The following is a 57,671-nucleotide window of genomic DNA, read 5'->3' as shown; positions in this document are numbered from 1 at the left end:
CGTATCCCTATCTACGCCCGTATCGCCCGGGGTCAAACGCTCCAGATAGTGGCCCAGGACTACGTCACCGCCGCGCGTGTGAGCGGCACCAGAACCTGGAAGATCCTGGCGCGCCACATCATTCCCAATATTTTTAGTCCTCTGTTGGTCCAGGCCACGCTTTCCATCTCCTTCGCCATTCTTGACGAATCGGTGCTGAGCTTCCTGGGACTCGGTGTACAACCACCCACGCCCGAATGGGGCGCGATGGTCAGCGAGGCCCAACCCTTTCTGCGCACCGATCCCTGGATGATGCTTGGGCCTGCCCTGACCATCGTGATTGTGCTCATCAGCCTCAATCTCTTTGGCGATGCCATACGCGATCACCTTGATCCACGCACAAGCACACGGCGGCTGGAGCGGCTCTAACCGTTATGAAGCGCTACTAGCGACAAGGTCGGCAAGGCGATCTACCTGGTCGAGATCAGCGAGGCAGGGCCAGAGGCAGAGCTCATCCACACCCTTGTCGCTAAAGCCTTTGATCGTTGCCTTCACTGCCTCGGGCGTTGAGGAGGCCGATTGAATGATCTTCTCGACCTCAAGAGCCATATCGAAGCCTGAGCAAACGATACAAGAAACCGAAACCTCGGTCTGCTCGCCTCACTCTGACGATCTTGTTTGGTGGCGGAGAAACGTCCCCATCTGCTCAAGTGATTGCTGTCCTTCAGGTAAGACGGAAGAGAAGTTCTGGAAGACGTGCCACATGCCCTCCCAGACGGTCAGCTCGACCGGAACCTGCGCGGCTCTGGCATGGTCTGCGACCTGGAGGGAGTCATCCAAAAATACTTCGTCCTGACCGACATCAATCCGCAAGGGTGGAAAGCCGCGCAGGTCGGCGTAGATCGGTGAAATCAGTGGATGGTGGAGATCTTCCGTGCCCGCATAGAAGCTCGCCAGCGCATTAATCGCCTTTCCAGTAAACGTGGGATCGGTTGCATCACGCGTCGTCCGACTCTCAACCGTACCTACCAGGTCGGTCCAGGGTGAGAGGAGTGCTGCCCCCGCTGGCATGGGCACGTCCTTTTCACGCATGACTTGCAGCAAGGCCAGGATCAAGCCACCACCTGCGGAGTCACCGGCCAGCACGAGATGCTCAGGTCTGGTCCCATTGGCAAGCAACCAGCGATAGGCGGTCAACGCATCGTCAAGCGCGGCAGGAAAGACATGCTCGGGGGCGCGCCGATACTCAATGAACAGGCTGCGCATCCCTGCCGCGGCAGCCAAGCGTGTGACCAGATCCCGATGCGATGTGAGCGAACCAAGCATATAGTTTCCACCATGCAGATACAGCATCATGCGTTCTGCGTCGGCCTCAGGTGGACTGATCCATGCTGCTGGGACGCCACTCACGTCTACAGACTCTATACGCGTTCCTTCTAGCAATGGGAGAGGATGCCCGACAACGTTTTCGATGAACGATTCAAAGGCGACACGCTGCTCGGCCAATGATAATGGCGAGCGCGGGGCAGTTTTACGGGACAACAAATAGCTGCGAATCTGCATGCTTTCTGGACTAGGCATAAAGATAACCTCCTGTTTTATGGTTATTTTCACCAAAAACTCATAATTATTAGTTATTGCTCTCTTTAATCGTTGATTGCCTGATACGTCAGCGTCAAAAAATCATCGCCAATCTTGCTGCGCCAATCTGCAGCTACGATAGCATTCTGGAACTGAAGCAGGATGAGCGCCACCAGGTCCTCTCGAGGGTCCACGTACCACGCTGTACCCAGGCCGCCCGGCCAGCCGAAGGTGCCGGCGCTGGGGCCTAATCCAGTCTGTTTTGTCACCACCTGGACGCCATAGCCAAATCCCCGATTGGCCCACATCTCGTTCGTGCTCAAAGCAAAAGTGGCATGAGTATGCTGCTCAGGCGTGAGATAGTCTGTCGTCATGGCCTCCACCATCTTGCGCGAGAGGACGCGTACCCCATCCAATGCACCTTTCCCCAGCAACATGCGCGCGAAACGCAGGTAGTCGTCAGCGGTGGAAACCAGGCCAGCTCCCCCGGATGCGAAGAGCGGCGGTTCAGCCCAGCCCGTCATCTGGGGATGATCTAGCACGACAAGCCCTCCCTCAGGCGCGGGTCCGTAGAGAACAGCAAGGCGGTTCCGTTTTTCGGGTGGCACAACAAAGCTGGTATCCACCATACCCAACGGTTCAAAGATGCGTTCACGCAGAGCTACTTCCAGCGGTTTTCCTGTGACACGCGTGAGCAGGATACCCAGGATGTCCGAGGCCGTATGATAGAGCCAGCGCGAGCCAGGCTCATAGGCCAGAGGAAATTCGCCGATGCGGGCTATCCATGCGTCAGGGGCCAGGTGCTCCGCGTTTGGGATCTGGAGTGCATTTGCTATCGGGGCGGCAGTCAACGCAAGGAGGCTGGACCCAAGACTGGATTTTCCCCACCCAATACCAGGACGGTAGGTCAAAAGGTCGTGCAAGGTGATCGCGCGCGGAGAAGGATAGACATTTTCTGGCGAGCCATTCGGGTCACGCATCACCATGCGGTTGGCGAGTTCTGGCAGCCACTTGTCCACTGGATCGAAGAGGCGGAGCTTGCCTTCTTCGACGAGTGTCAGGGCGGCCACTGCGATTATTGGTTTGGTCATCGAGGCAAGACGCACGATGGTATCCCGCTGGATGGGAAGCCTCGCCTCCTTATCCTGCCAGCCAATAGTGTCGACATGCGCCAGTTCGCCGTGTCGATGGATGAGCGTGATGATTCCTGCGAACTCGTCTCGCTCGACATACCCTTCCAAAGCTTTGCTCAGACGACCCAGACGTTCTTGTGAGAACCCGCTGCGGTGTAAATTGCTTGTAATATTCACATAAATCTCCTGTATGTTCATACTATTTTTCTGCAGTCTCGTATGACGTTTCGCTTGTCTCAAGGGCGAGCAATGACAAGCTCAGAGAACGGATCTTCAAAAGCACCCCATAAAGATCTGCCTGGTCTTTGAGGACACCTGAGAGCAGGGTTGTGCCGTTCGCTTCGTGCATAATGTGTAGTTCCTCCAACGATTGCTGCCAGGATGGGTCGAGATGTCCTTTAATGCGAATGTGGCAGTGCATAACTCTGTATTCCTTCCATTCCAGTTCCTTCTCCTGTGGAAATGATACGGTGCAGCAGCGGAGAGCACAGTACACGAAGGTTCACCTTGAGGTACCATTTGTCGCGAGGTTGGGAAAAAAGTTGGGAGAAAAAACCAGGGCGCGCGGAAGAGGAGCAGAGGCTAAAGTAAAGATAGCTCACGCGCCCGCGCGACCGCATGGGTTCTATTCTCTGCGTTCAGCTTCATCAGCAGACCACTCACATGTTTCTTGACCGTCGTGAGGGAAATCACTAGTTGCTTCGCGATCTCTTGATTGCTGGCTCCTATAGAAAGAAGCTGCAAGACCTCCTGCTCGCGCGCAGTGAGAGGTTCGATGAGCGTGTTTGTGGGAGTGATGCTCGGAGGGTGTTGTGGTTGGTGTTTTGCAGGGACAGTGGAGGAGCTATCTGCTCGTGGAGCAACCTCCTGCTCGAAAGCCGCGAGGAGATGGGCAATATACTCCCTGGGAAAAGTGGCGGCCCCCTCTTCAGGATGATGCGCTGTTCCCTGCAACGTCTTGAGGAACTGGCGCATCGGCTCACCCTCATCCAGATAGACGCGCATGTAGCCTTCTGATTCCGTGAGCGAGAACAGACGAGCCGCGACCTGACAGGCTTGTGAATGCTTGTCAGCTTGATGCAGTGCCAGAGCATACAGTGCGAGAAATGGGATGGTGGTGAGCATGTCTTCATGCTGATCTAGATACGCGCGGAAGCGTTCCAGTGTCTCCATCGCCTGAGTATATCGGTGTTGAGCGAGGTAGACGCGAATCAGCGCAAAGAACTCATCCGTACGAAGAATGTCCCATGCATCCGGGTGGAACACCAGCTGGGCAGCCCAGTCACCCGCTGCTGCCAGGTTGCCAGTTGCCAACCACCATTGCAGACGAGTTGCTATCAGCACCGACTCGCGAACAACAAATCCCCGCTGTTGCAAATGTTCTAGCTCCTGGAGCGCTTGTTCGGCTCCAGGCAGATTCCCCGCTGCCAGTTCAATCTCGACCAGTAGCTGATACCCCCACGTTAGCATATCGACCTGCTGCCAGAAGGTCGCGTGCTGGAGCAAGGGCTGAAGCGTGGTGCGTGCTTCGGTCAGCCGATTCCACTGGTAAAGAATGGTTCCCTGATGATACGAAAAATAGACGGCCAGGAAGGCAGGCCCATCAACCTGCGCGATCAGGTCGTGTGCCGCGAGCGATTCCTGGTACGCCTGGCGCAATTGTCCCGCGTGCCGATAGACGTGGGTCAACCAGTGCATCACCTGGATGGTTACAAAGCGGTCGCGTGTCCGCCTTACTCGCTGTTTTGCCTCCAGGAGGAGCGGGATGAGAGAGGTGCCTTCGTGCAGAAGAATGGCGCGGAATATGAAGGTGACGGAGAGTGGGATCATTTGCCAGATCGGCTCATCGTCCCTTTCCAGATGCTGCATCTGCTGATACCGTAGGTGCAACTGCGCCGGGTCGTTGCGGAAAATAGCATCTTCCGCAGCGCTCCACGCGCGCAGGACGTGCAAACGTTGCTGAAGCAAGGCTTCATCTGCTCTTGATCTTACTGGTAATCCTGGCCCATCCCCCTGCGATTGGAGGGCTTCTTCCACGCGTGTCATCATCTGCTCCGTCTGCATACGTGCTCTGCGGCGTTGTTCCTGGCTGGTCGAAGCGAAGGCGTTGAGCAGATAGAGCGCGGCGGTCAACACAAAATGGGCATGCTCGCGCACCACTGTGTCAGGGAGTGCCATCACCCAACGATGGAGAGTCTGGACCTCCCCATGCCACCAGGCCTGCTGAGCTGCACGCTCCATCAGAGAGGCCGCAGAGGAGAAATCCCCTGCGGCAAGCTTGTGGGCGATGGCCTCCCGCAACTCACCCTGCTTCTCATACCAGTGCGCTGCCTGCTGATGCAAGTGGACGACGAGTGCGGGTTGCGTGGCGCGCACATGAGCGAGGAGTGCTTCGCGGAAAAGATCATGCAAGCGATACCAGTGTCGTTCTTCATCCAAAGGGATTAGGAAGAGATTGGCGCGTTCGAGCGTTTCTAGTAGTTTCTGGCTGGTCGGTTCTGCGGTGACCGCCTGACAGAGGTCCGCATTCAGGCGAGAAAGCACCGAGACGCGCAGCAGAAAGTTCTGGAGAGGAGCGTCCAGGTGGGAGAGGATCTCCTCCTGAATGTAATCCAGCAGATAGCGCTGACTTCCGGTAAAGGCTCGGACAAAGGCCGCATGATCCTCTCGTTGTTGCAGGGCGAGCGCTGCCAGTTGCAATCCCGCAATCCAGCCTTCGGTCCGCTGTCCCAGGACACTCACCTCTTCTTGCGAGAGGGTGAGCTTCATGGCTCTATTCAAGAAGTGGGTCGCTTCAGCTTTGTGAAAACGGAGATCGGCGTCACGTAGTTCACGCATCTGGCCTCGAACACGCAGCCGGGAGAGGGAGAGTGGTGGATCAACACGACTGGCCAGCACGAGATGCACCTGGGCAGGCACATGTTCAAGCCAGAACAGCACCGTTTCGTGAATGGCCTGCTCTTCAACCACATGATAATCATCCAGGATCAAGACGATTTCCTCAGCTAGCTCTGTCAGTTCATTGAGGAGGGTAGCGAGCACCGTCGAGAGATGCGGAAGCTGCGGCGAGTGCAACATGCTGAGCGCGACCTCACCGATCGAGGGCTGACACGTTTGCAGAGCCATGATGACCGAAACCCAGAAGCGGGTGGGGTCATTGTCAGTCTCATCGAGGGATAGCCAGGCAATCTTGCGGGACGAGGCCGCAGAGCGAGCCACCCAGGCCGAGAGCAGGGTGGTTTTCCCACTTCCGGCAGAGGCGGAGAGCAAGAGCAGTCGGAGAGAAAGTATCGTATCTACTTCATTGAGCAAGCGCTCGCGCTCGACAAGTGTAATAGGCACGGGTGGATGCATAAGCTTGGTCAAGAGTGGTGCCATCCTGTGTTCAATCTGGCGCGGAGTGACAGAACTGGCTGTGGGCGACATCTGAGGCGAGGCAGAGCGTGTCAGAACGTGTGCCACCTCTTCCAGGCGCGCGAATGTGACGTTGGCCGTCTGTCCAAGATAGCGTTTCGAGGTACGGTTGGCGGCGGTGTGGTAGGCATACCAATAATGGCCTCCTCGTGGCCGGGCCTCTTTGTAGACATTGAGACGGCCAGAACGACCCTGGAAAGCAAACGAGGTGGCAACTTCGAGCCAGGCCAACCACAGAGACTCGTCTCCCTGGCGAAAACGCTGCTCCAGATGACCGGAGGTATACAACTCATAGAGGGTCTGATCGGCAGACCAGAGAAGTGCGTGAAGTGGTGACCTCGGCATACGACCTTTCTTTTCTTGCGTTGTTCCCAACACACCGCGTGTTCCTCCCAACATCGAGAAGTATAGCAGAGGCAATGGCAGCAAACAAGGAGCACTTCGCATTCGGAATCTCGCCGATCACCTCAGCCCATATCAACCTGCATGGCTCGCACCATCTGGACTTACAGGTCCCAAAAAAGCGGAACGGGCAGCTGCGCCCCTTACGGACGCCCCAGCTGTTCTAAAGAGGCTACTGAGGCGCTTAGCGTTGTGGAGATCTCTCACTTTTGGGCTCGCTGAGGGCTTAGCGTTGTAAATTTCTCCGGCGGGCCTAAGAGGCCACGTTGCAGTGAGAAGACTTAAAGAGACACGAAAAGAGAACCGTTTCGGCGTCTTATTTAGAGAAATACACACTCATGAATTCAATTGAGTGCCGAACATGCAAAAGAATTCAAACACATTTTATGGTTACTCAAATCAGGTCGCCAACGTGTGCGGCTTGTTGTTTGCTTGAAAGGAGAAAACCTTGACACACCCAAGCCATGCTGGCAGAAACTTCAGGTCGCTGTCTGTGCACGACCTGCTGGATGCGCGGGATGCCTATCATGTACACCTGGCAAACCTGGAGAATGTGGTCGCGACCGCCATTGGCCTTTACCGCATTCGCCAGGATGATCCCGACGCGCACACACCTGTAAAGCAAACAGAATGGCGCCACCGTCATCAATCTCCCGAGCGCACGCTGGAGAATACCATCGTCCAACCCTGGTCCTGGCCCTGCGTGCTCGTCTTCGTTAAAGAATGGCAGACTCAACAAGCCTTGATCGAGGCGGACCCGGACCAGGTAGTGCCACGCTTCCTCTATCTCCCAGATGGCCGTATCGTTCCCACCTGCGTGATCCTGGCTCCGGAGCAGCAAGAGGCGCCTCCATCCCTGCGAGATGTGGCCTTCCCTCATGACATGCTCGGAGGAGGCTATCCACTCGTGACCGATACACAAGGACATGAGCACATAGGTTCAGCCGGTTGCCTGGTTACAGACGGCAATAACATCTATGTCCTGACCAATCAGCATGTGAGTGGAGAGCCGGGCAATACTGTCTACACCATTTCTAATGGACAACGGCAGGCAATTGGCCAGGCAATTACAAATCAGTTGCGCAAAAGGGGCTTCGCAGAGGTTTATCCCGACTGGTCCGGGACAAATGCCTACCTCAACCTGGACGCGGGGCTTATTCGTATCGAGGATCTCAGCAAGTGGACAGCGCAGATCTTTGGCCTGGGCGAGCTGGGTGCGCCTGTGAATCTGAATCCTGAGAATATCTCCCTGGACCTCATCGGCCTCCCCGTCTGCGCGCATGGCGCGGCTTCAGGCAAAATGTATGGTGAGATCCAGGCCCTCTTCTACCGCTACTGCTCCATGGGAGGCTTTGACTATGTCAGTGAGCTTCTGATCGGCTCCCGTCCGGGACAGCCAGCCCTCCAGACTATGCCTGGCGATTCAGGAACCATCTGGTGTCTTGATCCTGATCACGCTCCGGGGCAACAGAAATCAGGAGGTAGCCCCATCAAGGCGCCTACCCTCCTGCGTCCCCTGGCGCTTCAATGGGGCGGGCATGTAGTTCAGGAAGCACAGGGGAGCGCGCAACTTCGCTTCGCCCTGGCAAGTTGCCTGAGCATTGTATGCCATGAACTTGATGTGGACCTTGTCACTAGCTGGAATACGGGGCATCGCGAATACTGGGGCGAGGTTGGTCATTATAAAATCGCGGGCAGCGCCTGTGACATCCTCCAATCACCCAACCTCAAGACGCTGATGAGTAATAATAAAGACGCTATCGCCTTCGGAGATGATCAACTGGTACAGGGGACAACCCATATTCATGGTGGCGGGCAATTTGTCCCCCTGGCCGACGTGGCTGACCTGGTATGGAGGACAACGCGACCCCAGGATGAATCCAACCACTTCGCCGACATGGACCAACCTGGGCAGGGGGCCTTTGACGGGCAAACGCTGCTCGATCTGTGCCGGGACGAACGCAACGTCAGTATCGGGCTCTGGAACAACTTCTATGACGCGCTCAACATGGATGCCAAGCGCGGCGCCTTACCCTTCCGCGTCTGGCAGATGTACGATGAAATGGTGACGGCCTTAAAGCAGCAAGATGTCGCGAGCTTCGTCTGTATCGCGGGCACGATGGCCCACTATGTGGGCGACGCCTGCCAGCCACTGCATGTCTCCTACCTGCACCATGGACACCCAGACCAGCCATCTGAGCATGGCGTACATAGCGCCTACGAGACAGCCATGGTCAATCGCTTTACCGCCGAGATTGTGGATGGCGTCAACCAGAAATTGGCGGGTATCACGCTCAACCCACCCATTGCAGGGGGCAAACAGGCGGCACTGGCCGTTATCGCCATGATGCGCCACAGCCTTCAGTTCTTACCGCCCGAGACTATTATTGCCGCCTACAACACCGGGAGCCAGATGCACAACAGTCTGAACTACATGTGGCAGCAGCTAGGCGAGCAGACCATACAATTGATGGTGGACGGAGCACAATGCCTGGCCTCCATCTGGGAGTCGGCCTGGCGCGAAGCCACGGGCGAACAAAGCATTCCCAGCACGGCTCTGACAGCCATCCCAACCAAGCAGCTACAGCAACTATATTCCCAGCCTGGTCTCGCGCCCTCCTACCAGCTCCAGGACCCTCGCTTCGCTCAGGAGCTGGCCACAACGCCAGCAGACACGACAAGCCAGGTCCCTGCTTAGCAGGCACAAATGCATCCGACAAAATGTAGGGTCCAAGCAAGCTTGGACCCTACAATAGCACTGTGCATCCGCGTTGCTCAAGCTGATCAAGCCAGGTCGGGAGCGGGGAGAGCTTTAGCCATCTCAGATCCAGCTTCTCCAGGTGCTGGAGCTTCTGCAAACCTGAGGGGAGGGTGGTCAACCTGTTCGCCCGCAGGTCGAGAGAACGCAGCTTAGCCAGATTACCAAGAGAGGCTGGAAGAGCGGCGAGGCGGTTATTGCGCAGGTCCAGGACGGTAAGGTTCTCCATTTCACCGAGGGAGGTGGGGAGAGAAGCAAGGTGATTATTGGCGAGGCGTAACTCCCTCAACTGCTTTAGCTTGCCCAGGGAATCTGGCAGTGCCTCCAGGTGATTGTTCATCGCATGTAGCTCGCGTAAAGCTGCCAGGTTGCCAAGCTCTTCGGGCAAGGCTGACAGTTGGTTGTTATAGATCCTTAGCTCTTTGAGACTGGTCAGGCAGCCAAGGCTGCGCGGGAGTTCCGTGAGCTGATTATCTGTGACATTAAGATATGCAAGCTGGGTAAGATGTGTGAAAAGTGACTCAGAGAGGGTCGTCAGGAGATTGTTGCTGAGATAGAGGTAATGTGTCAGGTTCGTCAACTGACCAAGCGACTCGGGGAGCAGGGTAAGCTGGTTATGAGCCACGTCCAACATTTGCAACTGTTTTAGCTGGCCGATACGCTCGGAGAGAGAGGTGAGCTGGTTCTCCGCGAGATTCAAGGCCTGGAGGCGCCTCAATTCCCATAATGACTCGGGGAGAGAGGTGAGCTGGTTCTTGCCAACGCTAAAGTCACGCAACCCTTGCAGTCGCCCAACGTCAGCGGGCAGGTCAGTAAGCCGATTTTTATAGAGGCGAAGCGTCTCCAGGTGTGGAAGATGGTAGAGAGAGGAGGGTAGAACGCTCAGGCGATTCATATCTGCGTGCAGTGCGCGCAGGTTCACCAGCGTGCCCAGAGCATGAGGCAGCGTAGTGAGCTGGTTATCGTCCAGGTACAGCTCCTGCAACTGCTCCAGACTGCCAAGCTCTTCGGGCAGGGATGTCAATGTATTACCGGTGAGATCTAAGACCCGCAAAGAGGTTAATTGGGCCAGGGACGCAGGAAGCGTAGTAAGGCCACAGTAGCGCAGCGATAGCCTGGTTACCTCGCCATTCTCCACAATTGATCTCCGTTCTCAAAAGGTATGATAAATGGTATGATGCAAGTTGGCGGCCACAGGCCGCCAACTTGCATCATACCATTTATCATAGCGAGCGCCGCAGGCGCGAGAAGTCATGCAAGATAGGATAAGGCATGCCAGAGACAAGCGACGAGACGCACTATGTCTACATTCTTAGATGCGCGGACGGCACGCTCTACACAGGCTACACCAACAACCTCCAGCGGCGGATCGCCACGCATAACGCGGGGAAAGGTGGGCACTACACACGCGCGCATCGGCCCGTGACTCTCCTCGCCAGCTGGACGTTTCCAGGCAAGAGCGAGGCACTCCGAGCTGAATATCAGATCAAGTGCCTCTCGCGTCAGCAGAAGCTCAAACTGATCGCGCAAGCCTCAGGACATCCTCAGAGCGCAACCACCACCGGACTGCCCGGTCTGCAAGGTAAAGGTGCGATCCTGCCCATCCATGGTCCCGGCGAAGTGTAAGTCGGAGGGCTTACTACCCGCACAGGCCTTCTGGGCTGACTTAACCGTCAAGTCTAGCTGTGGATGCACGCTCGCCTGCGGCTGGAAAAGCAGGCTATAGGTATGGCTAGGGGGTACATACCACGAGAGCGTCACCTTGATACTACAATTGGGCGGCACAACCACCCATCCCCCAAACATAGCACGTCCAGGCTCATCGCTCTCTTGATTAGTTAGCTGACCGATGGCCGGGACTGGCATATGAAGACCCGGGCCATAGTCGCGAAACGAAGTGGAGTCAGTATCAACGGGAGCCGTTGTGCAGACGAGAGTGCCATCACCGTATACATCCTGTCCACATGCCTGATAGCCCGCGCCATAGCCACAGTATCCACGCGAGGGATGCGCATAACCATAGCTCGCCTCGAAACCGTAGCTCGAAATGAGTTGGCTAGAGGGTGGGACATACACGCGCACATAATCGCGATACGTACTCATGCCATAGACATCGCCCTTCTTTTGGTAATTCAACGTCATCACGACTTGATGGGTTGCCCCACCCGAGGCATCGAGGCTAATCGCATCTTTTATCGATGTAGTTACATATTGCGATGCCTTGCTGGCGCTCAGGTTAGATTGCACGATAGCCAGGCCATCATGCTGGGTCGAGCGATCCAGCGAAGCGATTGCACCATATTTGGTGATCAGGGCATTGACTTTGGGATTGGTGAAGTAGATCTGTAGATCCTTGGTTTTCGTCGCGAGAAACATCTCATTCACCAGAGACAGCACCTTATCATATGGCAGGTGCTGAGCTGTATCCATCAGGGTTTTGGTTACCTGCTGGGTAAAGAGCTTGCGCGCCTGCTGTGGGTCTTCCACCTTTTCAATAATCTCTTCCCGGCGAATTCCAGCGTTATCTAGTTGATAGTAATGCAGCCGCGCCTCAAGATTCTGCTCGGTAATGGTCTCGTTATAGGCTGCAATATGGATGGGGCCGGTCACATGTAAGACGTGTTCAATCAGGGCAGGCGTAAAGATAATAACGCCATCAAGCTTTTTCTCAAACTCGTAATTATAGCGGTCCATAATCAGGCGCGCGGATGTCGGGAAGTCGGCGGAAAGGTTAGCATCTCGCATACCAAAGTTACCCACAGGCCACCAATTATCGGGATCTGGCGCTGACTGATCTACCACTTTGCCATAGACTTTCGGATCTGGCGGCGCGGCACCTTCACCTGTAATATTCTCTTCAAACTGGGCAATATTCTTCAGCTTCAGCGGGGACATATGTCCACCATTAATTGAGAGCTCGCCGAACTGACCCGTAAAGCCTCCCGTGGCTCGCAGTTCCGCGCGATCCATGGGTTCCACCAGAAAGGTGCGCGGTTGGTCCGCGCCAAGCAACCAGCTAATCTCGCTCTTCATTCCCATTGTCTGGTTCAGGCCGACTTCAGCCGCGGGCAGGAGCTTCAGGAGCGAGCCTACAAGATTACTCTGTTTGCTACTCAACGGTAAGGTGTTGAGAGAGAGACCTCGGGCCTGCATATTCATCGCATGGACATGCGGAATGATGAGGTTTATATCCGCAAATATCTCATCGACATTATTCGATGTAAGATACGGCTTTAAGGGGGCTGTGCTCTCCTCGGTATTCTTACTCCCGCTATTGAGGGGATTATTGAAGGCTTGCGAGAGTGTGGGAGCCATTTTGATGGCGGATTGAAGCGCTATCTGGCCAATCTCGGTAGCGTCGACCCCAATGTGTGCCAGGGAACGAGCAGTCCCCACCTGGGCAGGCACCATATTAGCAAGCATGGCCACATTTCCATCCTGGTCCAGCTCATCCCGCAGCCTGACCAGGTCGCTATGTGCCGCGTTGATCTCTACCTGAACCTGGCGGAGCTTTTTCACATCGAAGTAACGCGCCAGGTTGCCATGGCTATTCCCTCCGCCACTAAAGACGTTTTGGGCCGCCTCCAGGTGTTTAATGGCGCTATCGGCCTGGCTATACAGGGCAAAGGCGTTCACACTCTCAAGCACAATAAACACTGAGGGTAAGAGTAAGAGCGCAAGCATGGCCAGGATCACAATTTTGGCACGCGTTGATAGGTTGGAGTATTTCCTGCGTGCTTTGACAAACCCATTGGGGCGCGACGCATTTGCGACAGCAGGCGGTCGCTGCATATTGTTCAGATTGCCACTCTGTCCAGCCAGGGCCTGGGGGCGTGGTGTAACGGGCGGTTGGGCGGGACCTGGTCCGTAGCCTATCCCTGACTGTGAGACAGGAAATGGCGCAGGCATGGGGTTATATCCTCCTATCCCTGCCTGCGAGACAGGATTCTGCTGATATAATACTCCACTTGCAGGTTGAACAGCCGGAGCTTGCATCGTTGGTCGATCCGCCAGGTCACCAGAAGAAGGATGCGAAGGTGTTTCAGTCGGCATAGCTGGAACGGGTTGGGTACCAATTTCGCTGCTGTCCTCATGAGCAAGGGCACCCGTATGTTTGCTTGCCTCACTGCCAGGAATAGGCGAACGGAAGAGCTTGTTTGCACCCGGCGGTTTAGACATAAAAGCCTCCAAATAAAGCAGAACACATATATAGAGAAAGAGAAATGTTCAATGCAAAACGTTTATCTTGAGCTAAATATATTACCCTCTATTTAGTTTTATCGTTTGAGGATGAGATAAGCATCTTTTTTAACCTAATTGGCTATGTTTTCGCTCCTGTGGCTCTCAGAGATCAATAGTGTGTTGGAAGGTGGTTGGGTGGTTGGGCGCGTGCGCCCAACCACCCAACCACCTTCCAACCACTATATTTGTTTAGGTGACGATTGGGACTTCGTGTGGGTATTGCTCATAGAGCTTGTCTGCTACGACCCGGTGGAGGCGCGTGACGGTTGTATGGATGTCGCTAAAGGAGGTATAGAGAGGGGCCAGGCCCAGGCGGATATTGTCGGGTGCGCGGAAGTCGGGTAGCACCTGCATGTCGTTGATGAGCGCCATATCGATGCGCAGACCTTCCTGGTGGCCAAGCGAGACATGCGAGCCACGCTGCTGGACCTCTCGTGGCGAATTGAGGACAAAACCCTCTGGCTTGAGCATGGCTTCCCATAGTTGTATCAAATACTCGCTTTGTTGCTCAGACTTGGCGCGTAGCGCGTCCAGGCCAGCCTCTAGCAGCACATCAACGCCCGGCTCGATGAGCGAGAGCGAGAGGATAGGGGGCGTCCCCGTTAAAAACTGGCGTAGGCCCATGGCGGGTTTGTAGTCCAGGGCAAAATTAAACAGGTCTCTCTGGCCCATCCAGCCAGAGATGGGATTGCCGAGGCGCTCCTGTAGCTCGCGACGCATGTAGAGGAAGGCGGGAGCGCCGGGGCCTCCATTCAAATACTTATAGGTGCAACCGATTGCCAGGTCAACCCGGGCAGCATTCAGGTCAACCGGGACCGCGCCCACGGAGTGACTCAAGTCCCAGAGTACCAGTGAGCCCACACTATGGGCGGCCCGGGTTAACTCGGCCATGTCGTAAAGGTAGCCACTCTTGAAGACCGTGTGCGATAACGTCAGCAGGGCGACCTGCTCATCAAGTGAGCCCTGGATCTCGGCGGCGGGACCATGGATGCCATCAGGCGAAGAAATGATATCGAGGCGATGCCCCTTCTCCAGAAGCTCAATGGCCCCCTGGAGTACATAGAGGTCCGAGGGGAAGTTTAAATCATCCGTCACCAGGCGCGTTCGTCCCCGCTGCACCCGCAGAGCAGCGACCACCAGCTTGAAGAGATTGACCGAGGTGGAGTCTGCCACAATGACTTCATCTGGTTGTGCTCCGATCAGGCGCGCGATCTTCGCACCAATACGCTCCGGCGCCGTGAACCAGCCTTCATTCCATCCGCGAATTAAGCGCGTCCCCCATTGCGCCTCGATAAGCTCCTGGGCATAGGCCTGTGTGGCTTTGGGGAGGCGTCCCAGAGAGTTGCCATCCATATAAATAAGCTCAGGGTCAGGAACGACAAAGCGCTCCCGGAAATGAGCCAGCCGATCTTGCGCATCAAGCATCGAGGCATAGTCGGCACTTAGCGGTATAGCCATCATTGGTATTCCTTTGTTCAGTACAGGTTTGCTTTCTCCACACTATATCACGTCAAGTCAGCCAATCGTACAAGTCTGCAAGCATGAGATATCTCTCATCTTCTTCCAATAGAACTCACATAAAACCTTGCTACTCTAATATACAGAAGATCCACCGAGGACGAACTGAGATGAAAGGAAACAGCCAGAAGTGATAAAGAAACATAGCCTCTCGGTCATTCTGCCAGCCTATAACGAAGAGCAGGTTATTGGTAATACTATCCTGGACGTCTGGCGCGTTCTGCAACAATGGCGGCTGGACGCTGAGATTATCGTGGTGAATGATGGTAGCGCGGATCGGACTGGCGCCATCGTTGCAGAACGCGCCAGGGACCTACCACAGCTTCGCCTGGTCACCCATCCAACCAATCAAGGCTATGGAGCCGCCCTGGTCAGTGGCTTTCAGGCCGCGACGAAGGAATTGACCTTTTTTATGGACTCCGATGGACAATTTGATATTCGCGAGTTACAGCAATTCTTCGGCGCCATTGAGCGGTATGACGCGGTCATCGGCTATCGCCTGGAGCGCCAGGACTCGGCAATGCGCCGCCTCAATGCCTGGGGCTGGAAGTGCCTCATTGGCTGGTTTCTCGACATCCATGTCCGAGATATCGATTGCGCCTTTAAACTCTTACACACCGAGTTCCTGCATACGCATCCCTTAGAGACCCGGGGCGCCATGATCAACGCAGAACTCCTCTACAAGTTGAAGCAAGCGGGATACAGCTATCATGAGATTGGCGTGCTCCACCTGCCCCGACGCGGTGGACAAGCCACGGGCGCCAAACTCAGTGTTATTCTGCATGCCTTCCGCGAACTCATCACCTACACACGCAAGTGGCACCAGGAGAAGCAAGCCCTTGTAAGCAGCCAGGCAGAACTACCACTCCCGCGCCAGGCCTAGCCGGAGAAGTCCATGCCAGCATAGGCTCTACAATTAACGCGGAAGTTCCTGATGCAAATGTATTGTCTAGCAATACACATAAAACATATATATAAATTGTCCTTTCAAGAAGAAAGAGTACACTAAAGATATGACAAAGCCTAAAAATTATTATCACTCTTCCTTCTCGAAAGGGCATATGAAATTTCTCTCATACACTTACAATGTTTTTCTCATAGAAAAAGACTACACTGGCCAATAATAACGTCGAACGAATAGTGCCGGTGTTAGTCAAAGAGCAGGAGACTAGAAATATGTCACAGCGAGAAGAATATATACACTATGAGGATGTTTCGCCTCTTCATACCATTCCTTCAACACCATTTATAATGTCAAACACATATACTGATCAACAACTAGTACCGGGCCAATTCCAGCATAATCAGGCTCAAATACCTGAATATCCTGTGGAGCCGGAGCAGAAGAAAAGGCCAGAGACACGTCAAAAAAGAACAGGCGGCGTAGCCTTAGCCTTCCTCATGCTTGTACTCCTGCTTGTCTTCGGCGTGGGTCTCTTCGCAGGCTGGCAATTTGTTCACACACCTGCGCAAAGCACTACATCTACGACCGGTTCAGCAGCCTCGTCATCCAGCACTACATCAGGTACCACACAGGCGGAGAGCGTTATTAGCAGTGTTGAGCCAGCGGTCGTCGAATTAAAGGTAACAACCTCTCAGGGCGAGCAGCTTGGCTCAGGCATCATCTTTGACGCGCAAGGCGATATCGTCACCAATAATCACGTTATCGATGGCGGCCAGCAGATTGAGGCTGTCTTGAGCAATGGCTCAACAGAACAGGCACAGTTAATCGGAACCGACGCCTCGCATGATCTGGCAGTCGTGCGCATCGCGCCTTTTGCGCATATGATCATCGCTCAATTCGGCGACTCTACAAAACTCAAAGTTGGACAGGATGTCATCGCCATAGGTAATCCCTTAGGTCTTACAGAAACGGCCTCGCAAGGCATTGTAAGCGCCTTGAACCGCAGCGTCTCCGAATCCACCGCAGTGACGATCTCTCAGGCAATCCAGACTGACGTGGCCTTAAATCCAGGCAATAGCGGGGGTGCCCTTGTAGACATGCAGGGGAAAGTCATTGGCATTCCCACCCTGGCCGCCATCAATACAGAATCGAACACAACCGCCAACGGCATCAGCTACGCCATTCCTGCCAGCGTCGTGCAAAGCGTCATCCACCAGATCTTGCAGCAAACCGCGTAGTTGGAAGATACAGCAAACAAGTAAGAAAGTAGCCTCTCATGGAAACACAGTTATTCAACTTAGCTAAAACAAAAGCGGCTCGCCCCCAGGCAAAAGCCCCGGCCTCGCCTGCTAAACCAATGCTCAAGGCGCGGGCACTGGCACTGGCAAACATCTTTAAGCGAGGAACCGTTATTGCCTCACTTGCCACCTTTGGTATCGTTGGTGGCCTAATCGCCTATCCTCAATTCCAGACAGCGGCTAAGCCAACGAACTCATCATCAACCGCCAAACACGTGACACCCACCACAACTACATCTCAGAAGAGCAATAGTTTTTTCCAGCAGCAGGGAGGAAATAACCTTGGATCGCAAGATGCCTTACAGGGAACCAGTACCGCTACCCCAACGGCCACCAGTGCGCCAGCCTATACCCAGGGAGGCGCAAACTACAGACCACCAGCAGTCGTCAATAACGCGCCCAGCTATAGCCCCCAGGGTCCCGTCAGTGACTCCCGCGCCTCCTGACTATCGAGATCCTCTGGGTATGGGACGCCGCGAGTTCAAGGCGATGGGAACCACCATCTCCCTCCTACTGCCTATAGAACAGGCAGAGGCGGGAGAACAACTGGTGCGCGCGCTCTTCAACGTCTGGGAAAGCACACTAAGCCGTTTCCTGCCCGAGAGTGAGCTTTCCCAACTGAACCGGCAGCCAGGGGTACCTACCATTGTCAGCGAGCTGCTCTTAAACACGCTGGAGACGGCCCTGACAGCGGCCCACGCGACAGAGGGGTTCTATGATCCAACCTTGTTGGAACAGCTAATACACCTGGGATATGATCGCACCTTTGAGGCTATCGCGCCTCGGCAGGATAAACCTGAGATAGGGGGGATTCCGGGGGGATGCTGGCGAGCGATCCAGGTCGACCGGGCCGAGCGGCGTATCACCATACCCCTGGGTTGTAAGCTGGATTTTGGCGGGATCGCCAAAGGCATGGCGGTTGATGCCGCGCTACATCTTCTCCAGAGAGAGGGCATCTCCTACGCTTTGGTGAATGCAGGTGGCGACCTGGCGGTGCTGGGACTACCTCCTGGGGAGAGCCAGTGGCCGATTGCCATTCCTGGGCACGAAGAGTCCTGGACCATTCCGTTGCGGGCGGGCGCCCTTGCCACCTCGGGCATCGCGCGCCGTCATTGGCAGCAGGGCCAGACACGCTATCATCATCTGCTCCATCCACACACGGGTCTACCCGCCTGGAACGATCTCTGGTCGGTAACCGTCGCGGCCGACCGTTGCGAGCAGGCCGAGGTCGCGGCCAAAGTCGCCTTTATTCTTGGGGTTGAGCAAGGTGCAGCCTTCCTGCGCGCTCATCGTATCGCGGGCCTCTTCGTGCGCGAGGATGGGACATGGGAGACCATTGAGCCATGGCCCAAAGCACTTATGAAGGGTGAGGAACAATGAACGTCATCTGGCAAGACATTACCTGGGACGTCGCCCGGGCCGGAGGCTTCACTTCCTATATACTGCTCACGCTGGCAGTGTTTGTGGGACTCGCGCTCTCTACACAGGTGCAGTCACGCACCCACTGGCCGCGCTTGATCAATAGTGAACTACATAACTTTCTCACGTTACTCAGCACAACCTTCCTGGGCATTCATATCGCGGCCGTGTGGGTCGATCCCTTTACCCACTTCGGCTGGCGCGAGATCTTGCTTCCATTCGCCAGTCATTATCGCCCGCTCTGGATGGCCCTGGGGATCATTGGCCTATACCTTGGCCTGGCGATTGGCCTGAGCACCTTGCTCCGCCCTCGCATTGGTTATACATGGTGGAAGCGCCTGCACGTCCTCACACTGGCCATCTTCGTGCTCGCGGGCGTCCATGGCATCATGACCGGTAGCGACACGCACGTCACCTGGGCTATGGGCATCTATGTTGCCAGCTTTCTCCTGGTAACTCCCCTCCTCTCTCGCCGCATTCTTGCGGGCAAGAAAAAGAGCAAACGCGCGCTAAAGCATAGAGCCACTACCACACAAGATACTCCCGCCATGTCGCAACAAAAGGAACGCTCGCTCCCGACCCGGGGCGTGGCTATCCATCAACCATGAAAGTATCCATCCTCTATCGTCTCGGCTCGCAAGCTCGCCTGTAGGTATAAGGGATGGGTATGTGGCGCGGAGGAATCGCCCGCGCCATACACCCATCCCTTATACTTACCCCTGAGAGCCTATTTCTGCTTAGAGCGCGATCTGCTGGAGATCAACCGAGGGGCCAGCGCAGCGGGGGCCTTCGGAGGTCCACAGCAGGCGATCAATGCACATCTGGCGCACCTGCATCTGCGCATCCCAGGCGTGATACACGATATACTCCGTCCGTCCATCGGGACCTAGCACAATTGAGTGATGTCCAGGGCCACGTACCTTTCCTTGCACCCTACGCAGCACGCGCGCCTCGCTGCCCTCGCCCGTATAGGGACCGCGCACGCTGCTGCTGATAGCGTAATCTACCCCGTAGTTCTCGGTCATAAAGCTGGAGCCGCTATAGAAGCAGTAGTAGCGGCCAGCGTGCTTGCGTACACAGGGGCCCTCCAGGGTGTGCCAATCGGCAGTGATACCGTAGTGGGGCATAGAGCGCTGAGCCTCGAAGAGCGTCCAGTCATGGCGTGCGCGCAAGACGGTTGTCTCCTCGCCAGCCAGGCGCGTCATCGTCGCTAAACGATCCATGACCAGTGCGGTCCCCTGGTGATAGCCATGCTCGGTATCGAGAAAGTCGCGAGCATAGAAGAGATACCACTGGCCGTCGTCGTCACGAAAAGGGTGAGCATCAATACAGAAAGGTTGGATTCGCGGATCGACCAGGGGCATACCTGTATCTTGATATGGCCCCACAGGAGACTCACTCGTCGCCACGCGCAGTTGGTGGCGCAGCCCTTTGCCAATCGAGTAATAGAGGTAGAATTTCCCTCCATCATAGGCAACCTCTGGAGCCCAGAAGTCGTCTCCCAGCTCGGCGGGAGGCGGTATCAGCGCGCCTCCACAGGCCTGCCAGTGCACGAGGTCATTCGAGCGCAGGACCGGAAAAATATTGCCGTTCGCCTCGCGTTTCTGACCACCGGTGCCAAAGGCATAATACTGGCCCTCCCACTTCAGCACGAAGGGATCTGGCATATCTCCCTGCCAGACAGGATTGGTATAGTGTATATCCACAAATAGTATCCTCTAAATTTTTCTTCTATTGGCTAATTGTAGCATACATCGAGTGGGGTTTTTGAGGAGCTTTACAACCTTCCTCATATCACTTACCACCTACAAACCCGCGCCAAAACGCGATACAATATACGAGTATCTATACATATTATCGAAAGGGATAAAAATATGCCAGAGACCACAGAGAACCTGCTTCAGCAAATGACGCTCCAGGAGAAGGTCGCCATGCTCGCTGGCGCCGATATGTGGCATACCATTGTCAATGATCGACTGAGCATCCCCGCGTTAAAAGTGAGCGATGGTCCTAACGGCGCCCGGGGTGGCTCCATGCAGGGAGGCGTCACCGCCGCCTGCTTCCCTTGCGGGGCCAATCTCGCGGCAACCTGGGATACCGCCCTTGTCGAACGCGTTGGGCAGGCGCTGGCCCAGGAGACAAAGAGCAAGGGAGCACGCGTCCTGCTGGCTCCCACGGTAAATATCCACCGCACTCCCATTGGCGGACGTAATTTTGAGAGCTTCTCCGAGGACCCTTACCTCACAGCCAGGATGGCTGTGGCCTACATTCGCGGCATCCAGAGCCAGGGCGTCGGCGCAACCGTCAAACACTATGCCGGTAACGAGTCAGAGTTCGAGCGCTACAGCATCAGCACCGAGGTTGATGAGCGCACGCTACGCGAGATCTATCTTCCTCCCTTTGAGGCCGCCGTTCGTGAGGCCAACACCTGGGCCGTCATGGCCTCCTACAACCTCGTCAATGGTGTCGCTGCCAGCGAGCATCCAGAACTCCTGCAAAGCATCCTGCGCGATGAGTGGGGTTTTGATGGCGTAGTGATGTCCGACTGGTTTATGTCGGTCAAGAGCACCGCCGCCTCCGTGAACGCGGGCCTCGACCTGGAGATGCCGGGTCCCGGGCTGTGGCGCGGCGAGAAACTGCTCCAGGCCGTCAAGGATGGCGAAGTCACGGAAGAAACCATCGATAAGAGCGTCCTCCGGCTCCTAAACTTGCTGGAGAAGACCGGAAAGTTCGCGCAGCCCGAGGAGGAGCCAGAGCAGGCGATTGACCTGCCCGAGCACCGCGCCCTGATTCGCAAGGCAGCCGCCGAGGGCATGGTCCTGCTGAAGAATGAGCAGAATGCGCTACCGCTCCAGCGCGAGACGCTACGCTCCATCGCTATTATCGGGCCAAACGCCAAAGATGCCCAGATTATGGGCGGCGGGAGCGCCCAGGTCAATCCACACTACCGGGTCTCGCCCTTCGAAGGCGTCCTCGCCAAACTGGGCGAGGGGATAGAGATTGGCTACGAGCAGGGCTGCGCCAGCCACAAGCTGCTACCTCTCCTTGATACTCAGTTCCTCGTTAATGAGGAAGGGGCCGAGCATGCTTTCTCGCTAGCATATTTCAACACAGCAACGCCGGAGGGCACACCTGTCCAGCAAGAGCAGCTTGAGACAAGCGAGCGTATGTGGTTTGGCCCGCTGCCCGAGGGCATCGATCCCCAGCGCTTCGCCGTGCGCGCTACGGGGCGCTTCGTGGCCCAGGCGACCGGTACCTATACCTTCAGTCTCGTCAGCGCGGGTTTGAGCCGCCTCTTCATTGATGGAGAGGAAGTCATTGATAATTGGACCAGCCCGACGCCCGGCGACAGCTATTTTGGCATGGGGAGCACCGAAGTACGACAGCGTATGGAGATGCAGGCGGGGCAGGCGTATGATCTCGTGCTTGAATTTGGCAAAAGCGCGAGCACCATGGCGTCTGCCGTACGTCTGGGCTGCCTGCCACCACTTCCCGAAGACATGATTGGGCGAGCCGCCGCCCTGGCCGCTCAGGCCGACATCGCGCTAGTGTTCGCGGGCTTAAATGGCGAGTGGGAGAGCGAGGGCTTTGACCGTGCCGCTATGGAGCTGCCAGGCGAACAGAATGAGTTGATTGCGCGGGTCGCGGAAGCCAACCCCAATACCATCGTGGTGCTCAACGCGGGTACGCCCAACGCCATGCCCTGGCTAGAGAAGGTCGCGGCAGTCGTGCAGGCCTGGTATCCGGGTCAGGAGTGCGGCAACGCCATCGCTGATGTCCTCTTTGGCGATGTGAATCCCTCGGGCAAGCTGGCACAGACCTTCCCCGTACGCCTGGAGGACAACCCTGCCTATATCAACTATCCCGGCGAGAACGGGAAAGTACATTATGGCGAGGGACTCTTCGTTGGCTATCGCTATTACGATAAAAAGAAGGTCACACCCCTCTTCCCATTTGGCTACGGCCTCTCTTACACCAGCTTCGCCTATGGTCCACTGAAGGCAAGTGCCGGGGCGATAGGCGCCAACGCCAGCCTCCAGGTCTCGCTGGACATCACCAATACAGGCGAGCGAGCCGGTAAAGAGATCGTGCAGCTCTATGTGCGCGATATCAAGGCGAGCCTGCACCGTCCCGAGAAGGAGCTCAAGGCCTTCGCCAAGGTCGATCTCAACCCCGGCGAGACGCAGACTGTCACCCTGGAGATCGGGCGCGAAGCCCTGGCCTACTTCGATGACAAAGCGCATCAATGGGTGGCCGAGGCTGGCACCTTCGAGGTCCTGGTCGGCGCATCCTCCCAGGATATCCGTGGCACCACCATCTTCGAGCTAACCGAAACCAGCCGCTGGCTATAACACAGCGCCTGGCAGGTTGTAGGGGCCATGCTTGCATGGCCTCTGCCCCACGAACCAGCCCCAAATTCTTTTTTTCTCTTGTTCTGCAAGTGGCTGAAAGAACTTAAACGTCAATTTAGCAAAAGAACATTTAAAGACACACATATTTGCAGAGAGGAGACGCAACTATGTATCTCACGCGACACCTTACCCCCCAGGGCATACGCTGGGCCAGGGATGGTCACGTCATCGTCGAGACCTTTAGCCTTAGCTCCTTACTCAGTCTCTCGGCGAAGGATATGCTCGCTACTCTAGAGGGACTCTCCACTGGCGAAAACCTGAAGGAACACCTGCTGGCACCAATCGAGTCAGAGCAGGAGGTCTGGGCCAGTGGTGTCACCTATTTACGCAGTCGCGAGGCACGCAAGCTTGAGTCTGAAGTAGGGGATGTCTATGAGAAAGTCTATGACGCCACACGACCAGAGCTCTTCTTCAAAGCCCCGGGCTGGCGCGTTCAGGGCGAGCAGCAGCCACTCCGCATTCGCCGCGATAGCGACTGGAATGTGCCGGAGCCAGAACTGGTGCTGCTCCTCAATAGCCAGATGGAGATTGTCGGCTACTGTGCTGGCAACGACATGTCCTCGCGCAGCATCGAGGGTGAGAATCCGCTCTATCTGCCCCAGGCCAAGGTCTACAACGGCTCATGCGGGCTTGGACCAGGCATCTTGCTGTCGAGCGCTGATCAAATGCGCTCTCTGCCCATCGCACTCTCCATTTATCGCAACAACACATTGATCTTCCACGATGAGGTAAGCACCGTACAGATGAAGCGCACGCTTGAGGAACTCGCCAGTTATCTGGGACAGGAGTTAGCCTTCCCTCGCGGTGCCTTCTTGATGACTGGGACTGGCATCGTACCTCCCGACCAATTTTCGCTTCAACCTGGCGACCAGGTACACATCCAGGTTGGCAGTTTAGCCCTGCATAATCCAGTGGCATAGAGAAGAGTAATGCCGCCCTGAACATGCAGTCCAGGGCGGCATTACTCTCTACTCTACCTTTACATTGACACCACGCCAAAAAGCGACGTGATCCTTGATCTGCTTAGCCGCATCCTTGGGTGTGGGATAGTACCAGGCAGCATCCTTATTCGTCTTGCCATCTACCTCGACCGAGTAATAGCTGGCCTCGCCCTTCCAGGGGCAAGTTGTATGCGTACCACTCTCCTTCAAGTATTCACGCTTGACAGCATCGAGGGGAAAATATTGATTCCCTTCCACGACGACGCATTTATCGCTCTCCGCCAGCGTGACACCATTCCAGGTGGCCTTAACCATAAACTCTCTACACTTTCTAGCACGAGGTCCGTGCGTAAACGTTGTCCCTTCTCTATAGACGATGCTACGATAGGGAACTGGGTAATTCATGAAGCTACAAAGGTGATGGGTAGCGACTGAATGACAAAGACGACGCCAGCTCGCACCGTGATAGGAAAATCCGGGACGCGCTGGATGTTCTTCAACTGGGTCAGCATCATCGGGAGGACAATCCTGGCCTCCAGGCGGGCCAGGGGCGCACCGATGCAGAAGTGAATGCCGTGTCCGAAGCCAAGATGGCGGTTGGGCTCGCGTTGAATATCAAAGCGATTGGGATCAGGAAACTGCTCTGGATCGCGGTTGGCCGAGGCCAGCCAGGGCAGAACGATAGAGTTAGCAGGAATGCGCTGCCCACCAAGCTCCACCTCGGTCGTGGTGCGACGGAAGAGGAACCAGACTGGCGCGAGATAGCGTAGAACCTCTTCAATCGCCGCTGGCATCAAAGCTGGCTCCGCAATCAGGCGCTGCATCGCCTCGGGATTCTCGGTAAAGCAGAGAATAGCGTTAGCAATCAGGTTCTTGGTCGTCTCCTGGCCAGCCGCCAGCAAGAGCAGGCAGAAGTTCACCAGTTCATCCTCACTCAAGTGCTCGCCATCGATCTCGGCCCTACTCAAGGAAGTAATTAAATCTTCGCGCGGTGAACGCCTGCGCTCAGCCAGGAGCCCCACAAAGTAATCATACATCTGCTGACCCATTGCCTGGCGAGCGCGCAGCGCCTCCTCACGTGAGTTCACCTGCTCAGTTGGCTCAGAGATAGCCCAGCGACGAAAGATATCCCAGTCCTCGCGTGGCACGCCCAGCATCTCCGCGATGACTTTGGCCGGGAGAGGAAAGGCGATATCTGAGACCACGTCCATCTTGCCCAGGGGCAGAGCCTCGTCCAATAGCTCCTGCGTAATTTGTGCTACCAGGCCATCCAGGCGCGACACCGCGCGGGGCGTAAAGGCTACGTTAACCAGGTTGCGCAGCTTGCGGTGGTCCGGGGGATCTTTCGCCACAACCGTATCACGCAGGAAGGAGTCCTCCGAGAAGCCCGGCACGGCCTCAGAGGAGAAGTGCTGGTAATCGGTAGCCACCTTCTGCACATCTGCGTAACGAAAGACCTGCCAGAGATGCGTCTGCTCATCCTGATAGACGGGACTGAAGGTCCGCATCTGCTCAAACCAATCATAGCTTTGAAGGATTTCTGTGAGCGTATTCACACGAAAAGGGGCGAAGCCACGTGCTCCACGATGAGTTTGCGGTTGTTGCATCTATCAACCTTTCTAAGCTGCATTGCACATACTTGTCAAACGCTGATTCCACTGTCATTCTCTGACCAACCAGTTCAGATTGTAGGCATCACTGTCGCCATTTGTCAAAGTGAGCAACATCAATAGTATTCTGATAGGTGATGTGGTTCAGGAGTAGAGCAAAAAATGAGATGCCAAACACAACCACTTTTCTTCTCATGCAAAATGATAGCATGCGTGTGCTCGTGCAACTCGTCATCAAGCTTTTGATGCTGCGATTGCCGACCTGAATACCTTTTTCCAGCGTTGGCCCAATGCCGTGCGTGCCCTGATTGGGGCACGTGTTCCCATTGAACAAGCCATCGAACGCATTCTTGGACGACCAGCAGGCATTAAGAGCGTGATCTCTTTTCAATGGTCTTGAATTTTTTTCACGTGTAGAAGTAGGCATACCACTGGTCGCCATCGTGCTGATGGTACAGGTTTTGATGGTGCCGTGGATGGGTCGATGCCTCACCACCTTGAGTCCGAAGCAGCGTGAGTTTCTGTAAGCATAAAGTGGCACAGGGCTGAAGAGAGATGCGGCCTCTTCGGTGCCCTTTGTCATCACTCTCAATCAGAGGAAGATCCTCTGCTCCTCTTTCGCCTTTTTGCTGGATCCACAGCGCTCGTGCCCTCTTTCCTCATATTTGCCTTCTGCTCTCGCGATGAGTTTGGGATCAACTCGCCGTCCTATAAGTGAAAAATGATCGATCTCATAGTAAACCGTCATCTTCACCCAGGCGCGAGGTGCCTGGATGAAGGAAGCGAAAGTCGAAAGGACACCAGATTATGCGCAAAATTATCGAATCTACCCTGATCTCAGTAGACGGCGTTTTCGCAGAAACAGACTTCTCGAAGTTTTTTGCGTACCAGGACAAGACGTATCTGAGGGACGGATTGGGCCTTCTGCTCTCCGGTGAAGCGATCTTAATGGGGCGCAGTACCTATGAGAGTTGGGCAAAGATATGGCCCGGAAGCCCCCACCCGTGGGCAGAGAGGCTCAATACGATCCCAAAGTATGTGTTTTCCTCGACTTTGGAAACAGCCGCATGGAACAACTCGACCCTGGTTCGAGGCGATGTGGTCGCGGAGGTGAGTCGGCTCAAGCAGCAGGAAGGAGGCAATCTGCTCATCTTTGGTCATGGTCTTCTTGGTGAAACGCTGCTCAAGCATCACTTGCTCGATGGGCTGGATCTCTCGGTCCATCCGCTGGTTCTGGGTCACGGGAGGCAGTTCTTGCGAGAGGGCCTGAACACCACCTTAAAATTTGTCGCGGCCAAGAGCTTCTCGACAGGCATTGTCACGCTCACCTATGAACTACCATCTGAAGGAAGGTAGGGACACACGGCATGCCGGAGACACGCACGATGAAGGAGGTCTTCGACGTCAAGGCGGCATCGGGCATAACCTGGGAACAGTTCCAAGGGTATCTCGCAAGCACGACCCACCCGCGACGGGTCATGACGCTCGAGGAGGTGGCAAACATGGCGGTCTTCATGGCGTCCGATAAGGCAAGCAGGATGACAGGAGCTACCGTCAACTTGACTATGGGCAGCCTGGATGACTAGCAGCTAAAAAGCTGCGATCCAGGTTCTGTTGAACCTGATTATGCGAGTTGCCATCGCGGTCGACCTCGGCGCCTTCGGGCGTCGGCGCATGTTCGTCGCTGGCTTCTTGCTGTTCGTCGTGGCCTCGGCGGCGTGCGCGCTCGCTCGCAACGTTGGAGTCATAACATTTTTCCGATTCTGGTACGGAAAAATGTTATGACTCCAAGTCAACTTAATGAGGACCAATATTGTCCACATAGGAGCATATACTCTATATGAGTTCACCAACGGGTGATTAGCTCATCATAAAGAGGAGTGAAAAGACATGGATCAGCGCGCCGGTTTACACGACTTCGATTTTTTCTACGGCTCATGGATTACGCAGAATAAGCGGAGAACTAACGCACTCTACCGCAATCAGGAGGGCGTCTGGCAAGAATTTATCTCCACCGTTACCTGCATACCCTACCTCGATGGCCGGGCCAACATCGACCATTTTGAGGGCACATTGCCCGATGGCGAGGTACGCAAGGGCTTGGGCCTGCGCTCGTTCGACGAAGCGACCCAGCTCTGGTCGATCATGTGGCTGGATAATCGCAACCCGCCAGATCTGAGCGCCGTAGTAGGCAAGTTTACCGATGGCATCGGTCTCTTCTACCAGGAGATGGAAACGTTCGATGGCGTTCCCATGCGTGTGCGCTTTCTGTGGGATAACATCACCGAGAACACTGCGCGCTGGCAGCAGGCTTTCTCCTTCGACGGCGGCGCGACCTGGGATACCAATTGGATTGCCGAACATACCCGCAAAGCCTAAGCTCACTCATACTTGAAATACGCTCCAAGGTAGTCGAATCCCTGAAGCCTGATCTTCTTCTGGGGTGAAAGAAGCGCCAGGTCCTCTCGTCATACGTGAGAGAGCATACCTGGCACTCCCTGGGCTAGGTATGCTCTCTCACGTATGGAAGGGTGGGCGGCAGGGCAAAGGACGAGAAGCTGGACAGTTCCAGGAACGAGACCATGTTTGCGATCTGCCCTTCCACCACACCCAACACCATCAGACCAAAGAGCTGATAGCTGTCGGCCTGGGCCTCCTGCCGGTAGAGACCGAAAGCCGGGCTGCCATTGGCGCGCGTCGGAAGCAGGCGCCAGTGCCTGCCAGGAACACGGATCCTTGTCGAGAGTTCTGTGACGATGGCCACTCGCCCCTGGAACCAGAGAGGAAGCGGCGGCATGGTGAACCAGGCATCCTCTCGCAGCAGCGCCACGAATCCAGGGATGTCCGCCTGCTCCCAGCACGCCACATAGCGGTCCAGCAGCGATTGTAATTGAGGGAGTGGGAGAGCGGCCTCTTTCTCTGAGGGGCTGTTGTGCTCCTGCAACGCGCGTCGGGCCCGCTGCAGACCGGAATTGACAGCGGCGACCGAGAGGTTGAGCCATTCGGCTACCTCGCTGGCGGGCCATTCCAACACCTCGCGCAAGAGCAGAATAGCCCGTTGCGCTGGCGTTAAGTGTTGCAGCGCCATTAGAAAAGCCAGGGTGGTCCGTTCGTTCCTCTCCGCTCGGTCTTCGGGATCGCTGTGCTGATCGGCGAGCAGGTCATCGGGGAACGGTTCCAGCCAGATTGGCTCCCGCACTCGTTTCGGGGAGGGACTATTTGGATCACTCACCGGATGCAGAGATCGTCGAGGAGCACTCCTGAGCCGATCCAGGCAGAGATTGGTGGCGATACGGTACAACCAGCTCCGATATGCTCCCGGACTCGTGAGGGTGGCGCGTTTCTCCCAGGCGCGTAGCAGGGTTTCTTGCACCAGATCTTCGGCGTCATGGAATGAGCCCAGCATCCGATAACAATGCACGAGCAACTCGCGCCGGTATGCGCCCACCAGGGCCTCGAACGCCTTCTGATCGCCCACCTGAGCGGCGAGCACCAGTGCGGTTTGGGTTGGCGTCTCCATTGCAGTCTCTCTTCCTCTCGTCTGGCGGCCATCTGGTCCCGGTCTGCTGACCTGTGTTTGGGCCTCGATGCCGCAGGATATGGTTGTAAATCCAAACTTTATTCTGTTGAAAATCACACAAGTATCCTGGGAGGTCACAGATGAGATAGCTAACCTCCCAGGATACTTGTGGTAAAACCGGCCAGTTGAAAGTTTGGATTTACACCTCGTGCGCCCAGAAATACTGTAAGAATTTCAGATTTTGAATCGCAAGGGGATGGAACTCGGTGCAAGAGTGCAGCCGATAGGTCAGCCCAAGGGACTCGGCGTAGGCTTCTCCTGGAGGACCAAGATTACTGCGCAAGCGCGGCAATGATAGCTTGGTACGCAACCGCTCGGCTGGATAGCTCATTTAAGCAGTCTCCTCCGTCTCCTCGTAGCGGCCACCCAGGTGCTTGGCGAGGAATCGCTCCGCCGCGACGTAGAACTTGATGCGGTTCTCGGGTTTGGCAAAGCCATGCCCCTCATCTGGGAAGAGCATGTATTCGTAGTTGATGCCCTTCTCCTTCATGGCGGCGACGATCTGCTCTGACTCGGCCTGCTTCACGCGGGGATCATTAGCACCCTGCGCGATAAGCATGGGAATCTTGATCTGGTCGGCCTTGAAGAGCGGCGAGCGCGACTTCAGGAACTCCTCCTCGGTATCGGGGTTGCCCACGCGCATATGGAAGTTTGCCAGGAAGGTCGACCAGTAGGGCGGTATGGTCCGAATAAGCGTGATAAGGTTGCTGGGTCCTACGATATCGATGGCACAGCAGAAGAGGTCGGGAGTAAAGGTCGCTCCGGCAAGGGCGGCATAGCCGCCGTAGGAACCACCATAGATCGCAACCTTCGCGGGATCGGCAATGCCCTGCTCAATGGCCCAGTACACGGCATCCACCAGGTCATCATGCATCTTAGCGCCCCACTCTTTATTGCCCGCGTTCAGAAACTCCTTGCCATAGCCAGTCGAGCCACGATAGTTGACCTGCAAGCAGGCATAGCCTCGATTGGCCAGCCATTGGGCCTCGGGACGATAGCCCCAGCCATCGCGCGCCCAGGGACCACCATGCACATTGAGCACCAGGGGCAAGGGCTTTTGCGACTCGCCTGCTGGCAGCGTCAGGTAGCCATGAATGGTGAGGCCATCGCGAGCCTTAAAGCTCACTGGCTGCATCTGGGCCAGCGTGTAGTTGCTCAGCTCTGGCTGGTTGGTAAAGAGGAGGCGCCCACTCTTGCTAGCACGATCATAGACATAGTAGGCCACAGGGCCATCATCCACGACGTAGCCCACAATCCAGGTCTGATCATTGTCATCACGGCTGATGATGGAGATATCGCCGGCCTGTAGCTCTCGCAGCAGCTTGAAGTCCTCTTGCAAGGCCGAATCAAGCACGGTCCACTCCACGCGATCACGATTGAAGGCCACAGCCTGGATCTCGTAGGTATCGTGATGGATCATGATGCTGCCGACATCATACTGCGCATCCTCCACCAGTACACTCACATCTCCGCTATCGAGTGCGAGTTTGACCAGGCGCGAGGCGTTGGCGTTTCGTGAATCCTCCAGGTAGAGAGCGTTTCCATCCAGGGTAAAGCCAACGGGACCGCTTGTGAGCGCGTCTTCCGAGGTCCACGAGACAAGCTTGCGCCACTCGCTCTCCTCCCGCTCACGTACCAGCAGTTCGCTGCCGCCATCTGGAAGAGTGACGACCGCGCCACGCACCTTAAACTGTGTATCGATCACCCAGCTCGCGATATTACCGGGATTCTTGGCCACTAGCTTTAATTCGCCCGAAGGGAGATCGAGATGATAGACGTCATGAACCTGGGGATTCTCTTTATTTAGCGCGACCAGTAACTCATGGGGAAAATGCTTATCGTGGCCAGTCACGCGGGCCTGGACATTCGCAAAGGGAGTCAGGTCGCGTGTCTCGCGCGTCTCCACATTCGTCAGGTAGAGGCGCCAGTTCTCATCGCCACCAGCATCCTGAATATAGCCGATATACTTGTTATCGGCTGCCCAGAAATAAAAGCGTATACCGCGCTCTGTATCTTCGGTCACTGGCTGATAATCATCGCCCTCCAGCGACCCCACCCAGACATTCAGGACATTGTTCACGGGCGCCAGGTAGGCCAGGCGTTTGCCATCGGGCGAGATCTGGGGGCTGGCTTTGACTGGATTGCCAAAGAGGACCTTGCGTGGAATAAGCTTTGTTGTAGCACTATTTGTCATACAGTTCCCTTTCAACTAGACAAACTATCACTGAAGTAACCAGAGCTACGCCTGACCATATTCAAACAGGGCAAAGATCTCGGCAGCCTGGCCAACATGTTCTTTCCCATGGTCTATAAAGTATACGATAGAGGCGGAGGTTGGTTGTTGGGCATCTTCTAACGCCTGCTCGGTAATATGCCACACGTTTTCAGCAAAGCTCCAACGTCCCGCACGTGGGCCACTTCCCATCGCTCTTCGCCCAGGCGTTGCGCATACCAGCGCAAGTCCAGTAAGACAGTGGTCAGCCTCTCTCTGTCCATTTGAGCGGCGTTACAGTGGTCAGCCAACAACTGGTAAGCTCTTTCAAGCTGGGAAAGCATCGTAGGAATATTGGGTCGCTCAAGTTTCATCAATATTTATACGCGGTGCGGCGAGAAAACCACGAGGTCTTCAGCCTCGTGGATGAACGCCGTATCTTACTCCTATCCCTGACTTTCAATAGACTGGCGAATAGTCTCCTGGCTTGTATTCCCGATAGTGCAGCAAAAATACCCACCACTCCAAAAAGTTGGTAGAGGAGAAGGAACTTGGTCAGGGCAATCGCATCTAAATTTTCAAGCGGCCTGTAGAGAGCATCTATACAGCAGAGATTTAAAAATGGGCCTGTTAGGGCATGGCTTGTAGAGCCAATTCCCCAAATTAGATGCGATTGCCCTGGGAACTTGGTAGGATTTTTTGACAGGTCATCCATGAGGAGCGCGCACTCACTCTCTTCATCTTCTCAAACTTGGGAATTGGTTTCAAATCGACCTTTTTCCCGTCTATCATCATCAAAAGAGCATAACCAGTAGACATACGGCCTTTGATAAAGTATTCCTGACCCTGGTAGCGCACTTTGTCGAATTTGCGAAAACCCTGGATTTTCCCTGTTGTGATCCGTTGCTCGCTTCGCTTTCCTTTGGTTTGCTGATACTCTCCATCTGGAATGCATTTCTTGACAAGCACCGTTTGTATCTGAAAAACAGGCTTCTTTCCACGTGTGGCAATCATGGCGGCATCAAAGACATGTTCTTTGGGAAGTCCCGCAAGCAATCGATGTTCTTTCGTCACGAAGCCCCACGTTTCTTCCGCCTCAACGCGTTTCAGCAATTGCATGCGGATGCTGTTCATCTGGGTGGCATGCAGCAGATTCCCTTTTTTCTTGCCGGTGCGCTTGAGGGTAAGAGTCCCAGCATGAAGGTGATCATGACAGGTCTTGCAGAGCGTCAAGAGATTGCTTTCCTCATCGCTTCCGTGTTGGCTTCGGAAAACAATGTGATGCACTTCGAGTCGTTGATCCTTTGATTTCCCCCGGCAGTGTTGACAGGTGTAGCCATCTCGTGTCAGCACATAGGCTTTGGTATTCGCATACCCGTAGTTCATCCCTTTTTGATACAGCCACTTCTTTCGCAGCACCTCTGGTTTTTTGAGCGCATGTGGGTCAAAGGTTCCTGTTTCCAGCACCATGGACGTGATTGGCAACAAGGATTGCGCAAAGTGGATTTCTCGCAGATGGGCATCGATCTTGCTTCTCATGGTTGGGGAGAATCGCCCGATCTTGATGGAATTCCTCCGATTCAACCAGCGTGCAGGCCGATAGCGTGTCTTTCGGTTGCGGCGATCTCGACGATGGGTAGCTCGTGCTTTCATCGTCGTGGCAACATCATTGCGCACTTCCACTTCAGAAAGATACAAGATATTGCCCCGTTCACTGGCGACAGCCGAACCAATCACCGCACTCCCGGTATCCACTCCCAAGGTCAAGGGTTGTGTGTAGGTACGTTCTGGCTGTGCGTACAACTTGATCGTAAAAGGGATTCTGCGGACGACTTTGGCCTTTCCCTCTTTGAGTAACAAACGGGCAATCGCAGCAGAACAAGGCATAAGCGGCGCCCTATCTGGTGATACGACATAGACTCTCTTCAGACGATTCCTTTCGGAAAAATGCTCCGGCAAGCGCCGGGTGATGCGTATCTCTGCACTGTGACCATGCAGAGAATCCGTCCTCATCTCGACAAGGTTCAAAAGGCTTGTTAGGCCTGGATCACCGGGCCTTTCCTCAGCCCTACTTAAATCCAGGCGACAGAGCAGCGGTCTGATGCGTCAACCGCAGGTGTCATGACCTTTCAAACGGTCTCACCATTTCTGATGAGGAGTCTGGTGAACTCAGGCTTCTTGCGAAGCCCCTGAGTCTTCAGCTCAGGGGTAGTTCACCCCTTGTATCTTTTTTTGATAGGCATACATAGAAGTATCTTACCATCAAATGGAGGCGGATTTTTCTCCGCCAGCATTTTTTTGTTCAAAGTGCACAAAAAACGAGTAGCTATAGAGCCAGGCTCTAGCATATAATGACAGCAGAGATAATTTTTCCCAATGGCAGAGGACGCTGTAAGCCTGCGCTTACAACGTTTTTTCTATGCCAAAAGGATAGACGTACTTATATTTATACATCTGTATACCCGTAAAGGAAGGTCCTTCTTCAATGGCAACCGATACTGTCGTTGTTTCTGATCTTGAGAAGCCAATTGAGACACACGGTATTGAGCGTGTGTCTCCTCAAGCGCGTGCGCACGTTCGCATTTTTGACAACTTTACCATGTGGCTCTCGGCCAATCTGGTTATTTCAACCGTCGCCCTGGGCGGCCTGGCGATCCCTATCTTCAAGTTGGGCTTCTGGGATGGGCTGGCCATTATCGTCCTCTTCAACATTCTAGGCGTCTTGCCGGTCGCGTTCTTCTCGACGCTGGGTCCCAAGCTGGGCCTGCGCCAGATGACGATCTCCCGCTTCTCCTTTGGCTGGGTCGGCGCCATCATCATGGCCCTCTTCAATGTCGCGGCCTGTATCGGCTGGTCGGCCGTAAACGTTATCGTCGGCGGTCAGCTTGTCTCCGCCTTAAGCAAGGGCGCGGTACCTGCCTGGGTGGGCATCGTCGTCATTGCTGCACTGACGACTGTTATCAGCATTTACGGTTACAAATATGTCCATCGCTATGAGCGCTTCGCCTGGATTCCCATGGCTATTATCTTTGCGCTCCTGGCGATTATTGGCGGTCCCAAGACCACTATCGTGCCAACGCCTGCGATGAGCCTGGCCTGGGTCGCGGGTCTCCTCTCCTTTGGTGGCGCGATCTATGGCTTCGCGACTGGCTGGACCTCATACGCCGCTGACTACAATGTGAATCAGCCTGAAGAGACCTCGGCCTCGCGCGTCTTCTGGCTGACCTTCCTGGGCGTAACCATCCCTTGTATCCTGCTCGAGACCCTGGGACTGGCCCTGAGCACAGCCACAGCCTATGCAGGCAAAGAGGGTGGCGATCTCCTGGCCGCCGTCCTCCAGCCCCTGGGTGGATTTGGAACCTTCCTGCTAGCACTGCTCACGTTGAGCGTCGTCGCCAACAATATTCCCAATGACTATAGCCTGGGTCTGACCATGCAAGTACTGGGCAAGGGCTTCCAGAAAATCAATCGCGCCATCTGGACTCTGATTGGCGCCGTCATCTACATAGCGATTGCCATTCCTATCGCGGGGAACTATAGCAGCGCCCTGGACAACTTCCTCCTCCTCGTCGCCTACTGGCTGGGTCCCTGGGCGGTTATCCTCTTCCTGGAGGATCGCCTCTTCCGCCGTGGTAAGTACAATGTGGATGACTGGAATACGGCCAGCAAGCTTCCAATTGGCTGGGCCGCGCTGGTCTCCATGGCCCTTGGCCTGGTAGGCGTCTATCTGGGCGCCTCGCAATTGCTCTTCACTGGCCCCCTGGCTCAGGCCCTGGGCGGTGCAGATGTTGGTTTTGAGCTGGGCGTTGTCTTCGCCTGTATCGCATACCTGATCCTGCGCCCCCTGGAGCTAAAGCAGAGCAAGCGCTAGGCGAGGAACTAATCTCACGTTCTCGACCGACGCTGCTAAATACCCATAAAGGGCACAGGGGCACGCGTCTACGTATGATGGTACCATTATATGTAGACGCGTGTTTTAGCAGCGTCGGCCACTTGTGCTCATACGCACAGAGACAGGTGGTAATTTTCTGCAGGCCGCACGGCTTACAGGAAACTACCACCTGTCTCTGTGCGTACAGATTAGAGAGGATTTAAGCGTCTAATGCAATACGATATACTCATTCGCGGAGCGCGCCTACACAGGCATGAGGATCTTGTGGATATCGCGGTCAAGGATGGCCTCTTTATGCGGATCAGAGCAAACCTGGATGCCGCTCAGGCAGCACGCGTCATCGAGGCCGAAGGCAGGCTGGTCTCAGAGCCTTTTATTGATGCGCATGTGCACCTGGATGCCGTACTCACGGTCGGCCAGCCGCGCTATAATGCCTCGGGGACACTGCTTGAGGGCATTCAGATCTGGGGTGAGCGCAAAGGCAGCTTGACTGTTGAGGATGTTAAGCGCCGCGCCCTGGAAGAGATTCGCTGGGAGGTCGCGCAGGGAACGCTCTATATCCGCAGTCATGTCGACGTCTGCGACCCCAATTTGACGGCTCTGAGAGCGTTACTAGAGGTACGTGAAGAAGTCCGCGATATCTGTGAGCTACAACTGGTGGCTTTTCCCCAGGATGGCATCTTCTCCTTTCCCGAGGGACCGCAACTCATGCGCCGGGCCATGGAGCTAGGTTGCGATATCGTGGGCGGCATTCCGCATCATGAGTGGACGCGCGATATGGGCGTTGAGGATGTCCATTATGTCTTCGAGCTCGCCAAGGAGTTCAACCGCGACATTGACTGCCACTGCGACGAGACGGACGATCCTCACTCACGCTTTACCGAAGTCATGGCCGCGGATACGATGAAGCAGAACTGGCATGGGCGCGTGACCACCAGCCACTGCACCGCCATGCATTCCTACGACAACGCCTACGCCTTTAAGCTGATGGGCCTGCTCAAGCGTGCCCAGATGCACGTGATCGCCAATCCCTTTGACAACGTTGTCTTACAGGGGCGTTTCGATACCTATCCCAAACGCCGGGGTATTACACGCGTCAAAGAGCTTCTAGCCAACGGCGTCAACGTCGCCCTGGGGCATGACTCTATCATGGATCCCTGGTTCCCCCTGGGACGTGGGGATATGCTTGCGGCCGCGCAACTGGCGCTCTTTCTCTGCCATATGAGCGGCTACGAAGAGATCAATGACGTCCTGGACCTCATTACAAGCAATGGTGCGAAGGCATTACGCATTGAGGATCGCTATGGGATTGAGGAGGGAAAGCCAGCAGACTTTCTCCTGCTGGACGCGCCTTCCGCCTTTGAGGCCCTGCGCTTGCTGCCACCCTGCCTCTATGTTTTCAAGGGAGGAAGAGAGGTCGCACGAACCACGCCTGGGCAGAGCTATGTTCGACGTGCTTCCGAAGAGGAGGCACAAGCAGTCACCTTCCGTCCACTGGCTTAAGCAACGCTCTTTACTCAGATCTCAAGGTAGGGGATGGGGACGCGTGGTGCGGGCAATTCTCCCACACCACGCGTCCCCATCCCCTACCTTGAGCACCGCAGGCGCGAAAGGCAAACATTTAAGATGTCCTCTACCTATAAAGTGGTATACTTGACAATCAAGAAATAGATCAGGTACCATCAAAATGTTTACAGCTATACAGTAGTCATAGAGCACACAACCTGGAGAACAACGCTATCTGTAAACACTTCCGTGGTTGGCGCTTATATTCCTTGCAAAGAAGTGAACTAAATGCCTTTACGTATTATCCAAGTAGGTGTAGGTGGCTGGGGCCACTCCTGGACAAAACTCGTTCTAAACAATGATCTAGATGTAGAACTGGTCGCGTGCGTTGACATGAGCGAGAAAGCTCTACAGCGTGTGCAAGAAGATTATACCCTACCTGCTCAAGCATGTTTCACTGATCTGAAGGAGGCCTTAAAAGGGGTTGATTGCGACGCGGTACTGGTCACTGCTGGCCTGAACGCTCACGTTCCGCTGGCGCGTATAGCCCTCGAACATAATAAGCATGTACTGGTTGAGAAGCCTTTCGCGCCTACACTGGAAGAGGCCGATTCCCTGGTCAAATTGGCTCGGGAGCGTGGTGTACACCTCATGGTCAGTCAGAACTATCGCTTCCAGCCGACGGTTGCCGCGGTTGATGCTCTCTTGCAAGAGGGGGCGCTGGGAGAGATCTCCACCATTAATATTGATTTCCGTCGCTATGTCAATGTACCTCGCGACGCCTACATCTATTATCGCGCCTGGCAACCGCTCCTGGTCGACATGGCAGTACACCACTTTGATCTGATGCGCAAACTTCTGAAACAGAAGCCACAGCGCATCACCTGCCACGCCTGGAATACCTCCTGGGACCAGTTCGATGATCCATCCTCGGCTACCGCCACCATTGAGTTCAGCGGCGGCGCAGTGGTAAATTATCGGGGAAGTTGGGCCAGTACCAGCCCGCAAACTCCCTGGAACGGCGAATGGCGCATCGAATGCCATAACGGTTCCATTGAGTGGACGGGACGCGGCGACAAGCCAGCCGACGACCGCGCTACTGTCTACACCATCGGCGAAGAGGGCGCCAGCCTGGCTTTACCCGAGGTTCCCTACCTCGACCGCCTCGGCAGCCTGGCAACCTTCATCCAGTCCATTGAAAGCGATACCGAGGCCGAGTGCTCCGGACGCGACAATCTCGGCACCCTGGCGCTGATGTTCGCAGCCGTAAAGGCCGCCCAAACCGGCACCCCCCAAAGCATCCTCTTGCCCCAGGAGTAAGGAGCCAGAGATGAATTGTAGGGTCCAAGCTAGTTTGGACTCCGAGGCCCGCAGGCCGACGCCCAGATGTGGGAAGGTCGCTACACTCGGAGTCCATGCCAGCATGGACTCTACATGACTCCAGGACTTCGTGTCAAATCCTCTTCTACTTTCAGAACGGCTCCCCCATCTCTTAACGTATTATGATTATATACATATCATCTGAGGAAGGATAGCTTATGCGCAAAGTAGATATTCAGCAACAACGCACCGCCTTCGACGAAAAGCACTTCAAAATTCAAGAAGCCACGCTTCGCTTTGAGAAGTTCAATGGGCAGATGAGCGAGCCAGTACAGCGACTCGTTTTCGAGCGTGGAGACTCAGCGGCGGCCCTGCTCTTCAATCGAGATACCCAGAAGGTCATTCTCATTAACCAGTTCAGGTACCCAACCTATGAGAAGGGGCCGGGCTGGCTTATAGAAGTCGTGGCGGGCAGCATCAACGAGAACGAGCAGCCCGAAGCCTGTATTCGCCGCGAAATTCATGAGGAGATCGGCTACCAGGTACATGACCTGACCTATATCGCGACCTTCTACGTCTCCCCGGGAGGCTCCTCTGAACGCATCATCCTCTACTATGCCGAGGTAGGGAACGTCGACCAGGTCGCGGCTGGCGGAGGCGCGGCTGGCGAGCATGAAGATATCGAGCAGGTAGAACTATCCCTGAACGAGCTGTGGAGCCTGCTGGAACAGGGAAAGATTAATGACGCCAAGACCTTGATCGCCGTCCAATGGCTGCAGCGAAAGCAATAGATGTTGAAAGAGAATACATGCCAAACTCTCTCATCAGTCTGGAGAGCGGTTCTCTCTGGCTTATCAGCCAGCTCCTTCCAGGGCCTCTTCCCGTAACCGTTGTACATCGTGCATCGGTGGGACACCGAAGAGGCTTTTGTACTCCCGATTGAAGTGGGAGGCGTCGTTGTATCCCACCCGATAGGCAGCACTTGCTGCGTCGAGATCTTCGCTCAACATCAGACGGCGGGCCTCCTGGAGCCGTAGCCGCTTCTGGAATTGCAAGGGGCTCATCGCCGTGACGGCCTTGAAGTGGTGGTGCAAACTTGAGACGCTCATGCCGAGCTCTTGCGCGATCTGCTCGATGCGAAGTGGCTGGTCAAAGTCTTGGCGGAGTCGCTTGACCGCTCTGGTGATGTAAGGGGTGTAGCCCCCCTGAAGAGCAAGGTGACGGAGTCGGCTACCTTGCTCTCCCATCAGGAGTCGGTAGATAATTTCCCGCGTGATCAGTGGCATGAGGACCTGCGCTTCGGTAGGGGAATCCAGGAGCCGGACCAGCCGCACAAAGGCGTCCAGCAGGTTCCCATCCAACGGGCTAACGTTGATGGCCCTCACATCAGCATGATCTCTCGGCGAGGCATGACCAGCTTCAACCATGACCGAACTGACGAGGGTGGGAGTGAGTTCCAGGCGGAGGCTAAGGTAAGGCCGCTCCTTCGAGGCTTCGAGGACCTGACTGACACGGGGCAACTCGACAGTGGCGAGAAGATACTGTGAGGGATCATACCGATAGCGGCTCTCACCCAGAAGAACCTCCTTGCTGCCCTGAGCAATCACGCACACGGATGGCTCGAGCACGCTGTGAACTGGCTTGAGAGACAAGGAGGAGCGTGACAGGTGAAGCCCTCTAAGCGGCTGGGCAGTCCCATCTTGGCGGATGGCCCGCCCGATCCTCTCAACCAGTTCCTCACGATTAGCTTGCACCCGCTGTGCATCATGTTCTGCCTGCTGGTGGTTTCTCACATCCATCATAAAATCGCGCCATGCGGGGACCCCTGGCTTTAGACATGGGGAGGAGCATGGCGCACTCCTTTCTGAATATACTCATACCCGTCAGATCGATGCACACGCCGCAAATACTTGGGGTGAATATCGACCTTCCCAAGTCGAAAACTAGGCCGATGGCGAATGGCGATTCGTCCTTCAAATGTTCCTTTGGGCGTTATGGCTTTGACCATATCACCCGTTTGATACCCCAAAAAGGTTTTTTTGCGTGCTTTGTGCTGCTTGGGGAAGCCAAACTCATCAGGCACGCACATACGCCTGCGCCCATGCCCTGTGGCTGCGATGCGCAAGGGCAAAATTCCTTTGTGCGATAGCGTAACAGGCGTATTCATGCCCACGCATGACGCATCGAGCCAGTGGGTTTTGGGCAATCCTCGCATGGTGCGATTGTACTTGGTCAAGCCACCGCTGCCACACTCCACAGGTACCCCCACGGCTTTGAGCCGTTCGAGTAACGCAAAACGCGTGGCATTCACCGCTGCGGCATCCTTGAGTGGCTTCTTCACCTGGGCCAGAATACGCGTGAGCACATCAGGCTTCTTGGTGAGAAACGCCGCAATATCCTGGGTGCCTTTTGCGGTATTGCATGGCTCACAGGCCAGCGTAAGATTGCTTATCCGATTGGTGCCACCATGAGCACGTGGATGGATATGCTCGACTTGAAGCGGAACATTTTGTTTGCCACAATAGGCACATCTGCGTTCCCACTTTTCCAGCAAAAATTCTCTGATCTCATATCCTTGCAAGGTTCCTTGCTGATATTCAATCCCTGTTATGTCTGGATTCTCTATCAATTGCAGATCAAACTTGACCAATTCTTGGCTGATGGCCGCAATGGGAGTATAGCGACACAAACGAGCTACCCACGTCTGGATGTTGGCAAGCCGACTTTCTAAGGATGGTGGCAACCATCCTTTCTTACGCCGCCTATTCAGGTATCGCAAACCGCGATACCGTGTTTTACGGTTACGTCGGTTGCGGCGAACCGCACGACGATCATCCAGGCTTTCCTTGATTTTGTGCCCACGATGCTCAAGTTCAGCCGCGAAAACAATCTTACCGTTGCCCTCATTCACCAGGGCGATCCCCGTGATTTTACTTCCAGGATCAAGCTTGAGGCGCAAGGGTTGCACCTCTGGCTGTTCAACTACCCGTTTGAGCACAATCGTAAAAGGGTATCTGCGAAACACAGCAGCTTTCCCTTGCGTGAGCAAAAGCCTTGCTCGTGCTGGATGGACTGGATTTCATGGTTTGTAGTCACTATCAATCACAAACACGTTGCTCACGTTGAGCCTCTACTTTCGTAGGTAATGGGTGCCTCGACAAGGATAGAGGGCGGTACTTTTCCCTGAGCACTGCATAACACCCCGTTTTGCTGTTTAACTCAGAGATTCTAGAGCTACAGGCTGGCACGCACCCGTAGGTAGGAACGTGAACGCTTCACCTCTATCGTAGCCCGATAGCTGTCTGCCGAAACAGAAGGCTCATGGCTAAGTCTGGACAGATCCGGGCTTGCGTTCACAAGCCCCTGCCGCAAAGGCATGGGGTATCTGACCGTAACCTCCTCACATGTTTCTCCAACGCTCACCTGGAAGATTTGCAGAATCAGACAATCATTTTCGACAATCATTCTATCACCCTGTGCTCCAGGGCGTCTATACTACCTCCAGACAGAGAACATGCCTCTCTGCTTTTGCAGGCATAATGGAGGAATTCAGTACATGGACATCAAAAGAAGTGGCTCGCAGCCTTCCGGCAAAGGACCAGCCGAGTACTTTACCGGTACGGTACGCATTGACCCCCTGTTCGAGGCCCCTGAACCGGCCCGCGTGGTCGGCGCCAGTGTCACGTTTGAACCCGGTGCGCGGACAGCATGGCATACTCATCCGCTGGGCCAGACCCTGATTGTGATGGCTGGCTGTGGCCGGGTCCAACGCCTGGGTGGTCCGATCGAGGAAATTCGGCCAGGAGACGTGATCTGGTTCGCGCCGGGTGAGAAACATTGGCATGGCGCCGCACCGACCACGGCTATGACCCATATCGCTATTCAGGAAAAGCTTGAAGGCAAGACCGTCGACTGGATGGAAAAGGTCAGTGACGAACAATACCAGGGCTAATCGTGGAGAACAATCGTTGTGATCTTTCACGTCAAGAGAGGAGTTCAAAGAATGCAGAAGCGCACACTTGGAAAGAGCAGCCTGGAAGTCTCGGCCATCGGGCTTGGCTGCATGCGAATGACCTTTGGGGATAAACCGATTGGCGACAAGTCGGAGATGATCTCTTTTCTTCATGCGGCGGTGGATCGTGGCATCACCTTCTTCGACACCGCCGAGGTCTACGGACCATTCACCAACGAAGAGCTCGTGGGGGAAGCGCTGGCTCCCTTTCGGGGACAGGTGGTGATCGCCACAAAGTTCGGTTTCCAGCTCAACGCCGACGGAAGTCCCGGCTGGACAGGTTTCAATAGCCGCCCGGAGCGCATCAAACAGGTTGCTGAGGAATCGCTCAAGCGCCTCAAGGTAGATGCCATCGATCTGTTGTATCAACACCGCGTCGATCCGAACGTCCCCATCGAGGATGTGGCTGGAGCAGTGAAGGAGCTGATCGAAGCAGGCAAGGTGAAGCATTTCGGACTGTCGGAAGCCCCTGCGGAGACTATCCGGCGCGCTCACGCTGTCCAGCCGATTACGGCCGTCCAGAGTGAATACTCGCTGTGGTGGCGGACCCCGGAAGAGGATGTGCTGCCAACCTGTGAGGAACTCGGTATCGGCTTTGTCCCCTACAGCCCCCTTGGCCGAGGCTATCTGACAGGCAGGATCGATGAACATACCACCTTCGACAGCTCAGACATTCGCAGTCGCAACCCGCGCTTCACGCCGGCGGCCATCAAAGCCAATCAGGCCGTGATCGATCTACTGGCTCGCATCGGAGCGCAGAAACAGGCGACGCCTGCGCAGATTGCGCTCGCCTGGCTGCTGGCTCAAAAGCCGTGGATCGTTCCTATTCCGGGCAGCCGCAAGATCGAGCGCCTGGAGGAGAACATCGGCGCGGTCAATGTCGACCTCTCTGAAGGTGATCTGCGGGAGATCGAGAGCGCCATGTCCAACATCACGGTCTTAGGAGACCGCTACTAAAGAGGATGACTGGCCGCCGAGCGGCCGTTATAAACTTGCAGGAGTGAAGATGATGAGCGAGAACAACAGCAACATAGCTGGAAAGGTCGTTGTCATTACTGGCGCAAGCAGCGGACTAGGCGAGGCGACGGCCCGGCGTCTTTCTGCTGAGGGTGCCACCGTCGTGCTGGGGGCGCGGCGTGTCGATCGTATCCAGGCACTCGCCGATGAACTGAACGGCGGTGGCGGCAAGGCACTTGCCATACCGACAGACGTCACGCACGCCAACCAGGTGAAGCGCCTGGTCGATACAGCCGTGCAGACCTACGGGCGAATCGACGTGATGCTCAACAACGCCGGACTGATGCCACACTCGCCCCTTGAGCGCCTCAAGATCGACGACTGGAATCGGACCATCGACGTGAACATCAAGGGGGTGCTCTACGGCATTGCGGCAGCGCTTCCCTATATGAAACAGCAAAAAGCAGGTCACATCATCAATGTATCCTCGGTTGCTGGCCATAAGGTTCGCCCCGGTAGCGCGGTCTATGCGGCGACCAAGACCGCCGTCCTGGTGATCTCCGAAGGGTTGCGCCAGGAAGTCAAGCCCTATAACATTCGCACGACGGTGCTCTCACCGGGCGCGGTGGCGACGGAACTGCCCAACAGCATCACCGAGCCAGATATTGCTGAAAATGTGCGAAAACTCTATGAAATGGCCATTCCTGCCGACTCCTTTGCGCGGGCGGTCGCCTTCGCTATGAGCCAACCCGATGACGTAGACATCAATGAAATCTTGTTCCGGCCCACAAACCAGGAGCTTTGAGGAGAAGTACGCATGAAACCCAACGAGCGAGCGCAGAAAAACCATGACGAACTGTTTCCTGGACACGTCTCTACCCTGGCGGTGACCGACCCGGAACTGATCGAAACCTTCGATAACTTCGCCTTCGACGAGGTCCTGGCGTCTAGCAAGTTGGATACGCGGACCAGGCTGATGATCCAGCTTGCGGCGCTCATTGCTTCTCAGGCGCTTCGTGAGTACCGCGTTATGGTCGGAGCAGCACTCACGGTCGGGGTGACTCCAGTCGAGATCAAGGAGATCGTGTACCAGGCGGTGCCCTATGTGGGCATGGCGAAGGTCTTCGACTTTATTCACGTTACCAATGAGATCCTCACTGAGCGAGGCGTCCAATTGCCTCTCCCGGGACAATCTACGACCACGCCCGATACCCGCTCCCAGAAGGGCCTGGAGGCCCAAAAACACATCGTCGGCGATGAGGTCGTCGAAAAGCTGTACGCTGCTGCACCTCCCGATCAGCAGCATATCCAGCGTTTGTTATCGGCCAACTGCTTCGGCGACCATCTCACCCGTACTGGCATCAATATTCCGACCCGCGAGCTTCTTACCTTGAGCATGCTTGTCGCGCTCGGCGGATGCGACCCGCAAGTCAAGGGCCATGTCGCTGCGAATCTGCATGTCGGCAACGACCGCGCGAAACTGATCGATGTCCTGACGCAGCTCTTGCCGTTCATCGGCTATCCGCGCACGCTGAACGGGTTGCGAGCCATCGATGAAGTTACTGCGTCGTGAGCGGAGCCGAAGCTGAGAAACACCACCATCAATGGCGGGAGAATGGAAAATGACACAACGCACCTGGTTTATCACTGGCGTGAGCAACAGATGAAACAGCAAGCCAGTTTCGAGGCAACCCCGCTTCAACATCGACCTCGCGTCGTGTGGTAGAGTGTTGATGGGATCGCAGGCATGACATCGAGATAAAATCGTCTAAACATCAATAGCAATGGTTCCGTCGAAATCTGGCTCAGTATTCTGGAGGCGTAAGTCGTCGAACGAGGTGAAATTGCCTCGTTCGACGACTTACGCCTCCAGATTCTGGCCTTCATTGTAAGTAGACCTACGAGACGGAACTCTCTGACTCGGGGAGAGCTTCGCTCCTCGGCATGCTAGCCCTGAGCAGGTTTGGTGATATAGGGCTTGGTTGGGTCCCAATCGGTGAACTTGTAATCGTCTGGGCTAACCTTGAAGCCCTTCTGTTGTGCTACCTTGACGGCATCATCCTGGGCCTTCTGCATACGTCCTTCTATGTCGGAAAGGGCGGCATGAAGATCCTGAAGCTGACCGGTATAATAGCCAGCGATGACATCATCCAGATTGGGCTTGACCGTCTGCACTTCCACATGTGCCGTCTGAGGATTGCTTATGCTGGGATCAGGAGCAGGCATTGCAAACTTGCTGAGACCAACAAACTGGGCAAATGGTTTGAATTTGATCTTGCTGGAATCGTTATTCTGGGGGAAGGCCGAGAGATCCTCGTTGAACTGCTGCGTCCAGCGCTTGCCAGCATCCACGCTATACAGCCAGTCGAACCAGGCCCAGGCCTCTTCGGGATGCTTCGTCTGCGCGGGAATAGCCCAGAGGGTGCCACCCGGACTTGTAGGGAAGTAGCCCTTTGGCGTTTCCGTGGGGCAGAGCAACGTCGTCAGCGAGTAATCGGTGAAGTTATGCGTGGTCCATTCGGCCTGGTTCCAGACGCCTCCAATGGTCATTCCGTACTTGGCGCGCTCGAAGTAGGCACGGCTGACCTCGTCAGAGATACTTACCGCGTTCGGGTAAACATAGCCTTTGTTTTTCCACTCTTTGAAGAGGCTGATGAAGTCGTAATAGTTGCGATCCGTGCTATAGGTGTATTTACCTACACGGTAATCCATCGTATAACCGCCGCCAACCGCGCCAGCGCCCAGGGTGAAGACATGCGTGAGCCATTGGAACATGCTTCCTCCACTGTTGCCAAAGCCCAGACCATAGGTACTGCCACCACTCTTCTTGACAATGGTTTCGGCAGCATGTGTCACATCATCCCAGGTTCTGGGTATCTTCACGCTACCATCGCTATTGACCAGGCCAGCATCGCGGAAGACTTTATTACTAATATAGAGCTGCAGCCAGGGAGCGGCACCGGAGATCGGGGCGGAGTAAAGTTTCCCGTTAAACACATTGTTTCCTTCGTGGAAGGTGCCTTCAGGGAACTTCGCTTTCCAGGCAGCATTGGCCCACTTATCGACCGGCATAAACCAACCCTGCGAGACTTGAATATTGAAGTTGGGTTGGCCAGGAATCATCGCCACATCAGGAGTATTGTGACTCTTCACGGCCAACGCATAGAGATTGGCATAGGAAGAACTCAATTGGATAGTCTTTTTGATCTTGATGCCGGAGTGCGCTTTCTCAAACAGCTTGATCTCATTATCGATCCAGGGTGCCTGGCTAACAAAATAGTCCCAATAGTTGAGTGTAATCGTTGATGAAGAACCGCCACTACCACCACAGGCTGCCAGGGCACTACCCAGCGTAGCAGCCCCCGCTGTAGCCGCAGCCGTTTTCACGAAATTGCGCCGACTGAAACGCGAAGAAAAATCCATGTCGAGATGCTCCTTTGCTTGCGAAATAAAGTGGTTGAATGTGCTTCACTTACTCTTCATTGAATGTCGGATAGGATGTATCGATGTATTATCAGACTGTTGGCCTCACCTCCTTGCAGACTCCCTATCTCGCAAAATGTAGCATAGATAAGCTTACCTGTGCCTAAGTGGTGAATTCACATAATCTGTAGGGTCCATGCGGGCATGGACTACGAGTGAAGCGACCTCCGCAACGGCGGGATATCGGCCTGCGGGCCTCGGCAGTCCATGCCCGCATGGACCCTACATCTACAAATTACGTAAATCTACCACTAAGAGCATGGAGGAGGCAGGCTGGAAGCCAACCTCCCATCCATGTCACTATGATTTGACGGCACCAGCCACGCCATTGATGAAATAGCGCTGTAGCAGAATGAAGACCACCATAATGGGACCCAGAGTAATCACCGAACCAGCGGCCAGGTAGGTCCAGTTTGTGCTATTTTCGGCGATAAAGGCATACATACCCACTGCCAGGGTACGCAGTTCAGGAACGCCCAGCGTAAAGACAAGGGGAATGAAGAAACTGTTCCAGGCGCCGATGAAGGTAAAGAGGGCCACCGTAGCCAGCATGGGACCGGCCAGGGGAAACATCACCATCCAGAAGCGCTGGTTGAAGTTTGCGCCATCAACGCGTGCCGCATCCTCAATCTCGCGCTCCATAGATGAGAAGTAGCCCATGAACAAAAAGGTGCTGAAAACCATGCCGCCAGACGCCTGCACCAGAATGACCGAGGCCAGCGTATTCAACAAGCCGAGGCGCTGGACAACATCGAAGACAGGAATAATAGTATAGCCATGCGGGAGAAAGAGCGTCAGCGCGATGAGCCCGAGCAAGAGTTTCTTGCCAGGAAACTTCGTACGTGCCAGCGCGTAACCAGCCATCGCGGTAAAAAGCAGCACCACGATGACGGTTGTTCCCGCCACGATGGCGGTGTTGAAGAAGTACTGGCCAAAAGAGGCCTCATTCCAGGCATTGACATAGTTAGACCACTCAACCTGCCGAGGGAAAATATTCAATCCCTGGTCAAAGAAGTCGCCGTTGGTCTTCAGCGAACTGCCCAGCATCCAGAGAAATGGGTACATCCAGATAAGGCCGCCGACGAGCAGAATGAGGTGGGTTAGCCCGATGCCCCCTTTCTGGCGAAGTTTGTAGAATAACCCGCGGGGTCTTTTTTGCTTCTCTGTTATAGAAGAAACACTCATCAGAAACCTCCCTGTACATCTTCTTTATTGGCCGCTCTCAAGGGCGCGCTGGCGATTGATGTAACGGAATATCAGCACTTGCGCTAAGGAGAGACCTAGCAAGATCACGCCATAGAAGAATGAAGCAGCCGAGGCAAAGCCGACATTGGGTTGAACGCCTGCGCGGGCGGAGCCACCAAATGCCTGGTGATAGATATAGGTGTTAACCACCTCGGTCGCGCTATAGGGACCACCATCGGTCAAGACCAGGACCAGGTCAAAGACCTGGAGACTGCCCAGAATCGCCAGGATCACAATGACCAGGCCAACCGCGCGCAAGAGCGGAATAGTGATCCTGAAGAAGCGCGCAAAGCTGTTGGCCCCATCAATGCTGGCCGCTTCATAGAGCTCGGCCGGGATGGTTTGCAGTCCGGCAAGGAAATAGACCATGTTATAGCCCAGCGTATTCCAGATGCCCACCACGATAATAATGCCCAGCGCGAAACGTGGGTCCCCCAGCCAGTCAATATGTTCATGAATCAGGTGCATGTTCAACAAAAGCTGATTCAGGTTATCGCCAAAATTTGAGAGAATCAGCTGGATCACAACACCAATGACCGCGGGAGAAGTCACAGCCGGAATAAAATAGACCGAGCGATAGAAAGAAGCAAAGCGCAATTTGGGATTATTGAGGACGAGCGCCAGCGCCAGGGCTAGGAGTAACTGGATAGGCACCAGCACGAGGGTATAAATGAACGTATGCTGAAAGGCGCCCCAGAAAAAGGGATCGTGTATGACGCGTACAAAGTTATCCAGGCCCACATAGTTTGAAGGGTCACCAATGCCATTCCATTGATAGAGCGTGTAACCCAACGAGGCGAAAGTAGGATAGACAACGAAAACCAGCAACAGCACAAGCATCGGCGTGACATAGATATACGACCAGACATTTGTACGCATCTCCCACCAGAGGGAGCGCTTAGGGGCATTCTGCCGCTGGTGGCTCACTGTCTTCTGTTCAGTTGGTAACGTTGGTGCTTGCATAGCGATAGTTCCTTCTCAGTCCCATATATCAAGTGGAAAGAGAGATGTCAAACAGCAACATCCAATTCCCAAATAATACTCATTCCATCAGGCACGACGTATCCTCTAGCTAACAACATATCAACTAGACATGCGTAGTAAGAAGTTCCCACTCTAAGCTCCATATTTGGCGAGGCTAGAAACAGAAAGGTGAGCGCATTTCCTGGGCTCGTCGAAATACCTGTATATTACGTACATCAGCTCAACCTTTTGAACTGATGACAAGAAAATGCTTCTTCAATGACAATATGCTTTGCCTAGAAAAGCGGGGAACATACGCTAGAAAGTCAGGTGCTATTGGGTGCGCAAGTAGGTAGAAATATCGACAGGAACCTATTTATGAGCCCCTGACGCCATGTTTTTTACCGGATGGGATCTCTGGAGCTGGATACAATACGTGATCTGGCTAGCAGACCTACTCTGGTTTTGCTCACGTTTAATCGTGAATTGCAGCATTGCAACCTCTGCTCTTTATTCAGCTAAAATGAACTGGTGTCGTTTGGGAACGCTCCCATAACTTTATTACGAATGAGTGTACCTAATAAATATGCGCTTGTCAAGTTTCTTGCTTGTTATCCAGATGCCGTAGCTTATATTGAATAATGAACCTGCGTTAAGAAACAACCGGGCGGTGCTTGGAGCCGCAAGATTCACGAATCACCAGTGTTGTCGGTAAAATGACATGCATGGGTTTGGTCTCTTTTGTGTCATGCTCCAATTGCTCAATAAGCATCTCGGCAGCGCGGATACCCAGCTCCACGCAGGGTTGTCGGATGGTAGTCAAATCCGGGAAGATCATCGTTGTCTGGGGCAGATCGTCGAAACCGACAATAGCTAGATCTTCAGGCACACTTCGTCCCTGTTCGTGTGCTGCCCGAATTACGCCCGCGACCATCATATCGTTGGAGGAAAAGAGGGCTGTGGGCGGCCTCTCAAGCCGCAAAAAACGCTTTGTCAACTCATAACCACTAGCGGTGGACCAATCTCCATCACCGACCAGCTCCGGGTCCAGCGGGATACCGGCTTCCTCCAAAGCCTCCTTATAGCCTTGATAGCGGTCGGAAGTACAAGTGTCCCTGGCCAGCCCTTTAAGCATAGCTATACGCCAATGCCCTAGCGAGATCAGGTGCTTGACCCCGATACGCGCGGCCTCGACATTGTCCACATCTACGTACCTGAGGTCGTCTAGTCCTGGCTCATGGCCAATCCGCGTATAGGGAATGCCCGTCTCTTTGAGAAAGGCCGCGTAGGTATCATTGGTGTTGCTGCTAATTAACACAACCCCATCAAACTCACGCCCGCGCAGCATTTTAAACATATCTTGTTCATTCATATCCTGCCGACCCATAAAGAGCAGAGATGTATAACCTTGTTGCGCGCAAACCTGGCTCACTCCCTGGCTCATCAAGGCAAAAATTGGGTTGCCAAAGAGGTTATAGACATTATCGGGCAAAATCAGCCCAATGCTACGCGTACGCTGTGTGGCGAGCTGACGCGCCGCTGCCTGGGGAGTGTATCCGTGCGCGATAATCACTTCCTGCACACGGTCTCTTACAGCAGGCCGGACGCTCGGCTGACTATTGAGGACCCGTGACACTGTTGAGCGAGAAACACCAGCTAATCTGGCAATATCTTCAATCGTCAATTGCGGCATTTCAACCTCTTTGTATTTTTTGAATCTCTAGCGTTTACTTTTGGGCAATGCATCATGTACAATAGTTTTGGGATCGCTCCCAAATCGATCCTATTATGAGATTACTCAATGGTAGGCCCATTGTCAAGAGAACATTCTCCAAATTAAAAAGTTTGTTTTCGGCGGCAAACTCTCTATGCCATCCTATCGTTTCTATGTGCAGATGACTTGATGTGCTACCTTTCAACGGACAAAGCATTTCACTGATATGGAAGGAGTAGATTCTTATGGCTGATCAGGTTCCATTGCTCCCGTACAATGTGTATATGACTGAGCCGCCCCATCTTCCTGTGCGCGAGGCAGAGGACCAGGGAGGGCCTGATTTTCTTGTTCAGGCAGAGGTCAAAGAACAGCATGCGCGAGGAATTGTGCTACAGGGCCAGACACGTAGCGGAGAAAACGCCACTGTCACGCTCACCCTGGTAGCCGATGGCATCGCGCGAGTGCTGCTGGAGAATGAGGAGAGCGATCCCGCGCGTATACGCCTGGCACGCGACTTTCCGGCAGATGAGTGCGAAGTGACTATAACACATTCCGAGGGGTACGTTTACTTGCAAACGCCATCGTTGCGTATAGAGGTCGCCCTTCAACCTTTTCATCTCACTTTCCGTGACACTGATGGTCGCCTCCTGCTTTCGCAAAATTACAGTGAAGTTACCAATGTACGCATGAAGTTGACCGTGCTGCCCTTTGGCCTAAGCAAGATAAATGGTCATCGTGTCGCGTTCCACGATAGCTTTACCGCTGAGCCAGATGAGCACTTCTTTGGCTTTGGTGAAAAATTTACTGATTTCGATAAACGCGGGCAACGCATTACGACCTGGAATATCGATTGCGGTGGAGCATTTAGCGAGCGCTCCTACAAAAATGTGCCCTTTGTCGTGAGTACACGCAAGTATGGTGTTTTCGTCGATACCACGAATGCGGTGGATTTTGACATGGTGGCAAGCAACACGGCGACTTACAGCATCATTAGCCGGGACAGCGCGCTTGACTACTATATGATAGCCGGGCCCGATCTCAAGAGCATCGTTACCAAATATGGCTCGCTGGTAAGTTTCCCCATTCTGCCGCCCAAGTGGTCTCTGGGTACCTGGATCTCCTCGGGGTTTCAACGTGATAGTGCGGAAGAGGTACTGCGCCGGGCCCGACTGATTCGTGAGCACGAGATTCCCTGTGATGTCTTACATCTGGACTGCTACTGGCAGCGTTTTGGCCGCTGGTCGGAGCTATTATGGGATAGCGAGCTATTCCCTGATCCCGCTGGTCTGCTGGCTGAGCTTAAATCGATGGGCTTCAAGGTGTGTCTCTGGATGCATCCATATATTGGCATCGAGAGCGAGTATTTTACCAGGGGGGATGAGAAGGGATATTTTCTCAAGAACACGCAAGGTCAAACGTACGTGGTCGATATCTGGGGTGGTTTCCACCCGCCAGTTGGCATCATCGATGTCACCAACCCCGAGGCCATCGCCTGGTTTAAAGAACTGCTGCGCGAACCGCTTCGCATTGGCGCCGACGTGTATAAGACGGATTTTGGCGAAGGCATTCCTAACGACGCGCTAACTTATAGTGGCATCAAAGGCGAGCAACTCCATAATCTCTACTCGCTGCTGTACAACGACATTGTCGCGCAAGTGACTGAGGAGGTTACAGGCCACACTGGATTGGTCTGGGCACGCTCCACCTACGCGGGCGGGCAACGCCATGCAGCCCAGTGGAGTGGCGATGTCAACAGCACCTTTCCCGCCATGGCTTCGACCATACGTAGCGGACTGAGCATGGCTATGTGTGGGCACGCTTTCTGGAGCCACGATGTTGGCGGCTTCACAGGCCATCCCTCCACAGAACTCTATGTTCGCTGGGCACAGTTTGGCCTTTTCTCGCCAATGATCCGCGCCCATGGCAATTCTACCCGTCTTCCCTGGGATTTTGGTCCGCGGGGACTGGAGCTCTTTCGCACCTACACTCGTCTACGTTATCGCCTGCTGCCATATCTCTACACCTACGCGTGTGTAGCCGCGCGAACCAGCCTGCCCATTATGCGGCCAATGGTACTCGAATTCCCGGATGATCCCTCGACCCACACGATGGATTTGCAGTATATGCTCGGCGAGGAGCTGCTGGTAGCCCCTATCTACAATCTCAGCGGGGAGCGCACGATCTATCTGCCTGCAGGCCATTGGATTGATTACTGGACACGCAAAACATTCACTGGCCCTCGTTCGATCCGAGTGCAAGTACCGCTAGAAACCCTTCCCCTTTATGTGCGTGCTAACGCGCTCATTCCGACTACCGAACCTGTCTCGTTCACTGCCGAGGAACCCTTTGCGGATATCACAGTCGAGGCTTATCTGCTGGAACGAGGGACATTTGACCTGCATGATACAGATGGCCTGACGCACATCACCGCCGAACTGGAGGGCAGCCAGTTGCGTATCAGCCTTGCAGGGGCCAAACGTCAGCTTGCTCTGCGTCTGATTCCCCTGGCTGGGAACGCGCTCGTTGCCGAGGTGTTGCTCAATACTACTCAATCATGCAAGGAAGTATCGCCAGGGGAACAGCAACCACAAAATACCTGGGTGCGGGCTGAGGATGGTGCTATTCTAGTAAAGCTAAGTGTTTGAGGTCGATTCCTGAAAAACAATGAAATGAGAGTTTGATGCAACCATTTACACCTTTGAATCCACGCGTGCCCTTTATCTGGCACGGAGGAGACTATAATCCAGAGCAATGGCCACAGGCTATCTGGGACGAAGATATCCGCCTCATGCAGGAGTGCCACTTTGAGGTCGCGACCCTGGGCGTCTTTAGCTGGGTTTCGCTTCAGCCCGAGGAGGAACGTTTTACCTTCGAGTGGCTCGATACCATCCTGGATAAGCTGGCGGCGGCGGGACGCTTCGTCTGCCTGGCCACGCCCACCGCCGCCCAACCAGCCTGGATGTCGCAGCGCTATCCCGATGTCATGCGCGCTGGAGAGAATGGCGTGCGTTGGCATCACGGCTGGCGCGTCAACTATTGCCCATGCTCAGCTAATTATCGCCGCCTGGCTGTACAAATAGCGCGTAAACTGGCAGAACGCTATCACCAGCATCCCACCGTCGTTGCCTGGCATGTCTCGAATGAGTATGCTGGCGCCTGCTACTGTGAAAACTGCGCCGCTGCGTTCCGCACATGGCTCCAGCAGCGTTACGCAAGCCTGGATGACCTGAATCAAAGATGGTGGACGGCCTTCTGGAGCCATACCTACACCGACTGGTCGCAGATCGAGCCGCCGTATGCCAATGGAGAACGCTCAAACCACGCGCTGGTGGTCGATTACAGGCGTTTCCAGAGCGAGATGATGCTGGAATGCTACAAAGCCGAGCGTGATGCCATTCGCGCCTACTCGCCCAACCTGCCCATCACGACCAACATGATGAATACCTATCCCGAACTGGACTATCGCGCCTGGGCCAGAGAAGTCGATGTGATCGCCTGGGACTGCTATCCCAGCGTGTACGACCAGCCATCCGACATCGCTTTCGCTCATGATCTTATGCGCGGGTTACGCGATGGCCAGCCTTTCATGCTAATGGAGCAAACGCCTAGCAGCTCGAACTGGCAGGAATACAATAGCCTCAAGCGACCCGGCGTCCTGCGCCTGTGGAGTTACCTGGCGGTGGCCCACGGCGCGGAGGCAGTGATGTACTTCCAGTGGCGGCGCAGTCGTGGTCAGTGCGAAAAGTTTCATGGTGCGATCATTGAGCACAGTGGGCGGAGTGATACCCGTGTCTTCCACGAAGTACGTCAACTGGGAGAAGAGCTCCAGCACCTAGGAGATCGCACCCTGGGCGGCGTCACGCCAGCGGAGGTCGCCATCATTTTCGATTGGAACAACTGGTGGGCCATGGAGGCCAGCATCGGGCCAGTGCGCGATAAGCGTTATGTGGCGACAGTACGCCAGCACTATGCCACATTCTGGAAACGCAATGTGCCGGTCGATATCGTCTTCAGTGACTCAGACTTTAGCCGCTATCGCGTCCTGGTCGCGCCCATGCTCTATATGCTCAAGCCAGGCGTAGCCGAGCGTATACGTGAGTTTGTCAGGCAGGGAGGTACCTTCGTTACGACATACTTCAGCGGTATGGTTGACGAGTGTGACCTCGCCTTCGAGAACGGTTATCCCGGACCACTGCGTGAGGTCCTTGGTATATGGAATGAAGAGATTGACGCGCTCCATCCTGACCAGCACAACCGGATTGTACTGCACGACAGTGACGAGAGCTATACCTGCGGCCATCTCTGCGCCATTACTCACTGTGAAGGGGCCACCACACTCGCGACCTATGGCGACGATTTCTACGCTGGCACGCCAGTGCTCACTCGCCACAACATCGGAGCTGGATCTGCCTACTATATCGGGAGTGAGCCGGAATCGCGCTTCCTGGATGATTTCTATGGGCGCATCCTCCAGGAGCAGCAGATCCACCCGGTGCTCACCACGCCTCCAGGGGTCGAGGCTACACTTCGCCAAAACACTCAGGGCCAATTGCTTTTCTTGCTCAACCACCAGGACGCACCCACTCAGGTCGCGCTCCCACCAGGCAAGCGCTATCATGACTTGCTACGCGACCAGGAGGTTGCAGAAACACTTCTGCTGGAAGCCTATGATGTGGCTATTCTGACAAAAGCATAAGCAGCCTCTCGGGAAGTGCCAGACACGAGGGAACATTCTGACCTTGAAGGCACTTCTTATGGCGTGTTACAGTAAGCACAATAGCAATATACAGCACCACTTACCTGAAAGGATGCCTGCGATGCCAATCAAAGTCGCCATCATTGGAGCTGGTTCCATTGGCTTCACTCGGACGCTGGTCCGCGATATCTTGACCGTACCCGAACTGGCTGATACCACCTTTGCCTTTACCGATATTTCCCAGCATAACCTGGATATGGTCACAAAGCTGTGCCAGCGCGATATTGAAGCCAACAAACTACCCGCGACCATTCAACCCACCCTTGATCGCCGCCAGGCCCTGGCAGATGCCGATTATGTACTCTGTACCATTCGCCAGGGTGGACTGGAGGCTTTCCAGACCGATATTGATATCCCTTTGAAGTATGGGGTCGATCAATGCGTGGGTGATACAATCTGTGCCGGTGGCATCATGTATGCCCAGCGCACCATTCCCGCGCTACTAGATTTCTGCAAAGATATCCGCGAAGTAGCCAAACCAGGAGCGATCCTCCTCAACTATGCCAATCCAATGGCAATGAATGTCTGGGCGTGTAACACCTATGGCGGCGTGCCCACGATTGGTCTCTGTCATGGCGTGCAGGGCGCGCACTGGCAGATCACCAGTGTTATCGAGCAGTGGGCCAAACGCGAAGGCTTGCTGGATCCAGAGGCAAAACTCCATCGACGTGACGTAGAGGTCATCGCCGCAGGCATCAACCACCAGACCTGGTTTATCAAGGTCCAGTGGCGCGGGCGCGATATGCTGCCGCAACTACTGGAACTGTTTGAGCAGCATCCAACCTTTCCGACCACAGAGAAGGTGCGTATCGATGTCCTGCGCCGCTTCGGCTACTATAGCACAGAGTCCAATGGACACCTGAGCGAGTATCTACCCTGGTATCGCAAGCGCCCCGAGGAGATCGAGCAGTGGATTGACCTCTCAAGCTGGATCAATGGCGAGACTGGCGGCTACTTACGCGTCTGCACCGAGGGGCGCAACTGGTTCGAGACCGACTTCCCCAACTGGATGCAGGAGCCACCCGCCATCTTCACGCCAGATAAACGCAGCGAGGAGCATGGCTCATACATCATTGAAGCCCTGGAGACCGGGCGCATCTATCGTGGTCACTTCAACATCCCTAATCAGCACCACATCACCAACTTACCAGATGGCTGCACCATTGAAATCCCTGGCTATGTGGATAAAACTGGCATCCATATGCCTGTCATCGGCGACCTGCCCCTAGCCTGCGCGGCAACCTGCTCGGTCAGTGTGCGTGTGCAGGAAATGGGGATGCAGGCCGCTGTACATGGCGATGTGACCTTGCTCAAACAGGCCATGCTGCATGATCCATTGGTGGGCGCGGTCTGCAATCCTGAAGAAGTCTGGCAGATGACCGATGAGATGCTGGTCGCCCAGGCCAGGTGGCTTCCCCAGTATCAAGAAGCTATTCCCCAGGCACAACAGCGGCTCGCGGAGCTTGAACACTCCGGGAAGCGCGTTCACCTACATGAGACACAGGGCGCGGCACGCCTACACACGCGTACAGTGGAGGAGATGGCACAACACCGCGAAGCAGCCCGCGCCAACGCCGGGGCCGCCGACAAAGGTAATATGACCCGTTAAGGATGTGTTTACGAAATACAAGGGAGGTGCAGGAGGGTTTCCCTCCTGCACCTCCCTTGTATTTCGTAAACACCGCTTGGCGAAAAAAGTACCAGGTGAGATGAAATCATGTACGCAAACATTGTTCAATATAAGGGGGGCAATTATTATTTAACCACAACAGTTCCTTATAAAGGATTGAGATAGCAATGGATCAAGCATCACTTGAACAGCCTGAAGTCAAGCAACCAGAAGTTGAACAGACCACATTAATTTTACCAGAAGCACCGCCAAAACCTGCCCGCCGTAACAGATACCTACCGATTGGAATTACGCTCGCTGGTATCCTGGCGGTCCTCGTCGCGCTCGTCACTCTACCTCTATGGCAAGATTATTTACTGGTAGGCAAGGATTCATCATCCTCTCCTCATGCGGAAGCGACGCATACCGTCTCGAAGCCAGGTCCCACTCCCACTCCCATCCCCTTTGATCCCAGTGTGGGAGCGGTATTGCCTACCCATCGTGTGGTAGCCTTCTATGCTGTACCAGGCGCCGAGCCGACCGGTCCTGCTTATGTAGTTAACCAGGACATGCTCAACCATCTAAAGCAACAGGGAGCAGTCTATGAGCAGCTAGACCCGGCTCATCCCGTACAGCTAGGAATTGATCTCGTCGTGAGCGTGCCCGATTCCTATCCAGGCCCCGATAACACCTATAGTCATCACGTCGACGACGACACCTTACGTACATACGTCGATTTCTGTCAGCGCAATAACCTGCTCTTATTTCTCGATCTAAACATCGGCCAGGCTCCCGTCATGAAGGAGGTCTC

Annotated in this window: 46 protein-coding genes and 1 pseudogene (2 of these 47 only partly in view); 25 read left to right on the top strand and 22 right to left on the bottom strand. The window is 54.9% G+C overall.

The annotated features are described in order from the left end of the window. Positions 1–408: the end of an ABC transporter permease gene (locus KTE_RS45235; RefSeq protein ID WP_201393883.1), read on the top strand. It extends 513 nt beyond the left edge of the window; 408 of the gene's 921 nt are visible here — the last part of the coding sequence; its start codon lies off the left edge, out of view; the stop codon is at positions 406–408. Between the two features lie 3 nt (positions 409–411). Here KTE_RS45235 and KTE_RS45230 read toward each other — a convergent pair whose 3' ends face one another. The 5 genes from KTE_RS45230 to KTE_RS45210 form a co-directional block, all read right to left on the bottom strand. After that, positions 412–588, bottom strand: a complete 177-nt coding sequence (locus KTE_RS45230; protein WP_201393882.1) for a hypothetical protein — start codon at positions 586–588, stop codon at positions 412–414. 51 nt (positions 589–639) lie between these two features. Beyond that, on the bottom strand, positions 640–1,560 hold the full coding sequence (locus KTE_RS45225; RefSeq protein WP_201393881.1) for an alpha/beta hydrolase: 921 nt from the start codon (positions 1,558–1,560) through the stop codon (positions 640–642). 65 nt (positions 1,561–1,625) lie between these two features. Continuing rightward, positions 1,626–2,870, bottom strand: coding sequence for a serine hydrolase (locus KTE_RS45220; RefSeq protein ID WP_201393879.1), 1,245 nt, complete (start codon positions 2,868–2,870; stop codon positions 1,626–1,628). Positions 2,871–2,892: 22 nt separating this feature from the next. Beyond that, positions 2,893–3,114, bottom strand: a complete 222-nt coding sequence (locus KTE_RS45215; protein WP_201393877.1) for a hypothetical protein — start codon at positions 3,112–3,114, stop codon at positions 2,893–2,895. Between the two features lie 161 nt (positions 3,115–3,275). Continuing rightward, positions 3,276–6,452: a LuxR C-terminal-related transcriptional regulator gene (locus KTE_RS45210; RefSeq protein ID WP_201393875.1), complete on the bottom strand. Its 3,177-nt coding sequence runs from the start codon at positions 6,450–6,452 to the stop codon at positions 3,276–3,278. Positions 6,453–6,957: 505 nt separating this feature from the next. Here KTE_RS45210 and KTE_RS45205 point away from each other — a divergent pair. Beyond that, positions 6,958–9,207 (top strand): hypothetical protein, encoded by a 2,250-nt coding sequence (locus tag KTE_RS45205; protein WP_201393873.1) that lies wholly within the window; start codon positions 6,958–6,960, stop codon positions 9,205–9,207. A 49-nt stretch (positions 9,208–9,256) separates the two neighbouring features. Here the strand turns inward: KTE_RS45205 and KTE_RS45200 are convergent, their stop codons facing one another. Further along, on the bottom strand, positions 9,257–10,405 hold the full coding sequence (locus KTE_RS45200) for a leucine-rich repeat domain-containing protein (RefSeq protein ID WP_201393871.1): 1,149 nt from the start codon (positions 10,403–10,405) through the stop codon (positions 9,257–9,259). 134 nt (positions 10,406–10,539) lie between these two features. Between KTE_RS45200 and KTE_RS45195 the strand changes: the two genes are divergently transcribed. Continuing rightward, positions 10,540–10,893 (top strand): GIY-YIG nuclease family protein, encoded by a 354-nt coding sequence (locus KTE_RS45195; RefSeq protein WP_201393869.1) that lies wholly within the window; start codon positions 10,540–10,542, stop codon positions 10,891–10,893. On the opposite strand, the gene KTE_RS45190 is transcribed toward KTE_RS45195, so the two are convergent. Both KTE_RS45190 and kynU read right to left on the bottom strand, forming a co-directional pair. After that, on the bottom strand, positions 10,801–13,446 hold the full coding sequence (locus KTE_RS45190; protein WP_201393867.1) for a DUF4012 domain-containing protein: 2,646 nt from the start codon (positions 13,444–13,446) through the stop codon (positions 10,801–10,803). The genes KTE_RS45195 and KTE_RS45190 overlap by 93 nt on opposite strands. A gap of 252 nt (positions 13,447–13,698) precedes the next feature. Then, entirely contained in the window at positions 13,699–14,970 is a 1,272-nt protein-coding gene (kynU, locus tag KTE_RS45185; RefSeq protein ID WP_236601016.1) for a kynureninase, read from the bottom strand. Between the two features lie 187 nt (positions 14,971–15,157). On the opposite strand from kynU, the gene KTE_RS45180 reads away from it, so the two are divergent. The 5 genes from KTE_RS45180 to KTE_RS45160 all read left to right on the top strand — a co-directional run bounded on the left by KTE_RS45180 (position 15,158) and on the right by KTE_RS45160 (position 19,256). Then, a complete protein-coding gene (locus KTE_RS45180; RefSeq protein WP_201393865.1) occupies positions 15,158–15,910 on the top strand; it encodes a glycosyltransferase family 2 protein in 753 nt (250 codons plus the stop codon). 293 nt (positions 15,911–16,203) lie between these two features. Next, positions 16,204–17,169, top strand: a complete 966-nt coding sequence (locus KTE_RS45175; protein WP_201393863.1) for a S1C family serine protease — start codon at positions 16,204–16,206, stop codon at positions 17,167–17,169. Positions 17,170–17,207: 38 nt separating this feature from the next. Continuing rightward, positions 17,208–17,675: a hypothetical protein gene (locus tag KTE_RS45170; RefSeq protein WP_201393861.1), complete on the top strand. Its 468-nt coding sequence runs from the start codon at positions 17,208–17,210 to the stop codon at positions 17,673–17,675. Next, on the top strand, positions 17,656–18,609 hold the full coding sequence (locus KTE_RS45165; protein WP_201393859.1) for an FAD:protein FMN transferase: 954 nt from the start codon (positions 17,656–17,658) through the stop codon (positions 18,607–18,609). Before KTE_RS45170 ends, KTE_RS45165 begins: the two co-directional genes overlap by 20 nt. Further along, positions 18,606–19,256: an iron reductase gene (locus KTE_RS45160; protein ID WP_236601015.1), complete on the top strand. Its 651-nt coding sequence runs from the start codon at positions 18,606–18,608 to the stop codon at positions 19,254–19,256. The genes KTE_RS45165 and KTE_RS45160 overlap by 4 nt, the downstream gene beginning before the upstream one ends. Positions 19,257–19,385: 129 nt before the next feature. Here KTE_RS45160 and KTE_RS45155 read toward each other — a convergent pair whose 3' ends face one another. Continuing rightward, entirely contained in the window at positions 19,386–20,354 is a 969-nt protein-coding gene (locus tag KTE_RS45155) for a glycoside hydrolase family 43 protein (RefSeq protein ID WP_201393857.1), read from the bottom strand. Positions 20,355–20,522: 168 nt separating this feature from the next. Here KTE_RS45155 and KTE_RS45150 point away from each other — a divergent pair, with 168 nt between their 5' ends. After that, entirely contained in the window at positions 20,523–23,000 is a 2,478-nt protein-coding gene (locus tag KTE_RS45150) for a glycoside hydrolase family 3 C-terminal domain-containing protein (RefSeq protein WP_201393854.1), read from the top strand. 167 nt (positions 23,001–23,167) lie between these two features. Next, positions 23,168–23,980 (top strand): fumarylacetoacetate hydrolase family protein, encoded by an 813-nt coding sequence (locus tag KTE_RS45145; RefSeq protein ID WP_201393852.1) that lies wholly within the window; start codon positions 23,168–23,170, stop codon positions 23,978–23,980. 48 nt (positions 23,981–24,028) lie between these two features. On the opposite strand, the gene KTE_RS45140 is transcribed toward KTE_RS45145, so the two are convergent. After that, positions 24,029–24,316 (bottom strand): DUF427 domain-containing protein, encoded by a 288-nt coding sequence (locus tag KTE_RS45140; protein ID WP_201393841.1) that lies wholly within the window; start codon positions 24,314–24,316, stop codon positions 24,029–24,031. Between the two features lie 86 nt (positions 24,317–24,402). Continuing rightward, positions 24,403–25,608 (bottom strand): cytochrome P450, encoded by a 1,206-nt coding sequence (locus KTE_RS45135; RefSeq protein ID WP_201393839.1) that lies wholly within the window; start codon positions 25,606–25,608, stop codon positions 24,403–24,405. Positions 25,609–26,418: 810 nt separating this feature from the next. Here KTE_RS45135 and KTE_RS45130 point away from each other — a divergent pair. From KTE_RS45130 to KTE_RS45120, 3 genes are all read left to right on the top strand, one after another. Beyond that, positions 26,419–26,967, top strand: coding sequence for a dihydrofolate reductase family protein (locus KTE_RS45130; RefSeq protein WP_201393838.1), 549 nt, complete (start codon positions 26,419–26,421; stop codon positions 26,965–26,967). 11 nt (positions 26,968–26,978) lie between these two features. Next, a complete protein-coding gene (locus tag KTE_RS45125) occupies positions 26,979–27,197 on the top strand; it encodes an SDR family oxidoreductase (RefSeq protein WP_236601014.1) in 219 nt (72 codons plus the stop codon). Between the two features lie 304 nt (positions 27,198–27,501). Beyond that, complete coding sequence (locus KTE_RS45120; RefSeq protein WP_201393836.1) at positions 27,502–27,990, top strand: DUF1579 domain-containing protein; 489 nt, start codon at positions 27,502–27,504, stop codon at positions 27,988–27,990. Between the two features lie 124 nt (positions 27,991–28,114). Here the strand turns inward: KTE_RS45120 and KTE_RS45115 are convergent, their stop codons facing one another. From KTE_RS45115 to iscB (KTE_RS45090), 5 genes are all read right to left on the bottom strand, one after another. Then, positions 28,115–29,131: an RNA polymerase subunit sigma-70 gene (locus tag KTE_RS45115; RefSeq protein WP_201393834.1), complete on the bottom strand. Its 1,017-nt coding sequence runs from the start codon at positions 29,129–29,131 to the stop codon at positions 28,115–28,117. A 199-nt stretch (positions 29,132–29,330) separates the two neighbouring features. Next, the gene (locus KTE_RS45110) at positions 29,331–29,522 is read right to left on the bottom strand and encodes a hypothetical protein (RefSeq protein ID WP_201393831.1); all 192 of its coding nucleotides are present in this window, start codon (positions 29,520–29,522) and stop codon (positions 29,331–29,333) included. Further along, positions 29,523–31,385, bottom strand: coding sequence for a S9 family peptidase (locus tag KTE_RS45105; protein ID WP_201393829.1), 1,863 nt, complete (start codon positions 31,383–31,385; stop codon positions 29,523–29,525). A gap of 45 nt (positions 31,386–31,430) precedes the next feature. Beyond that, positions 31,431–31,616: a hypothetical protein gene (locus KTE_RS45100; protein WP_201393827.1), complete on the bottom strand. Its 186-nt coding sequence runs from the start codon at positions 31,614–31,616 to the stop codon at positions 31,431–31,433. Between the two features lie 450 nt (positions 31,617–32,066). Next, the gene (gene iscB / locus KTE_RS45090; protein WP_374226877.1) at positions 32,067–33,290 is read right to left on the bottom strand and encodes an RNA-guided endonuclease IscB; all 1,224 of its coding nucleotides are present in this window, start codon (positions 33,288–33,290) and stop codon (positions 32,067–32,069) included. Between the two features lie 598 nt (positions 33,291–33,888). Here iscB (KTE_RS45090) and KTE_RS45085 point away from each other — a divergent pair. The 4 genes from KTE_RS45085 to KTE_RS45070 all read left to right on the top strand — a co-directional run bounded on the left by KTE_RS45085 (position 33,889) and on the right by KTE_RS45070 (position 38,912). Then, positions 33,889–35,274, top strand: coding sequence for a cytosine permease (locus KTE_RS45085; RefSeq protein WP_201393825.1), 1,386 nt, complete (start codon positions 33,889–33,891; stop codon positions 35,272–35,274). A gap of 231 nt (positions 35,275–35,505) precedes the next feature. After that, complete coding sequence (codA, locus tag KTE_RS45080; RefSeq protein ID WP_201393823.1) at positions 35,506–36,798, top strand: cytosine deaminase; 1,293 nt, start codon at positions 35,506–35,508, stop codon at positions 36,796–36,798. A gap of 291 nt (positions 36,799–37,089) precedes the next feature. Further along, positions 37,090–38,121: a Gfo/Idh/MocA family protein gene (locus tag KTE_RS45075; protein WP_201393821.1), complete on the top strand. Its 1,032-nt coding sequence runs from the start codon at positions 37,090–37,092 to the stop codon at positions 38,119–38,121. A gap of 218 nt (positions 38,122–38,339) precedes the next feature. Continuing rightward, positions 38,340–38,912: an NUDIX hydrolase gene (locus tag KTE_RS45070; RefSeq protein WP_201393819.1), complete on the top strand. Its 573-nt coding sequence runs from the start codon at positions 38,340–38,342 to the stop codon at positions 38,910–38,912. A gap of 63 nt (positions 38,913–38,975) precedes the next feature. Here KTE_RS45070 and KTE_RS45065 read toward each other — a convergent pair whose 3' ends face one another. After that, complete coding sequence (locus tag KTE_RS45065) at positions 38,976–39,920, bottom strand: AraC family transcriptional regulator (protein ID WP_201394610.1); 945 nt, start codon at positions 39,918–39,920, stop codon at positions 38,976–38,978. A gap of 32 nt (positions 39,921–39,952) precedes the next feature. Continuing rightward, positions 39,953–41,242: pseudogene (iscB, locus tag KTE_RS45060) on the bottom strand (RNA-guided endonuclease IscB). 435 nt (positions 41,243–41,677) lie between these two features. Between iscB (KTE_RS45060) and KTE_RS45055 the strand changes: the two are divergent. Genes KTE_RS45055 through KTE_RS45040 form a run of 4 tightly spaced genes read left to right on the top strand, consistent with a single transcriptional unit; the run spans position 41,678 to position 44,663 of the window. Next, positions 41,678–42,073, top strand: coding sequence for a cupin domain-containing protein (locus KTE_RS45055; RefSeq protein ID WP_201393817.1), 396 nt, complete (start codon positions 41,678–41,680; stop codon positions 42,071–42,073). A 51-nt stretch (positions 42,074–42,124) separates the two neighbouring features. Further along, entirely contained in the window at positions 42,125–43,090 is a 966-nt protein-coding gene (locus KTE_RS45050) for an aldo/keto reductase (RefSeq protein ID WP_201393815.1), read from the top strand. Between the two features lie 49 nt (positions 43,091–43,139). Continuing rightward, positions 43,140–43,895 carry an SDR family oxidoreductase gene (locus tag KTE_RS45045; protein WP_236601012.1) on the top strand — a complete coding sequence of 252 codons (756 nt, stop codon included), beginning with the start codon at positions 43,140–43,142 and terminating at the stop codon, positions 43,893–43,895. Positions 43,896–43,907: 12 nt separating this feature from the next. Further along, positions 43,908–44,663 carry a carboxymuconolactone decarboxylase family protein gene (locus KTE_RS45040; protein ID WP_201393813.1) on the top strand — a complete coding sequence of 252 codons (756 nt, stop codon included), beginning with the start codon at positions 43,908–43,910 and terminating at the stop codon, positions 44,661–44,663. A 374-nt stretch (positions 44,664–45,037) separates the two neighbouring features. On the opposite strand, the gene KTE_RS45035 is transcribed toward KTE_RS45040, so the two are convergent. The 4 genes from KTE_RS45035 to KTE_RS45020 form a co-directional block, all read right to left on the bottom strand. Continuing rightward, a complete protein-coding gene (locus tag KTE_RS45035) occupies positions 45,038–46,513 on the bottom strand; it encodes an ABC transporter substrate-binding protein (protein WP_201393811.1) in 1,476 nt (491 codons plus the stop codon). Between the two features lie 360 nt (positions 46,514–46,873). Next, complete coding sequence (locus KTE_RS45030; protein ID WP_201393807.1) at positions 46,874–47,758, bottom strand: carbohydrate ABC transporter permease; 885 nt, start codon at positions 47,756–47,758, stop codon at positions 46,874–46,876. Between the two features lie 24 nt (positions 47,759–47,782). Then, a complete protein-coding gene (locus KTE_RS45025) occupies positions 47,783–48,781 on the bottom strand; it encodes a carbohydrate ABC transporter permease (protein ID WP_201393805.1) in 999 nt (332 codons plus the stop codon). Positions 48,782–49,433: 652 nt separating this feature from the next. Beyond that, a complete protein-coding gene (locus KTE_RS45020) occupies positions 49,434–50,474 on the bottom strand; it encodes a LacI family DNA-binding transcriptional regulator (protein WP_201393803.1) in 1,041 nt (346 codons plus the stop codon). A gap of 266 nt (positions 50,475–50,740) precedes the next feature. Here KTE_RS45020 and yicI point away from each other — a divergent pair, with 266 nt between their 5' ends. The 4 genes from yicI to KTE_RS45000 all read left to right on the top strand — a co-directional run. Next, a complete protein-coding gene (gene yicI / locus KTE_RS45015) occupies positions 50,741–53,140 on the top strand; it encodes an alpha-xylosidase (RefSeq protein WP_201393801.1) in 2,400 nt (799 codons plus the stop codon). A 35-nt stretch (positions 53,141–53,175) separates the two neighbouring features. Next, on the top strand, positions 53,176–55,191 hold the full coding sequence (locus KTE_RS45010; RefSeq protein WP_201393796.1) for a beta-galactosidase: 2,016 nt from the start codon (positions 53,176–53,178) through the stop codon (positions 55,189–55,191). Between the two features lie 121 nt (positions 55,192–55,312). Next, positions 55,313–56,860, top strand: a complete 1,548-nt coding sequence (locus KTE_RS45005; protein WP_201393795.1) for an alpha-glucosidase/alpha-galactosidase — start codon at positions 55,313–55,315, stop codon at positions 56,858–56,860. A gap of 188 nt (positions 56,861–57,048) precedes the next feature. Next, positions 57,049–57,671: the 5' portion of a hypothetical protein gene (locus tag KTE_RS45000; protein WP_201393794.1), read on the top strand. The gene runs 517 nt beyond the window's last position; 623 of the gene's 1,140 nt are visible here — the first part of the coding sequence; its start codon is at positions 57,049–57,051; the stop codon falls past the right edge of the window.

This window comes from Ktedonobacter sp. SOSP1-85 (assembly GCF_016587415.1).
Lineage (GTDB): Bacteria > Chloroflexota > Ktedonobacteria > Ktedonobacterales > Ktedonobacteraceae > Ktedonobacter.
Note: the sequence above shows the minus strand (reverse complement) of the source record. Positions and strands in the feature narration are given on the sequence as shown.

Bases quoted from the DNA above. Each gene is read 5' to 3' on its own strand.
- KTE_RS45115 (WP_201393834.1), bottom strand. From the start codon at position 29,131: ATGGAGACGCCAACCCAAACCGCACTGGTGCTCGCCGCTCAGGTGGGC.
- KTE_RS45065 (WP_201394610.1), bottom strand. From the start codon at position 39,920: ATGGATGTGAGAAACCACCAGCAGGCAGAACATGATGCACAGCGGGTG.
- iscB (WP_374226877.1), bottom strand. From the start codon at position 33,290: ATGCCTTGTTCTGCTGCGATTGCCCGTTTGTTACTCAAAGAGGGAAAG.
- KTE_RS45140 (WP_201393841.1), bottom strand. From the start codon at position 24,316: ATGGTTAAGGCCACCTGGAATGGTGTCACGCTGGCGGAGAGCGATAAA.
- KTE_RS45225 (WP_201393881.1), bottom strand. From the start codon at position 1,560: ATGCCTAGTCCAGAAAGCATGCAGATTCGCAGCTATTTGTTGTCCCGT.
- KTE_RS45160 (WP_236601015.1), top strand. From the start codon at position 18,606: ATGAACGTCATCTGGCAAGACATTACCTGGGACGTCGCCCGGGCCGGA.
- KTE_RS45135 (WP_201393839.1), bottom strand. From the start codon at position 25,608: ATGCAACAACCGCAAACTCATCGTGGAGCACGTGGCTTCGCCCCTTTT.
- KTE_RS45085 (WP_201393825.1), top strand. From the start codon at position 33,889: ATGGCAACCGATACTGTCGTTGTTTCTGATCTTGAGAAGCCAATTGAG.
- KTE_RS45170 (WP_201393861.1), top strand. From the start codon at position 17,208: ATGGAAACACAGTTATTCAACTTAGCTAAAACAAAAGCGGCTCGCCCC.
- KTE_RS45025 (WP_201393805.1), bottom strand. From the start codon at position 48,781: ATGCAAGCACCAACGTTACCAACTGAACAGAAGACAGTGAGCCACCAG.
- KTE_RS45045 (WP_236601012.1), top strand. From the start codon at position 43,140: ATGATGAGCGAGAACAACAGCAACATAGCTGGAAAGGTCGTTGTCATT.
- KTE_RS45010 (WP_201393796.1), top strand. From the start codon at position 53,176: ATGCAACCATTTACACCTTTGAATCCACGCGTGCCCTTTATCTGGCAC.
- KTE_RS45120 (WP_201393836.1), top strand. From the start codon at position 27,502: ATGGATCAGCGCGCCGGTTTACACGACTTCGATTTTTTCTACGGCTCA.
- KTE_RS45190 (WP_201393867.1), bottom strand. From the start codon at position 13,446: ATGTCTAAACCGCCGGGTGCAAACAAGCTCTTCCGTTCGCCTATTCCT.
- KTE_RS45215 (WP_201393877.1), bottom strand. From the start codon at position 3,114: ATGCACTGCCACATTCGCATTAAAGGACATCTCGACCCATCCTGGCAG.
- KTE_RS45070 (WP_201393819.1), top strand. From the start codon at position 38,340: ATGCGCAAAGTAGATATTCAGCAACAACGCACCGCCTTCGACGAAAAG.
- KTE_RS45210 (WP_201393875.1), bottom strand. From the start codon at position 6,452: ATGCCGAGGTCACCACTTCACGCACTTCTCTGGTCTGCCGATCAGACC.
- KTE_RS45040 (WP_201393813.1), top strand. From the start codon at position 43,908: ATGAAACCCAACGAGCGAGCGCAGAAAAACCATGACGAACTGTTTCCT.
- yicI (WP_201393801.1), top strand. From the start codon at position 50,741: ATGGCTGATCAGGTTCCATTGCTCCCGTACAATGTGTATATGACTGAG.
- KTE_RS45150 (WP_201393854.1), top strand. From the start codon at position 20,523: ATGCCAGAGACCACAGAGAACCTGCTTCAGCAAATGACGCTCCAGGAG.
- KTE_RS45145 (WP_201393852.1), top strand. From the start codon at position 23,168: ATGTATCTCACGCGACACCTTACCCCCCAGGGCATACGCTGGGCCAGG.
- KTE_RS45035 (WP_201393811.1), bottom strand. From the start codon at position 46,513: ATGGATTTTTCTTCGCGTTTCAGTCGGCGCAATTTCGTGAAAACGGCT.
- KTE_RS45055 (WP_201393817.1), top strand. From the start codon at position 41,678: ATGGACATCAAAAGAAGTGGCTCGCAGCCTTCCGGCAAAGGACCAGCC.
- KTE_RS45030 (WP_201393807.1), bottom strand. From the start codon at position 47,758: ATGAGTGTTTCTTCTATAACAGAGAAGCAAAAAAGACCCCGCGGGTTA.
- KTE_RS45110 (WP_201393831.1), bottom strand. From the start codon at position 29,522: ATGAGCTATCCAGCCGAGCGGTTGCGTACCAAGCTATCATTGCCGCGC.
- kynU (WP_236601016.1), bottom strand. From the start codon at position 14,970: ATGATGGCTATACCGCTAAGTGCCGACTATGCCTCGATGCTTGATGCG.
- codA (WP_201393823.1), top strand. From the start codon at position 35,506: ATGCAATACGATATACTCATTCGCGGAGCGCGCCTACACAGGCATGAG.
- KTE_RS45075 (WP_201393821.1), top strand. From the start codon at position 37,090: ATGCCTTTACGTATTATCCAAGTAGGTGTAGGTGGCTGGGGCCACTCC.
- KTE_RS45005 (WP_201393795.1), top strand. From the start codon at position 55,313: ATGCCAATCAAAGTCGCCATCATTGGAGCTGGTTCCATTGGCTTCACT.
- KTE_RS45175 (WP_201393863.1), top strand. From the start codon at position 16,204: ATGTCACAGCGAGAAGAATATATACACTATGAGGATGTTTCGCCTCTT.
- KTE_RS45195 (WP_201393869.1), top strand. From the start codon at position 10,540: ATGCCAGAGACAAGCGACGAGACGCACTATGTCTACATTCTTAGATGC.
- KTE_RS45100 (WP_201393827.1), bottom strand. From the start codon at position 31,616: ATGGGAAGTGGCCCACGTGCGGGACGTTGGAGCTTTGCTGAAAACGTG.
- KTE_RS45105 (WP_201393829.1), bottom strand. From the start codon at position 31,385: ATGACAAATAGTGCTACAACAAAGCTTATTCCACGCAAGGTCCTCTTT.
- KTE_RS45125 (WP_236601014.1), top strand. From the start codon at position 26,979: ATGCCGGAGACACGCACGATGAAGGAGGTCTTCGACGTCAAGGCGGCA.
- KTE_RS45230 (WP_201393882.1), bottom strand. From the start codon at position 588: ATGGCTCTTGAGGTCGAGAAGATCATTCAATCGGCCTCCTCAACGCCC.
- KTE_RS45050 (WP_201393815.1), top strand. From the start codon at position 42,125: ATGCAGAAGCGCACACTTGGAAAGAGCAGCCTGGAAGTCTCGGCCATC.
- KTE_RS45130 (WP_201393838.1), top strand. From the start codon at position 26,419: ATGCGCAAAATTATCGAATCTACCCTGATCTCAGTAGACGGCGTTTTC.
- KTE_RS45020 (WP_201393803.1), bottom strand. From the start codon at position 50,474: ATGCCGCAATTGACGATTGAAGATATTGCCAGATTAGCTGGTGTTTCT.